Here is a 54,726-nt window from a genome sequence, read left to right on the forward strand (position 1 = left end):
AGCTCGGCCGGAAGAGCCTTATCACTGGCCGCTCGATCAACCGGCTGAAGAACAAGCTGCTTGAGCAGATCGCTGCGTGATCGACCATGCTCATCACAGCCAGGACCGCGCCCGTTAAAGCGCGAAAGGGTCGCACAACGCCAGCCGTGCGACCCTTTACGAAAATGCTCATCACCAGCGAAGCCGATGATAGCACCGCGACCATTCGCCTTCAACATTTGAATACCCGTTGCGGGGTTAACGGGAACCGCGCGCACCTCATCGCAGGCTTGGCCTGGGGCGAGGCGTTCGCATGAACATTCAGTCTTACCCCCATGGTGCGGCAGATGGCGCCACCGACACTTCGCGTCGGGCGGCAAGATCGCTCGACGTTGGAGTCAGTCGCCTCCAGCGCATCGCTCTTGTCGCTATTCGCGAGGCGGGCGGACGCGGGCTTACCACGCACGAGCTGGCGGCGCGGGTCAACATACACCGCGATACCATGCAACCCCGCACGTCGGAATTGCGGAAGCGCGGCTTGATCCGGGACAGCGGCGGCCGGCGGCATAATTTCAGCGGCAAGTTTGCAATCGTATGGATCGCGGGAGGCGGATCATGACCCATGAGTTCGCGAACCATCGCGAGGCGGCGATGGCAATCCTCACTAGCGGCGCGGTCCTCAGTCGGAAAGAGGGGCAGTTCCTCGGCGGTTGCGCTTTCGATTTCGGGCCGCTGACAGAAAAGCAGATCAATTGGCTGTCGATCCTGCTCGATCGTCATGCCGTTCGGGCCGCGGTCCCCGTCGCGGTTCCGCGCGGAGCCGTGCATTGAGCGCGCGCATCTATTGGGGCGCTGCCTGGAAGCGCGCCCGGGACCTTCGCGCAAGCCGCGGAAAGGCCCCTCGCCTCGCGGTTCGGCGTGCTATCCTGCTTCGGCAGGGTGCGAATGGATCGTGGATCGTCGGCATCCATGAATGGCGCTTTGGCATCTGGAAGCCGCCGACCTGGCTATGCGGATGGAGCACTCTGCCCGACGCGCGGAAAGCCGCGCTCGATGCCTGGGACCAGCACCGGCTCCCGCTGCTGTGGGCTTACCATGGTGAACGCTACATGCGCCCGTTCTTCCGCAACCTCAACGAGCCACCGATCCATGCTGCCGCTCGTTCATCCGACAATACAATCGAGAGGGCCGCATGATGGCGACCGCAGCAAACCTGCCCGAGCCGCTCGACTTCGCGCAACTGATGACCCAAGTCGCGACCCGCCTGCTCGGCACGCCCAACGAACGCATGTCGAAAGGCTCCCGCCTCCGCTTTGGCACGCACGGATCGATGGAAATCGACACTGACGAGGGTTGGTTCTGCAATCACGAGTCGGATGGTGACCGTAGCGCGCGCGGTGGCGTCCTAGACCTGATCCAGCATCGCCAGCGCTGCGACCGAGCAGGCGCGCTGCGTTGGCTCGAGGATCAGGGCTTGAAGGATCGCACCCCCGTGGTCGCTGGGACAATCGCCAGAAAGTTCTACGATTATCGCGGGCCTGATGGGACAGTTCTTTTCCGCGTCGAGCGGCGCGGCAAAGACATGTCACCGCCGTTCCTGCAGCACGGTCCGGACGGGTGCGGCGGCTTCCATTCCGCCCGCGGGTGCATGCAGGGCGTGGCTCGCGTGCCCTATCGCTTGCCCGAGCTTCTGGCGGCCGATCCTGCGGCGATCGTCTACGTCTGCGAGGGCGAGAAGGACGTCGACCGCCTTACGCGCGAAGGACTGGTCGCGACCACCAATCCGGGCGGCGCTGGCAAGTTTACCGCAGATCTAGCCGTCCATCTCGCCGGGCGTCGTGTCGTGGCGCTCGAGGATAATGACGCTCCCGGCGCAGCCCATGTTGCCGCAGTGCTGAAGGTGCTTGCCGGTGTCGCCGGCCAAGCGGCGGCGCTTAAGCTCCCCGATTTGCCGCCGAAGGGTGACGTCAGCGACTGGCTCGACACCAAGAGCAGCATAGGTTCGAACCGCGTCTTTGATTTGACGCAGTTGTCAGAGGGCGCCTTGACCGCGCCTGTGGCGAAGGCCGACATATTCGACATCGCCGACCTGGCGGTATGGGCACGCACCGCGCCGTCCCCGAAGGCGTTCATCATGGCGCCGTTCATTCCACGCGATGACGTCGTGATCATCACCGGCGACGGCGGGACCAACAAATCGACGCTCGCGCTGCAGATCAGTGCCTGCGCAGCTGCCGGGAAGCGGTTGCTCGGCATGGACGTCGTGCCCGGCCCCGCGCTCTACATCACCGCCGAAGACGACCAGCGCGAGAACCATTGGCGGCTCGACAAGATCGCCCAAACCATCGGCACAACCGTCGACCGCCTTATCGGCCGGTTGCACATTGTCAGCCTCCGTGGCCGGATGAACAATGAGCTGGCGACTTTCGACAGCGAGGGGAAATTGCGGGCGTCGCCCGCATACAAGACGCTGCGGGCCACGATCGAGCACACCGGCGCCAAGCTAGTCACCCTCGACAACGTTGCTCACCTGTTCGCCGGCAACGAGAACGACCGCAGCCACGTCACTGCGTTCGTGAACCTGCTGTACCAGATCTGCGGCGATCTAGGCGTCACCATCCTGCTGATCGCCCACCGCAACAAGGCTGGCGATTCCTACTCGGGCAGCACGGCGTGGCTCAACGCGGTGCGGTCGCAGCTCCTTATGGAACGCCACAACAAGGACGACCCGGACGCCCGCCGGCTGTCACTTGGTAAGGCGAACTATGCGCGTCAGGGCGAGTCCGTGGAATGTCGCTGGCACGACTTCGCACTGATCCTGAATTCCGACCTGCCCGAAGATCAGCGCCGCGTGCTTGCCGCCACGATCCAGGCCACCGCAGACAATGCCGCCTTCCTCGCGTGCCTGGCAGAACGCACGCGACAGGGCCGTGGAGTGTCCGATGGATCAGGCACGAACTATGCGCCGGCGGTGTTCGCGGAGATGCCCGAGGGGCGCAATATCGGCAATGATCGGATGAAGGCTGCGATGGAACGGCTGTTCCGGATCAACCGGATTGAGAAGGCAATCCTATGGCGGGACAAGGCGAAATCGCGTGACGTTTCGGGTCTGCGCGAGGTGGCCGAAACTTCCCCGACCGACCACCCCGACCGCCCCCCGACCACGCTCCCCGACCGCCCCCGACCAGTACCCCCGACCGACACCCCAAACACACCCTCCCCTAAAGGGGATACCGGCGCGGCCTCTCGGGCCACCGCGCCCGCTAATTCCCTGATGATCTTAGCGCCCGGTGAAGGGGGTGACGATGTCGAGCTGTGATCCCTTCCGCGGTCCGCAGGGCAATGACGCGACAGTAAAATACAGGGAAGTAGAGGGTGGGGTGCTGGACGTCCGCAATTTCGCCAGCCCCTAAACGAGCTAGGCGGCGAAGACCGATGAATGGCGATCTCGCGCTGCGGGGCAGCCGACTGCCCTGAAACAACAGGAAGGAAACAGCATGGCCTACCCCGAAAATACGGTGCAAATACGGAGCGCTTCCGCCTCGGTGAGCGATGGCATCTTCGCCAAGACCGCCTTTGCCCGCGACCTAATCCGGCTTCGCTTCCGGCGCCTAAGGCTGTCGCAAAGCGCCTTCGCCGATCGGTTCGGCCTCACGTTCGGCTTGATGAAGGACCAGGAGCAGGCGCGCGTTGCACCTTCCCGAGCGTTGCGGGTGCTGATTGCCGCGATCGAGCTTGATCCGGAGCTAATCGAGCGTGCCGCGCGCGTAGCCGCAGAGCGTTGGAGTGCGGATGTTCCGCAATAACCGGACGCCGTAAAGGGGCTGGGCTCTAGTATCGGGCAAGATGCCGCCCCGTTAAATAAAGGGCATTTAACGGCTCTAGTGCGGGCGGTCCGCAGTTACGAGAGCAATACGCGCGCGCGCGCGAGAAACCACTTGGCATAGCGCGCGAAATGTATCACAAGAATGCGTGCGGTTGATCGATCTTCACGCACCCTTGCGCGGTTGAAATCCTCCGCGCCTTTTCGCGGCTGACCCAAGGGCTCCGCGCTTCCCGCCGTTGAACCCCACCCCGGTGATGTTGATATTTTTTTCAAATGGAGTGTGTTCTATGGCACGCGGCACGACCCCACAGGATTCCGCCACAACGCTGCGACTTCCGCATGGTTTGCGGGCAGATGCGGCGATCAAGGCGAGCCAGCAAGGCGTTAGCCTCTCTGAGCTGGTGCGCGGCGCGCTTCGGCGCGAGCTCACCCAGGTTAGCAACTGAGATGGACGCCACGCACGGCGCCTTGACGATCGAAGGCCTCGAGCTTCCGCAATTCGATGCCAATGCCGGCGTAGGACTTGTGGCCTCGCTGGCCTTGCTCGGTTCCGCCAACGGCGATTTGAGCGCGCAACGCTATATCCGAGATGATTGGTCGGCCAACCTTTACGCGCCGGAACGGGAAGGCCCCGATTCCGATCTGAGGGACGCTGGCGGGCTGCTTTTGGCTCGGTTGTGTGCCGCGCATGGCGACGCGACGGACGCGAACATGCTTGCAATGCTCTTGTTCAACGCCGGGCTTCGGTTCCGCGATCGGGGCCGGTTCTCGATCGGTTGGGAGTGCGTCGCCGAAGCGCTGAGCCTGTACGAACGCCTAGGCGCTGCCGGCGATGCTGAGGCGGTCGAAACCGCAAAGGGGATTATGGCGTCCGTGCCTGTCGAAGTGATCGAAATGGCCAAGAATTACTCTCTTCAGGGGAACAGAGATGGAGCCGAACCGGCGCCCACTTGCATCCGCACAGTCCACTAAGACGGTGGCGGAATTGCTTGCACAACACGCCCCCGTGGAAGCGCTCGGCGTGCCAGCTCAGCCCCCCGGCGGGATGCTCGGTCTCGCTGGCCACCTTGAAACGCAGGACGCAGAATGATGGCAGGCATGGGCTCGTTCTTCGGTCGCGCCAATCCTGGCTTGCAAGGTGATTTCAACGGCTACGCTGGGCAGGACCAGCTGGGCGGGATGACGGGCATTGCTCCGCCACTGCCCGCGCCTGCCCCCGCCCCGTTCGTGTGGGGCAAGGGCGGGACGAAGCTGACCCCCGCGCAGTTGCTCTTCCAGCAGCAGCAGGCTGCGCAGCTCTCCCAATCCGATTATTCCCCGGTGTCGTCGGTTTGGCAGGGCCTTGGTCGCGTCGTGGACAATGTGCGCGGCGCGTTCGAGACGCGCGCTAACAAGAAGGAAGCCGTGGCGCAGCAGACGCAGCAGGCATCTGTTGCGCAGGCGCTGCTAGACGGGAGTGGCGGCAATGCAGCGATTAGCGCCGCATATGCCACCGGCAATAAAGACCTCGCAGAACTGGGCGGTAAGGTATTTGACGTGGGGCACCCGAAAGCCACCGCGCCGCACTATTGGGAAACCAACAACGGCTCGCTCGGCATGGTCGGGGCCGATGGAAAGCCGGCCATTGTCTATCAGGATCCGACGCCCAAGGTTACCACGATCGCAGTCGATAACCATGACGGCACGCAGACGCTCTATCGCGTGGGGCCGGATGGCGTGCCCCTTGGCGCAGGCCTCCAAGGGGCGGCTGCGAATACCGGCGCACCATCGGTGCCAGCGGTCGGGACTGTAGAGGACGGCCATCGATTTACGGGCGGCGACCCCTCGGTCCCAAGCAACTGGCAGCCTGTGGCGGCGGGAGGTGCGGCCCCCAGCGGGACCGCCACCTTTCGCTAGCTGGCCCGATCCTATGAAAGCGCCTGGCACTGTCACTAGCGGACGCAGGACCGTAGCGGGCAACGCGGCTGTCGGGGGCGCACCGCATAGCCACCATCTGGACGGTGACGCGGTCGATTACGCTGGTGCGAACCTCCCCGACCTCCAGCGATATTACGCGGGCACCCCTGCCCGTTTCCTGGACGAAGGCAACCATATCCACGTCACGCTGCCCGGCTATGGGCGCGTGCCTCTCTTCGGCGCGATTGGATCTCGATAATGCCCGGACCTTGGGACAAATACCGCACGCCGGCCCCTGCCCCACAAGGCGGCGGCGTCATCATCGGCCGGGCCAATCCGTATACAGCTCAGATCGAGAAGGAACGGCTCGACAAAGCCCGCGCCGACAATGCCGTCACGCCTTACGACAAGCGCAAGGCCGCGGCTGACGCGACAAAGGCGGAGGCTGACGCAAGGAACGCGCCGGCCATCCGGGCGGCAGACGCGCGCCTCAAACAAGCCCAGGCGGACGCGCTCGAGCGCGCTAACCGTGAGGCGGATGCTGGGCTCGATCCTGCCACCACGACCTATTATGCGCAGCAGGTGCTGGCTGGCGCCCCTATGCCCGCGATCGGCATGGGCAAGCAGGCCGCGGCGAACCGCCAGGCTATCATGCAGGAGGTGGCTCGTCTCGGTGGTGCCGCGGGGCTAAACGGGGCCGACGCCGCTGCCCAGATCGCGCACTACAAGGCGGGCACCAAGCAGATCTCGAATCTCGAGAACATGGCCGGAACGATCGGCGTGAACGAGCAGACTGCGCTCGCCAACGGGCAGCAGTATATCGACCGTAGCGCCGAGCTACCGTTCCAAAGCCCAATCACACCGGTCAACATGCTGAGCAACGCTATCCAGCGCCTCTTTGGCGGAGAAACCATTTCCAAGGCTGACGCGGCGCACAACACGTTCGTCAACGAATATGCCAAGGTGGTGGCGGGCTCGCCATCTGGTGCTGGCGTGCTGAGCGATAGCGCACGTCGAGAAGCGATGAGCACCATCAACAGCAATGGCAGCGTTGCACAGAAGCAAGCCGCTTTCGAGCAGATGAAGGCCGACATGGCCAACCGCATGATTGCGATTCATGGCGGCATCAACAACGCCTACAGGGCGCTGACGAAACAGCCGGGCTATGAGGTTCCTGCCTCCACGAACGGCCTTACTGTCGCCGCTGCACCCGGGAACCGTGACTCGATGCCGGGGGCTAACACGCAGTCGCCCCTAGTCGGCGATACCACCGGAAGCCTGACCGCCTCCACCGCGCAGTATCTCAATCAGGACGATCCCAAGGTCGAAAAGCAAGTCGCGCAGATGATCCGAGCTGGCAAAAGCGCCGCGGAAATCAACAGCGTGTTGCAGCCTCTTGGCTATCCCGGCGTAGATCCCGCATCGGTCAGCAAGGCGCAGGAAGTGTTGCGCGCCAATCCTGGGTATAAGGGCCCGCTCGTCTCTGTGAAGCACTACGTTGAGCAGGGTGCCAACACCCGCGCCGGCAATGAGATCGGGCTTAGTACCTTGGGTTCCGCGGGGATCGGCGCATACGACGGCTTGAACTCGCTGACGTTCGGCAAGATGGGAGACGCGGCCGATTACCTCTCTGGCAAGCCGGGACAGTCTGAGCTTGCCGCGCACGCTGCGGGCGAAGTCCACCCGATTGCCAAGGGCGTGGGGCAGCTTATCGGCACCCTTCCGGCTTTCGTTGGCGCAGAGGCGGGCCTTGCTGGCCTAGCAGCCCGCGGCGTTGGCGGCTCGAGGGTCGCGGCCTTGCTCGCAAAGCCTGTCACCTCCGATCTAGTCGGCGGCGCATACGCAGGCGCCGGGGGCAGCCCAGACAATCGGGTTGCGGGCGCTTTGTTCGGCTCGATTGCGGGCGCTGGCGGTGGCACGATCGGCCGCAACGTCGTCTCGCCTGTAGCGGCGGCGCTTGCCCGTACCAGCGCAGGAAAAGCCGTAACCGGTGTAGCAAACGAAGTCGGCAACGCGGGCCGGCGCGCGCTCAATATCCCGGAAGTCGCGCCAACGGTCGCACCGCCGAAGCCGTCCGTTGCCGAGGCGCTGATAATGAAGAAGGCCGGATCGGCGGGGGTTGACGGTATCGCAGCCCAGCTAGCCGAGGCGCAGCGCTTGGGGGTCCCTATGGCGCTTGCGGATACGCACCCGGCGCTTACCTCTTTGACGGGCGCCGCGGTGCGCCGCTCGCCTGACGCCGCGGCTACCGCAGAAAGCGCGCTCTTGCCGCGAGCGCGCGGGCAAATCGACCGGTTCGGCAATGCCGTGGAGCGGGATTTAGGTCCTATCGGCAATATCCCCCAGATCAGCGCAGACATGACCGCACAGGCTCGCACGGCTGCTGGCCCGCTCTACGACTCGGCTTACGCCAATGCCGTTCCCGGGACCCCCGAACTGGCGGGCACTCTCAACACGCCGTTCGGTCGTCAGGCGCTTGGCCGAGCGCAGACGATCGCCGCCAACGAACGGCGCGCGCCTAGCGAGTTGGGGTTCGCACAGGATTCCGAGGGTAACACGATCCTCAATCCACAGCCGAACCAGCAGATCGCCGACCACCTCGCCGCGCGTGCCGAGCTAGACGATGCACAGAACGCCTACCGCATGGCCCGCAACGGTTCCGGTGACATGGGACAGGCACAGCAGCGTGTCGTCATGGCACGCGATGCGTTGCGCCGCGCAGAGGGTGGCCTATCGGGCGCACCCGACCCGACAGCAGCCGCGAGCATCCCAAACTACACCACACAGACGCTCGACTATGTGAAGCGCGGGATGGATGACGTGCTCGAGCAGCATCGTAATCCGATCACAGGACGTCTTGTGCTGGACGAAGCTGGGCGGGCGCAGAACCAAGTGCGGCAGCAATTTCTAAGCGAGGTGGACAGCCACAACCCAGCCTATGCCGAGGCGCGCAACGCCTATGCGGGGCCGGTCCAGGCACGCGACGCTATGGCGCGGGGGCAGGATGCCTATTCGCTGCATCCTAACGAGCTGGCAATGCAGGTTGGCAATCAAACGGATGAGCATCTCGCACAGATGCAGTTGGGCTATCGTGACACGCTGATGGCCAGGGCAAACTCGGCTCGCTTCAATGCAAACCCGTTTGATGCGACGCTAGGGACGCCGGCCGCGGAACAGCGATTGGCGGCGCTCCACCCGGATATGCCGAGCATCGCCGACCTTCTGCGCCAGCGCGATCTAGAGGGGCAGCTTGCGCGCGCTCACAACAAGATCCTGGGCAATTCTGACACCGCAGCCAGGACGATCGCAGATCAAGAATTTGCAAATCCCGTGGCCGAGGGCGCACTCCACGCTGGCGCTGCTGTGATGACGCACGGGGCATCAATCCCCGGCACCGCCGCCCGCATTGCTGGTGTTGGCTTGCGAGACCGCATCGCTATGGGCGTGGGTGAAGGCGCCACGCAGAAGGCAAACCGCATCGCTGAGTTGTTGCTCAACCCTGACCCAGCAGCGTCAGCGGCTACGCTTTCCGACCTCGCGAACGCGTCTCAGCTCTACAAGGATTACATCCGGGCTAACAACACTCGCCTGGGTGCTTCGCTCGGCGCTGTCGGCGGGGGCTGGGTTGCCTCGGGCGGCGCGCCGAATTGACGGCGCGGGCTTCCGTCTCGGCCACAACCCAACAATCACAGCCTTTAAGGCGCAAGCGCCCGCGATCTCGAGTGCTGTCATGAAGCGATTGTAGCCGGTTTGTTCTTCGACGCCAGCCTATCCTGGGATGCAAAACCCATAGACTGTCCACCGTGTGCCAACGATGACGCCACCGTTCGGCGTCGGCCGACTCGAACTATCGTTTTGCCGGCGCTGCGCCTCCTGTTCGATGGCAGCCTGACCGCGCCGACAGCGCTGCTCATTCGGGTAATCGATCACCGTCGTCCCGCCTTGCGACCATGAGACGACCAGTTTCCACGAATTGGCATCGCCAGGCGATTGGGCTGCGATAAGCATTGCGAGGAAATACATAACGCGGCCTTCGATAGAATCAGGGGCTTTCCGCGTCATGCACCGGAGTGCATCTATCCATCAACCGCCTTGCGACTTCGACCCGACTGAACTCTACCGCGCGTGAACAACGGTGCCCCGCTTCCGGTACGCAGTTGGGCGCCTTACCACGGCACATTCAAATTCGCGCGGACGTCCTTCCACTCGTCCCTCGTCGCGAACTCGTATGCGAAACGGCGTATTGTCGCCTCACGGTAGGCGGCATGCCCAGCATCGACCCCGCCGCTTCGCGCCGCATCGAGGAAATATCGGAATGGCGTTTCACCGGCCGGCGCGACTGCCGCTTCGACTGATGCGATTATTTCGGCATCCGTCTTAGTCGTGAAGCCGATCGCTACCTTCAGTTCGAACGGCCAATCGGTATCAATGTTGACCCAACGCCGTCCACCCTCGACTATCTGCGCGGCATCTGCCTCTGAGATATGCGGCGGCAGCGCATATTCATCGGTATGGGTGATCTGCACAGCACCGGGCGGCGCTACCTCCGATTCCTGTACGGGCAGGACCGGCGCAGCAGACGCGGTGGCATCCTGGATCGGCTCCGCGCTATCAGTTCGCGGCGAAGCCTCTCGGCTTGTCGTGGCGGCGCGGGCCACTTCGTCGCTTGCGTTGGCCGCCACGTTTGGCCGTTCTGTTGGTTGAGGCGAACCGTGGTGCGGCTCGACCATCCCATTGAACAGGTAGTGTTCGGGATCTGTGTATTTGACCTGCGGCACCGGAACGCCGGGCTTCGATCTGGACCGATCCCCGAACTGGCCTGGCGTGAGAATCAGGCGCGACGCGTAAACCTGAAGGATCGCTGGCAGGGGTGACGACGGGTCGAGCATTTCAGGATCGGCGCCGGCCCATTGGAGTATATCGCTGACGATGGCGATGGTCCCATCTGCCGCAGTTGCAGCGTGACCGGTCTGAACGCCGTGAGCTATCATCGCGTCGTTGAGCCGCCGGAAGTCGGGATGCACCTTCGTGCTCTTGCGGATCGCCTCCGACTCCTCGTGGTTGCTAAGTACGGCCGCGGTTTCGTCGCGACGTTCGCGCGCGATGGCGAGGGTTGCCGCCAGCGCCAGCAGGGGAATGCCTTGCTTCTCCCAGTCCTTCCGCGCTTTCGCATAGGCCTTCTGCGCGGACTCGGCGGCTTCACGTGGTGACGACGCATAGCCTTCCGGATGCTTCAAGATGGCCGTGGTGATCGTCCGCGGAGCGCCACCGGCCCGCTCCCGCTCGATCTGCGCGCGCTGCGCCCGGACTTCCGCCAAGTGCACGTCGAGCTTGCCGATGATTGATTTCACGATGGTGTCGAGCATGTTGCCTCCGTATTCTGAACTCGACCCTTCTTTTATGCGCGAGGCAGCTTCCAACGAAGCACACTTTCTACGAAGGAGTGCTCGAGGCGGCGCGAGTGTCTCGCCATGGGACAGAGCAGAAGCGAGCCCGATCCAATCGAACTCGGGCAAAACATGGTTAATATTTTTAGGCGCAATACCGTTAACCTGGGCGGAGCCTCAGGTTAACTGCGCAAAGTGCGTTCCGCATTTTCACTTGGAGCTGAGCGAGTTCCGCTGCCGTTCGTCAGCGGGTCGCACCCCCAGGTGCTCGGATCGGATTGCACCATGCAATCCTCGGGTTCGCCACCGCCGGGGCTCAAAGTCGAATAGCCGTTTCCACTTGGGGCCCAAAGGCAGCGTAACCTTGCGTTGCGCCTGCCCTACAGTTGACCTCGTCGATCGGCGTAAGCGGCTGACGCCGGCCGAAAGTTCATGCGGACGGCTCCACGCCGCCAATTCCCATCAGAAGTGATCCTTTTGCCAATCCTGGCAGAGGAGAAAATGACATGTCGAATCCACGAGCCTGGCGCGGCAAGGGTCGCACTGAGAAGCCGAACAGCAGGCAGAAGCGCAACAAACTGTTCCTAGATGCGCACCCGCGCTGCCAGCGCTGCCGCCGCCGCCGTGCAGAAGAAGCCCATCACCAGATGCCGCACGGCCACCCTGACCGATACGATTGGGCGTTCATGCAGGCGTTGTGCGTCCGATGCCACATCGACGTGCATCGCCAAGGCCCAATCATCCTCACGGTGGTTTTCAACCACGGGAAGTAGATGCGTTAGCCCCTCGCCTCCACCGCCATGCCCTGCAAGCGGTGGGGGCATTGACCCTAATCCTTCGCTCTCAACCCAAGAGCGATGAGCTGACGGATCGCCTCGGCGCGCGTGGGGATACGCTTGTCGAAACGCCAATCGTCGATGGCCTTGGCCTCGGTGGCCGTCACCATGATCGGCAGGCGAACGTCCTTTGGCTCCTGATCCATATCGACGCGGTATGCCAATCGCACAACTCGCACAAGTTTCTTGACCGTGCGCATCCGTAGACATACATAGACACAACTTGTGCAAACAGCACCGATTGTGCAAGCGACCGAAGCAGAGGATTAGGCCCCTCTACTCCGGTCTGACCACCACCGTCTGTTGAAGGAGACGAACAATGGCTAATCACGCTCTTAGCGCCCCGGCCCCCTATGCCAAGGCTGCCGATTGGAACGCTGCCGTTTCCGCATACCGCGAAGTGGCAAGCCAACGCGACGTTGCTTCCCCCAACGACTGGGAAAATCCTGCACAAGAGTCCGCCTGGGAAAAACTGGTCGACCAGGCAAGCGCGGCGCTTGCCGTCGTAACCAAGCACCCCGTCACCACGCTCGCGCAGCTTGCCGAGAAGTGCGCGCTCGTCAAAGCCGAGTATCCGGACGCGATGTGCTTGGACGGCGACGACTGCGAGGCGATCATTGCCGACGTGCTGCGCATCGCTTCGCCCGACGCGATCAGCACGACCGGCGAAAACCCCGCGCTAGTTGCGGCTTTCGAGCAGTACCGCACCGCCGCCCGCGTGTTACGAAACGATCCCGAAGTGAAATTGCCCGAAGAGGAAAGCGACAGGCTTTTTGCGGTGATGGACGTTGCCGACGACGCGCTCAACGCCGAACCTGCACGCACCGTTTCGGGGGCTGTCATCAAGCTCCGGCGTGTTTTCACTGGGGTAACGCAAGAGGCATGGTCGGACGCTGCCGTATTCGATGACCGACCCCCGGCCTTTGCTGATGGCCTGCGGTTGGCAGACCTCTACACCCGCATGTTTTGGGGCGCGATCGAGGATCTACAGCGCATGGCAACCGACAAGCACGCCGCGCCCCTCGCAGCAATGGAGGGTTGAGCGATGGGCAATCATCCCACCACCGCCGCGGCTTCACTCCTGCAAGCGCTTCATGCCCGCTTCGAAGCAAACAACGCTGAGTATAATGTGATAGAAGCGGCTCGACCGGCCGACCACGATCTCGCCGAGCGCGGCAAGATAGACCGCGCGACCAGCGCCAACGAATACGAGGCGGACGCTTTGCGGTTCGCTATCCTGACGCAGGTGCCGGATAGTCATCCGGACGCGCTTGTTCTGATGTTCCACATTCGGCTTGAGCAGGACGCACAAGCACATAGCGCTGTGCCACCGAGCAACCGTGAAAAATCGATCTTGGCGACTGCGATTGATACCCTGTTCGACTTTCACGCGTGTGAAAGCGAATCCGACGACTTCGATTACGGCAAGCTCGGCAAGCAGCTGCGAACTGCCTGCAGGGACGTTTACGACGCGCGCCGGTATCGCACCGGCGTGGTGGAGGGCTAAGCCATGAACGGCCAAGCCATCAAAGCCGCTGTCGTCTCCTATCAGCCGTGGGAAGGCGAAACTTTCGCCGGGGTGCAAGCGACCATCACCGGCGCTCCAGCGAAAGCCGGAAGGCCCGACTATTTCCCGATCGAGATTGCGAGCGGGTGGATTGCGGACGCAGCGCGCGAGCCGAGCGGCGACATTGCAATGTTGCTTGTTTGCCGCAGCGGGATCGATCCCGTAGCCGAAGAGCGGGAGATTACGGGTCAGCTTATCGCCGTCGTGACGCGCATCGGGTTCTTGGGAACTCCGTTAACCCTCGGCGGTGCCGCGGCAACCCTAGCACTCGCGCCGGCCCTCTGGGCTCTGTTCGCCCTCACGTTCGCTGCGATGCCGTCATGAGCGCTGTCCAGGGCTTCGATCCTGCCGCGTGGCTATCCGCGCTCGTCGCGATCGGCGGCGGCTATGCCCTCGCGTCGGGCCGCAAACTCTGGTTCGTCGTGCAAGACTGCAAGGCTGACGAGCTGACCGCCGTCATGTCGCATATCGTCGGGCACCCTGATCGGGTCGAGGCGCTGCGCTGGACGATCGAGCGCCGGCAAGCTGGTGAGGTTCTGTGATGGCGCAGATCATCGAATTTCCGCAAGGCCGAGTGTTTCGCCACCCTGACCTGATCGATGCGCTCGAGAAGCTCGAAATGATTGACGAGTATGAGACCTCGGGCGACCAGTTGAAGATCGCGGTTGCCGGTCCGATGCGGGAGTTCTGGGAACGGGAGTTCATCCGGATGGGCGGCGTTCCCCGTGACCAACTCAAGCGCGATGGCGTTGATCACGCGGCGGTCGAGGGCAAGTTGTGATGGCACATCCATCTTCAACCCCACGTCCCCGCATCCACGATGCCCGTGTCTGGCGCCGCCGCGTGCGTCGTCCTTGGAACAGGCCGAGCGACGCGGGGCATGTCGGCGGCCTGCTTGAGCAGATTCCTTCGCTGCCTCGCGCAGCACTTGCCCGGGTCACCATGCTGATGATCGACCGCATGGACGAGATCGACGGCGATCCCGACCTCGAGCATCTGCGCGACGACGACGAAGACACCCACGACCGAGAGCAGGAGGAAGTCTACGAATAGCCCCGCGCCACGGGAACCGGTGCAAGCCCGGTTGCCGCTTCATCAGCCCGTTGCTCGTCATACCCGGGTGACGGGCTTTGATCGTGTTCATCGGTTCGAGGACAGCCATGCGCTCGCGGCCAGCTACGGCCCGGACTGGTGGATCCCGATATACCGGCGCGCCTTCCCCACGCTCATGTCGGCCGTCGCGATCGAGCAAGACGGCTGGGCTCAGCGTGCAGGAATAGACCGGCTGCTGACCCTGGCCTGTGGGCGCACCTTCACGGTCGATGAGAAGATACGCACGCACGATTGGCCCGACGTGCTGTTGGAGCGCTGGTCGGACGAGAAGCGCAAGACGCCGGGCTGGGTGCAGAAGCCGCTCGCGTGCGACCTGGTCGCTTATGCCTATGCACCCGCGGCCACCTGCATATTGCTACCGGTGCCGGCGCTGCAGCGTGCGTGGCGACAGCACGGGCGGCAATGGATCGGGCTCTATGGCCAGCGCCGGGCGCAGAACCGCGGCTATACGACGATCAGCGTGCCGGTGCCGCGTGGGGTGCTGATGCAGGCAATTGTCGAAGCTATGTTTGTATCGTGATCGAACCGCCTATTATGGAGAAACGCACGTAGGCCCTTCACGTCCGGTAAACTTCACATATATATGAACTCGAATCAGCGACGCGAGTTTATGACCATACCACCCGGCTACACCATCCGATTTCCGAAAGAGGGTGGTCCGCCGGGACTGCATGGCTCAATCGCGTTCAAGGAGAAACAGTGAAAGGAATTCCAAAAGGACGTGATTCCCGAAACCCGAGCAAAGCTCCAGGTAACTATGACAGCTTGGACCAAGACTGGGCCGAAGGACCTTCCACCGCAGAAGTTCACTTTTGAAATTCAATACGAGAAGAACGGTAAAAATGCTCGAATCGACGCCTTCAAGGGCTGGCAGGTCCGACTTTACGGCACCACGATGCAAGTCGACCAAAAGCCGATGTTTATCGTCACTGGGATCGATGTAGCTAAGAAACAAAATAAAGCAGATCCGAAGAAACTAGATGCAGCAGGCAAAGCCGCGCACGATATAATTCACGCCTCAAGCGACAGGCAAAAAGCATGACTATTACCCTCAATTCCACCGTTGACAGCGATGCTGCCTATGACCTCCTTCTTGTCGAAGAGGAGTTGATTCTCCAGGCACAAATGTTGATCCAAGCTGCAATCAACGAGCGCGGCATCAGCCAAAAAGACTTGGCTGGGCTTCTCGGCGTCGCCCCTTCCTACGTGAGTCAGATGCTCGGCGATTCGGCGCGAAACCTGACGCTCCGGACCATTGCCCGCGTGCTTCACGCCCTTGGACGGCGAGCTGATATTAGACTGGAGAGCGCGGCCGCTGATGCGTCTGAAGAAGCTCCCTGCGTCGAAAGCGCGCCTGCCGCGAACGATGAAGTTCGACCGCCGTTCGATCCGTTCGACCCGGACGTTTGGGATGAGGTTGTCAGTCTTCCTGCGAAAAAAGGAAGGCGCCGACGTGAGGATGCGCATGATTACGCTTCCTATGATGCCCCCTATCTCATGGCTGCTTAAACGATATGCCTGAAAAAAATATCGCCACCGAGAAAGTTGCGCCGGAGCACTTTAATCAGGTGGTGGCGCACGCGACCATTCGCGATATTCGGCTTATCGGCACGAAGTTTGACATGAAGCCAGAGGCGATCGAGGCTGCCCGAGAAATCTGGGCATTCCAGGTTAGCGACGATCTCGACGATTGGTCATGCGATAACGAGAAGGGCACGCTCTCTGGGACCTTTTCCTATACCGCCGCTTGCGTTGTGGGGCGCAAGAAGATTTTGAGCGTCACCTGCCGCTATCTCGCGATCTACCGCCTTTCTGACATCTGCAATGAAGACGCTGGGAAGCAATTCTTGGCTCGTGTTGGTCGGTTCTCCGCATACCCGTATTTTCGAGCGATCTTTGCAACCCTGACGCAGCAAAGCGGTATGGTGCTGCCGCCCCTTCCAGTAATTCATGATGGCCCCCGTTGGGTTACCCCCCCCGCCGCCCCGAAAATTGCACAGGTCGCCGACACCCAGTCAGACTAGCGCAGCGTTGCGACCGGGGTGGCCTTACCCGCTGCCCGCGGTCGAGCGTGTCGCTCGGACCGCGCCCGTAGCCTTTTTACTCGTGCTCGGTAGAGACGTTGGGTGCCCGCTGCGATGCGGCACTGTCGTCACCTAGACGGGATAGCGATCGTTGATCCTGTATCTCATGGGCGCCGCACCACGTTCAAAATGAGGGTGAAGCCCGAAACCATCAACGCGACGAACGAGATCGCTATCGCCCATCTGGCGGTACTCCGCTCTCGACGGCGGATCTCGGCATCGACGATTGACCTAGCCACGCCGTCGTTACTCCGTACGTGCGGGAATAGGTGCAGATCGTAATCGCTCAGGCGCTGGGCGAGGCGCGGCGTCAATTGATGCAGACCTGGGACATCGCTGACCGTAACAGTTCCACGTCTAGCGAACGGCATCCACCATGGGCGCCAACGGCTCACGATCACCGGCGAGCCGCTACGTGTCACTATCCGGACGTCTCTCCAACGCTTCGTGCGCGACGTATTGTTTTGCATTAGCCGCTTTCTGCCTGATCAGTAAACACCGCGGGTGTCGGCCTCGCCTGGCGGATCTCCATTGTCGCGCTCACGCCGAGCCATGTCGATGACCTCGCGGCGGCTCACATCGAAAATATCCAACGCCGTGAACGTTCGTTCCCACAATGGCTGTGCGGCTACCCCGTCGGCTTGATGTCGCGCATATTCAAAAAGGGATTCCGCCCGAGCGTACATCGAGGCGGCCTGCAGGATATATACGGCTAGCATCGAAGTTCGCACTTCGTCGCCGGTGGTCAACTTGCGGGTGCGCGCTCCCAAGACCTGAGCCTCCCGTAATATGCTCTCGATGCGCTCGGCCACCCCATCGCTATCCGTTAGCGCAACGATGCGCTCGAGGGACTCCAACGTTGCAGATGGAAATGGCGCGATCGCTAGCGTGACCCGATATGCGGCAAGCGGGTTGGCGTCGTCCGGGTAGAGCGCCGCCGCTGCGGGCCACGCCCCGTTAAGCGTTCGCGCCGTCGTCTCGGCATAGTCGCAGATCGCGCTCAACACTGCGGGCAGCGACGCTCGCGCGGCGCGCAGCCGACCAGCGCGGTCCCGATCGGCCTGCCTGCGCATTTCGACCAATTGTTCGCGGCTCGAGCGAAGTTGACGCCGCGAAATTTCTGCAGCGATCAGCGCGGCGCAAAGCGCAACGCCGCTGGCGATAATCGTCTGATAATCGTAGAACCAACCGTGAGCGACCGCCGGTGGCGGGGTGCCGACATAAGCAGTTATATTAAGCGTCACGAAGCTACCGCCGAACCAGGGCGACTGGTGCCCGATGCCGCCAAGTGGGAAATAGCTGCCCCGATCAGCGAGCCGGCTATTACGAGTAGAAGGGCGTAGATCGCGGGATGCCGTTCGTTCCAGCGCTTGGGCTTGGGCGCGGTCCAGCCATCGCTAAAAGCGCGGATCTCAGCGCCGAGATCCTTCCCAACTCCGTCGATCAGGGCTTGAGCTGCCGTTTGCACCGAAGGGCCAGGGGAATTAGCGAGACGGAGCGACGAACCGAGAACATCGGGGGCCTGCCGCATATGATCATAAAACGCAGCCGAGACAGCGGCGGTGGCCTTCTTCCAAGCCTGTCCCCGGTGATCGATGCGCTTCCCAATTTCCTCGAAGATCTGACGCAGGGCCTCGGCTGTCCTATCGCGGAAGACACGTACTGCCGCCTTCACGGTTGCGCCGCTTTGAAGCATGCCCTTCGCCGAGTGCTCGGCATGCATCGCATTGCAGCCCTGTCGAATTGCCACACGTGCAAATGCGAGCACCTCCTCGGCGCGAGCTCTATAGTCTAGATTTCGGCTCACTCACCCTCCCAAAGTCAGGAAAGGGTTGTCGACTGTTTAGCAAGACAAGTCCATTCGTTTGCCGCGACTTTTCGGAATCGCCCCACCGACAAATGGCGAATGGGTTGATTACCTGGCTTCAATTCTGAATTTGCCCCGCAAACGCCCTAATGCTCGCCACCTCGATGCTCACCGATCGCAAGCCCGTTTCCTTACGGGTCAGCTTGCCCTGTTCGATCAGGTTGTAAATAGTCCCGCGGCTCTTGTTTAGCGCCTGCATTGTCTGCTCCATCGACGCGAGCAGCGCCCCAGGGGGGATGGCGGCGGGATCCGCCTTCCGGCGCAAAGGGCGCACGTCCGCCACGTCCACAACGACCTCATCGACAGGCCGGGCCGCTGCCGGCTTCGGTGCACCCTTCGCCTTCCGCTTGCGGCGCCGAGCGATCGGTGTGCCCTCGTGATGAGCGATTAGCCATTCGATGTGCTTGGCATTGAAGGTGATGCCGGTCACCACAGCGGCCGGCGCGCCGCCGATGAGCTCGGACCCGGCGAGCCGAAACGTGCCGCTCACCCACACGTCCGCCACGATACTATCGAGAATTAGTCGCTGCCAGAAATCTACCGGCACCGTGGCGCCGCGAAATGATGCGCTATTACCTGTCGCGTCGATTGTCTCGATCGCGAGCGCGTAGGCTTTGACTAACCCGGCCGCCGCGAAGTCGGCGATGATCGTCTGCGCATCTTCGATGCCGGCCGCCTCGACGACCTGCGCTGCCTTCATCGGCGTCATGGTAGTATGCGCGTTCAAGGTTCCGCCGCCCCGTGTTGCAATATCCAACACGCATCGTGCAGCCATAGGGGTGAAGAAACCCTAGCAAGGCCCGGCTAATTTCCATCGTTGTTCACCGTTGTTAACGGACAAACAATTCCAAATGAGGGAACAATGTGGGGAAAGATTTCGGCAAACGAGGCAATTTAAGCCATGTTTACAGTTACCTAGCGCTAGGTGAATGGTGCCCGGAAGAGGACTCGAACCTCCACGCCCTTGCGAGCGCCAGCACCTGAAGCTGGTGCGTCTACCAATTCCGCCATCCGGGCACTGGGTAGGTCGCGGGCCTTAGGGGAGGCGAGTCGGCCTTGTCAACACACTGTGTGCTGGGGCAAGGGCTGACCACCCCAAGCGAATGGCAGGCACAAGGCGCACGCGATGAAGAATACACTGGTTACGCTGATCGGCGGCGGAGGGTTTCTCGGCCGCTATGTCGCACAGGCGCTGCTCGCAAGCGGTGCGCGCGTGCGAATCGCGCAGCGCGATCCGCGTCAGGCATTTTTCCTCAAGCCGCTCGGTGGCTTGGGTCAGACACAATTCGCCGTTGCCGACATTTCCAAGCCCGATTCGATCCGCCGCGCGGTCGCGGGCTCCGACGCGGTGGTCAATCTCGTCGGCATCCTGAGCGGTGACTTCCAGAAGATCCAGGTCGAGGGTGCGCGGATCGTCGCCGAGGCCGCTGCCGCTGCGGGGGTCGCATCGCTCGTCCATGTCTCGGCGATCGGGGCCGATCCGCACTCCGCCTCGGCCTATGGCCGCTCGAAGGGCGAAGGCGAGGCTGCGGTCCACGCCGCCTTCCCGACCGCCACGATCCTGCGCCCGTCGATCGTGTTCGGGCGCGAGGACCAGTTCATCAACCGCTTCGCCGCGATGGTCGCGACGGCGGCGTCGATGCCGCTCGTCCATGTCGTGCCCGTGCTGCGCGCCGGCACCAAGTTCCAGCCGGTTTATGTCGGTGACGTGGCGGACGCCGTGATCGCGGCGCTGAGCCATCCCGAGCTCGCCGCCGGCAAGACGCTCGAGCTCGGCGGGCCCGACGTGCTGTCGATGGGAGCTCTGGTGCGCTGGATCGCCAAGGCGACCAACCGCACGCCGAAAATCGTCGAACTGCCCGATGCGATCGGCGCGGCGATCGCTGCGGTCGGCTTCCTCCCGGGTGCGCCGATCACACAGGATCAGTGGAAGATGTTGGCAAACGACAATGTGGTTTCGGCGACCAACGGACTAGAGCTGCTCGGCATCACGCCGACGCCGCTCGACGCGGTCGCGCCGGGCTGGCTGGTGCGCTACCGCAAGGGCGGACGCTTCGCGGTGCCGGCGGCGGCATAAGCGCCGTCTATTAGGGGGAATTTCGTGGGCGACATTATCAGCATCATCCTGCTCGGCATCGTCGAGGGGGTGACCGAATTCCTGCCGGTGTCGTCGACCGGCCACCTGATCCTCGCGACCAAGCTGCTCGGCTATGATGCGGCGCGCTGGCAAGTGTTCAACATCGTCATCCAGCTGGGCGCGATCCTCGCGATCGTCGTGCTGTACTGGCGGACCTTCCTCGCGGTCGCGATGGGTCTGGCGCGGCGCGATCCGGTGTCGCTGCGCTTTGTGCGCAACATCCTCGTCGCGTTCATTCCCGCCGCGATCCTCGGGCTTGCGATCCACAAGCAGATCGAGGCGCTGCTCGGCAATGCGGTGGTCGTGTCGATCGCGCTCGTCGTCGGCGGGATCGCGATCATCGCGGTCGAGCGGCTCGCCCCCAAAAGCGACATCGTCGGCGTCGCGGACATTCCGCTCGGCAAGGTCGTCGGGATCGGCTGCCTGCAATGCCTGGCGATGGTGCCGGGCGTCAGCCGTTCGGGCGCGACGATCCTCGGTGCGCTCGCGCTCGGGGTCGAGCGGCGCACCGCTGCCGAGTTCAGCTTCTTCCTCGCAATCCCGACGATGCTCGGCGCGACCACGCTCGAACTCGTCAAGAACCGGCACGAATTGCTGAGCGGGCAAGGCGTCGGGCTTGGCGCTATCGGCCTCGGCTTCGTCGTCGCGTTCATCGTCGCGCTGCTGGTCGTGAAGTGGTTTGTCGGTGTCGTGACACGCTATGGCTTCGTGCCGTTTGCTTGGTACCGCATTATTGCCGGAACCGCGGCTTTCGTGTGGCTTATGACTATTTAGTCCGTTTCGGCCATATTTGGACTGTGAACGACGCTGAAATTCGTTGCATTCCCGACGTCGCGATTTAAATAGGTCAGCTTTGCTGCCATAAATCACGTTTTCGTAATGACAGCGTGACGATCGCTCGGTATTTGCGCATCCGAAAGGTGCGCACATGGCTGACACGTCCCTGTTGAAATTCGTCGATCGCGAGCAGGTTTATCCCGCAAAGCGCGAGCCCGAGCTCCGCGCCGAAGACTTTCGCGAGATTGCCGAGCGCTATCCGGTTCCCGATGCGGAAGCCCAGGCCGGGCGCTGTTCGCAATGCGGCGTGCCCTATTGTTCGGTCCACTGCCCGCTCCACAACCACATCCCAGACTGGCTGAGGCTGACCGCCGAGGGCCGGCTCCGCGAGGCGTACGAGCTCAGCAACGCGACCTCGACCATGCCCGAGATCTGCGGGCGGATCTGCCCACAGGACCGCCTGTGCGAAGGCAATTGCGTGATCGAATTCTCGGGCCATGGCGCGGTGACGATCGGCGCGGTCGAGAAGTTCATCACCGACACCGCATGGGAAGAAGGCTGGGTCGAGCCGCTCGTCCCCGGCCGCTCGCGCGGGCAATCGGTCGGCGTGATCGGCGCGGGCCCGGCAGGCCTCAGCGCCGCCGAATATCTGCGCGGCAACGGCTATGACGTCCATGTCTATGATCGCTACGACCGCGCGGGCGGGCTGCTGACCTACGGCATCCCCGGCTTCAAGCTCGAAAAGCCCATCGTGACGCGCCGCGTCGAGCGGCTCAAGGCCGGCGGCATCGTCTTCCACGAGAATTTCGAAGTCGGTCGCGACGCCAGCATGGACGAGCTGCGCCAACGCCACGACGCGATCCTGATCGCCACCGGCGTGTACCGCGCCCGCGCGATCAAGGCGCCGGGCGTCGACGCGAACGGCGTGGTCGATGCGCTCGCCTTCCTTACCGCATCGAACCGCAAGGGCTTTGGCGATGCCGTGCCGAGCTTCGACGATGGCAGCCTCAACGCCGCGGGCAAGCATGTCGTCGTGATCGGCGGCGGCGACACCGCGATGGACTGCGTCCGCACCGCGATCCGCCAGGACGCGGCGTCGGTGAAGTGCCTCTACCGCCGCGACCGCGCCAATATGCCGGGCTCGCAGCGCGAAGTCGCCAATGCCGAGGAAGAAGGCGTCGAGTTCGTCTGGCTGTCCGCGCCCGAGAGCTTTGCCGGCGAAGGCGCGGTCTCCACCGTCAAGGCGAACGCGATGCGGCTCGGCGCACCCGACGCCTCGGGCCGCCGCGCGCCCGAGATCGATCCCGAAGGCGGGTTCGAGCTCAATGCCGACCTGGTGATCAAGGCGCTCGGCTTCGATGCCGAGGATCTGCCGACGCTGTTCGGCGCGCCCGAATTGAACGTGACGCGCTGGGGCACGGTGCTGGTCGACAACAAGACGCTGATGACCTCGCTCGACGGCGTGTTCGCGGCGGGCGACATCGTGCGCGGCGCGAGCCTCGTCGTCTGGGCGATCCGCGATGGGCGCGACGTCGCGGCGAACATGCACCGCTATCTCAAGACCAAGGCCGCGGCCGATATGGCGGCGAGCAAGCAAGCGGCATGATGCGGCGTCGGACCCGCCTGTGGCTCGGCCGGAGTGCCACGCTCGGCGTCGCGCTGCTTGCTGGCGCGACGGCGCATGCCGAGACGCGGCGCCCTGCTTTGCCCGCGCCCGCCGCCAATGCCGATGCCGCCGCCGACTATGACGAACGCCGCGCGGCCGCCGGTCGGCTGCTCGTCGTCAGCCGCTTCCGTGCGCGGCAAGCGGTGCTGATCAAGGACGCGATCCGCGCTGCCGAGTCCGAACTGACCGAGAATTGCCTCGATCGCGCGGCGACAGGGCGCGACATGAAGCCGTGCCAGGCGTTTGTCAGCCCGAGCGCGGGGACTAGGGCGCGGCTCGCCGCGAGCGAATCCGCGATCCTCGACGATCTGATGGCGGCAAGCCAGACGATCTACGCGCGGCGCTTCACCGCTGCCGAGCTCGACGAGATCGCGCGCTTCTTCCGCACGACGGTCGGGCAGCGTTATGCGCTCACCTCGCCGCAGCTCCTCAACGAAGTTCAATCCCGCAAGCGCGAGATCGTGCGTCGCTATCTGAGCGCCGCCACAGCCGCCGACACCAAGGGGTCCCAACGATGACCGACCAGCACGCCTATCTCGCCGAGCACGGCATGTACCGCCCCGAATTCGAAGGCGATGCCTGCGGCGTCGGCCTCGTCGCCGCGACCGACGGCACGCCATCGCGCCGCGTCGTCCAGTCGGCGATCGATGCGTTGAAGGCGGTGTGGCACCGCGGCGCGGTCGATGCCGATGGCAAGACCGGCGACGGCGCCGGGCTGCACATCGACTTGCCGCTCAAATTCTTCGACGATGCGATCGCTGCGTCGGGCCACCGTCCGCTCCCCAACCGCCTCGCGGTCGGGATGATCTTCCTGCCGCGCACCGATCTCGGCGCGCAGGAAGCGTGCCGCACGATCGTCGAGAGCATCATCATCGACGAGGGCTACACCATCTACGGCTGGCGCCAGGTGCCGGTCGACGTGTCGGTGATCGGCCAGAAGGGCTTGGCCACGCGCCCCGAGATCGAGCAGATCATGATCGCCGGGCCCTTGCCCGAGGAGGCGAGCTACGCCGAGTTCGAGAAGAACCTCTATCTGGTGCGTCGGCGGATCGAGAAGCGCGTGATCGAGGCGCAGATCCAGGGCTTCTACATCTGCAGCCTGTCGTGCCGCTCGATCATCTACAAGGGGCTGTTCCTCGCCGAATCGCTGTCGATCTTCTACCCCGATCTGCGCGACACGCGTTTCGAGAGCCGCGTCGCGATCTTCCATCAGCGCTATTCGACCAACACCTTCCCGCAATGGTGGCTGGCGCAACCCTTCCGCACGCTCGCCCACAACGGCGAGATCAACACGATCCGCGGCAACAAGAACTGGATGCTCAGCCACGAGATCCGCATGGCGAGCCTCGCTTTCGGTGAGCATTCGGAGGACATCAAGCCGGTGATCCCGGCGGGCGCGTCGGACACGGCGGCGCTCGACGCGGTATTCGAAGCGATCTGCCGCTCCGGCCGCGACGCGCCGACCGCCAAGCTGATGCTCGTCCCCGAGGCGATGGCCGATTCGATCGACATGCCCGCCGATCATCTCGCGATGTACCAGTATCTCGCCTCCGTCATGGAACCGTGGGACGGCCCCGCCGCGCTCGCGATGACCGATGGCCGCTGGGCGGTCGCGGGCATGGACCGCAACGCGCTGCGCCCGCTCCGCTATGTCCGAACGATCGACGGCTTGCTGATCGTCGGGTCGGAGAGCGGGATGGTCGTCGTCCCCGAATCGACCGTGATCGAGAAGGGCCGGCTGGGGCCGGGCCAGATGATCGCGATCGACCTCGACGAAGGCGTCCTGCTGCACGACCGCGCGGTGAAGGACCGGATCTCGGGCGAGCATGATTATGCCGCGATGATCGGCGAGTTCACCAGCATCGAAGACCTGCCATTGCCCGGCGGCGATCCAGTCACGCGCTTCGAGCGCGCCGATCTGACGCGCCGCCAGGTCGCTGCCGGCCAGACGCTGGAGGATATGGAGCTGATCCTCGCGCCGATGGTCGAGGGCGCGAAGGAAGCGATCGGCTCGATGGGCGACGATACGCCGCTCGCCGTCATCTCGGACAAGCCGCGGCTGATCAGCCAGTTCTTCCGGCAGAATTTCAGCCAGGTCACCAACCCGCCGATCGACCCTTTGCGCGAACGCCACGTCATGTCGCTCAAGACGCGCTTCGGCAACCTCGCCAACATCCTCGATACCGAGGACCGGCGCGACGGCGTGCTCGTGCTCGAATCGCCGGTGCTCGACGGGGCCGACTGGGCGAAGCTCAAGGCGCATTTCGGCAGCCAGGCGGCCGAGATCGACTGCACCTTCGAAGCGGGCGGCGGCCCAGAGACGCTGCGCGCCGCGATCGCGCGGATCCGCGCCGAAGCGGTGACGGCGGTGCGCCAGGGGCATAGCGAGCTGTTCCTCACCGATCGCAACATCGGCCCCGACCGGATCGGCATCGCCGGCGTCCTCGCCGCGGCGGCGGTCCACACGCATCTCGTGCGGATGGGCCTGCGGTCGTACGCCAGCATCAACGTCCAGACCGCCGAATGCCTCGACACGCATTACTACGCCGTGCTGATCGGCGTCGGCGCGACGACGGTCCACGCCTATCTGGCCGAGGCGTCGATCGCCGATCGCCACGCGCGCGGGCTGTTCGGTGCGCTGAGCCTCGCGGAATGCCTCGCGCGGCATCGCCATGCGGTCGAGGAGGGGCTGCTCAAGATCATCTCGAAGATGGGGATCGCGGTAATCTCGTCCTACCGCGGCGGCTATAATTTCGAGGCGGTGGGCTTGAGCCGTGCGCTGGTCAACGATCTGTTCCCGGGCATGCCCGCGAAGATCTCGGGCGAGGGCTATGCCTCGCTCCATCTCAACGCGCAGCTGCGCCACGACAAGGCGTTCGACGAGGGTGTCGCGACGCTGCCGATCGGCGGCTTCTATCGCCAGCGCCATACCGGCGAGACGCATGCCTATTCGGCGCAGCTGATGCACCTGCTGCAGAACGCGGTCGCGACCGACAGCTACTCGACCTACCTGCAATTCTCGCGCGGGGTGGAGGCGTTGCCGCCGGTCTATCTGCGCGACCTGCTGCAGTTCAACTTCCCCGCCGAGGGCGTTCCCGTCGACCAGGTCGAGGCGATCACCGAGATCCGCAAGCGCTTCGTGACGCCGGGCATGTCGCTCGGCGCGCTCAGCCCCGAGGCGCATGAGACGCTCGCGATCGCGATGAACCGGATCGGCGCCAAGGCGGTGTCGGGCGAGGGCGGCGAGGACAAGGCGCGCTATCAACCCTATGCCAACGGCGACAACGCCAACTCGGGCGTCAAGCAGATCGCGAGCGGCCGCTTCGGCGTGACGGCGGAATATCTCAACGCCTGCGACGAGATCGAGATCAAGGTCGCGCAAGGCGCCAAGCCCGGCGAGGGCGGGCAGCTGCCTGGCTTCAAGGTGACCGAGTTCATCGCCAAGCTGCGCCATGCGACGCCCGGCGTGACGCTGATCTCGCCGCCGCCGCATCACGACATCTATTCGATCGAAGATCTCGCGCAGCTCATCTACGACCTAAAGCAGATCAACCCGGTCGCGCGCGTCTGCGTCAAGCTGGTGAGCTCGGCCGGGATCGGCACCGTCGCGGCGGGCGTCGCCAAGGCGCATGCCGACGTCATCCTGATCGCCGGCCATGTCGGCGGGACCGGCGCCTCCCCGCAGACCAGCATCAAATATGCCGGTACGCCGTGGGAAATGGGGCTCTCGGAGGTCAACCAGACGCTGACGCTCAATGGCCTGCGCGGTCGCATCAAGCTGCGCACCGATGGCGGGCTCAAGACCGGGCGCGACATCGTCATCGCCGCGATCCTCGGCGCCGAGGAATTCGGCATCGGCACGCTGTCGCTCGTCGCGATGGGCTGCATCATGGTGCGGCAGTGCCATTCGAACACCTGTCCCGTCGGCGTCTGCACGCAGGACGAGAAGCTCCGCGCCAAGTTCAGCGGCAGCCCTGAGAAGGTCATCAACCTGATGACCTTCATCGCCGAGGAAGTCCGCGACATTCTGGCACGCCTCGGCTTCCGCAGCCTCGACGAAGTGATCGGCCGCACCGAACTGCTCCGCCAGGTCAGCCGTGGCGCCGAGCATCTCGACGACCTCGATCTCAATCCGATCCTCGCCAAGGTCGACGCGCCGGACGATCAGCGGCGCTTCAGCCTGACCGGTCGCCGCAACGAGGTGCCCGACAGCCTCGACGCGCAGATCATCAAGGATGCCGCCGCGGTGTTCAGCCGGCGCGAGAAGATGCAGCTGACCTATTCGGTGCGCAACACGCACCGCGCGGTCGGTACGCGGCTGTCGAGCGAGATCACGCGCACCTTCGGCATGTCGGCACTCGCCGACGGGCATGTCCATGTGCGGCTGCGCGGCTCGGCCGGGCAGAGCCTCGGCGCATTCCTGTGCAAGGGCATCACGCTCGAAGTGTTCGGCGACGCCAACGACTATGTCGGCAAGGGGCTGTCGGGCGGGATCATCGCGGTACGCCCGGTGGTAAGCTCGCCGCTCGCCTCGCAGGACAACACGATCATCGGCAACACCGTGCTCTATGGCGCGACCTCGGGCAGCCTCTACGCGGCGGGCCAGGCGGGCGAGCGCTTCGCGGTGCGCAATTCTGGCGCTACCGTCGTGGTCGAGGGCTGTGGCGCGAACGGGTGCGAATATATGACCGGCGGCACCGCGGTCGTGCTCGGGACGGTCGGCGCGAATTTCGGCGCGGGGATGACCGGCGGGATGGCGTTCGTCTATGACGCCGACGGCAGCTTCGCACGCCGCGCCAACCCCGAGAACATCACCTGGAACAGGCTGTCTTCGCTGCACTGGGAAGCGGTGCTGCTCGGCCTCGTTCGCGCGCACCATGCCGCGACCGATTCGAAATGGTCGGGCGCGTTGCTCGACGATTGGGGGCGTGTGGTTGATCGCTTCTGGCAGGTGGTGCCGAAGGAAATGCTCACTCGCCTCAGCCACCCGCTCGATGATCGCGAGGAGCAAGTCGCGGCGGAGTAGGCCCCTTCCGTCGGGGGACGGCCCCTCCGTCACCCCCGCGGAAGCGGGCGTCCCGCTTCTTCTGCCGACGCTGGAAAGAAGCGGGATCCCCGCTTTCGCGGGGATGACGGGGCAGGTGCATCTGTCCCGATGCAACTCGCGGATCGACAAAACGCCCCGAATCGTGCTATGCGCTCCGCTCGATCGGGGGCGTTCGAGGGTTGATTATGCGTAGAATTTTGCTCGGTCTGGTCGCTTGCGGCATCGCCACTCCGGCGTTCGCGAATGAGAGCGCACCCCCGCCCCGCCCGCTCCCCGATGCGGCGCAGGTCGGCGCGCTGCTGTCGAGCCCGCTCGTCCAGGAAATCATCGCGACCACGGTCGACCAATATGCCGATGCGCTGCTCCAGACGCATGTCGGCCCGCTCGCCAAGCTGACCGACACGCGCGACCATGTCCGCCCCGAGGACACGCTCGGCGATCTCGCCGCGCGCACCCACCCCGATTACCGGCGCGACCTGCACAACCAGACCCGCAGCGCGGTCGCCGCGACTAGCCAGGCCGCGCGCGACATCGCCAGCCTCAGCGCCGAGCTCAAGCACACCACCGAACGCCTCCGCGCGGCGATTGCGCTCACCCAGGCCGAGGTCAGCGCGGCCCGCTGATCCGGGGTGGCCCGACACAAAGTCGCGTGACGCCTTCCCCTCCCGGCTCGTGCGTTCTACCAAGCGAGCATGTGGCAACTCTACCAATTCCCGCTCTGCCCGTTCTCGCGCAAGGTCCGGCTTCTGCTCGGCGAAAAGGGCGTCGGCTGCGAGCTCGTTCGCGAAAACCCGTGGGAACAGCGCGATGAGTTCCTCGACATGAACCCCGCCGGCCAAGTGCCGGTGATGACCGATCCACAGCGCGGCATCCGCCTGATGGATTCGATGGCGATCTGCGAATATCTCGAAGAGACGGTCGAAAAGAACGCGATGATCAACGGCACCGCGGTCAACCGCGCCGAGATCCGTCGGCTCGTCGCCTGGTTCGATTCGCAATTCTTCGCCGATGTCGTTGCGCCCTTGCTCCACGAGCGGATGGAGAAGCGCCTCGTCACCAAGGAACCGCCCGATTCGAAGCGGCTGCGCGATGCGATGAAGGCGGCGGTGCGCCACCTCGATTATATCGATTATTTGCTCGACCATCATAACTGGATGGCCGGCGCGACGATGAGCCTCGCCGATCTGGCGGCGGCAGCGCAGATCTCCGTCGCCGATTATCTCGGCGGGATCGACTGGCGCAACCACGAGCAGACCGCGAAATGGTATCGCGGCTTCAAGAGCCGCCCGAGCTTCCGTCCCTTGCTGTCCGAACGGATGGAAGGGATCATGGCGCCGAAACATTATGACGATGTCGATTTCTGAGCAGGTCACCTTCGCCGATTTCGCGAAGCTCGACATCCGTGTCGGGACGATCGTCGAGGCCTTGCCCTTCCCGCAGGCGCGCAAGCCCGCATTCCGCCTGACGATCGATTTCGGCCCCGAGATCGGGATCAAGCGCTCCTCGGCGCAGATCACCGCGCGCTACACGCTCGAGGAATTGCCCGGGCGGCAAGTCGCCGCGGTGGTCAATTTCCCGCCGCGCCAGATCGGCCCGATGATGTCCGAAGTGCTGACGCTCGGCTTTCCCGATGAAAATGGCGAGGTCGTGCTCGTCCAGCCCAATCTGCCGATCCCCAACGGCGGTCGGCTATACTGAACCGCGACGCTCGGCCCGGCGGGTCCACCACAGCATCAGCCCGAGCATCGGCAGCGCCAGATCGAGATACAGGATCAGCCCGATCCAGGGCGAAAATCCCCAATACATATTGGGCACGGTGTTGAGATAGCCGTGCGCGAGCAACCCCATGATGTTGCGCGACCACACCGGCGTCATCATCGTCTCGGGCGCGAAGATGTCGGTCGCCGCGACGATCAGGTTGAGCAGGATAGACACGGCGAGCAGCGCGATCGCCTTGATCTTGTCGCTGCGCCGCTCGATCGACGCCCAGATTGGCGCGAGGCCAATCGCGAAAAACGGGATCGCCGGGACCGAATGCCGCGGGCCGACCGACGCGCCGCCATCCCAATAGGCATAGGATGCGTTGATCGACAGTACGATAACGATCATCGCGACGCACAGCACGCCAAGGTCGCGCGTCGCGGGGTCGCGCACCAGCTTCACCACGCCGAACCAGCCGAGCAGCAGGATCGGCGCAACCCAGAACAGCCCGCGCCGCACGCCGAAGGTGATTCCGAGCAGCGCGGTGATCTTGGGATAGGTCAGCCCGAACAGCCCCTGGTTCATCCCGCTGAACCCGACCACGCCGGTATAGCCCGTCATGAACGGCGTCCCGAAGGCGAACTGGTTATAGGCGAGCATCGGCAGCACCGCGACGAGCGCGGTCGCCACCGCGACGAGATACAGCCGCCGCCGCACCGGCCAGGCCGCGTCACGGCTGCGCCACAACGCCCAGCCACCGATCACCAGCCCGCCGAGCGCCGCCTGGAACTCGATCGTCACCGCAAAGCCGAGCGCCGCGCCTGCCATCAACGGATAGCGCCAGCGGCCGAACTCGCGCTCGCCCGACGTGCCGCGCCAGATCGCCCAGGTCGCGATCAGGAACAGCGCGGCAACGGGCGCATGGCCGAACAGCGTCGTCGACCAGCCCCACACGATCGACCCAAGCGAATAGCCGAGCGCGGCAAACATCCCCGCGGTCGGGCTGCCGGTGATCCCCGTCGCCAGATCGAGCAGCAGCACCGCGGCAAACGCGGTGAGGATCGCCGCGCCGCACGCGACCGCGAGCTGCATACGAAGCCGCAGGAACGCGGCAAGCCGGGGATTGGTGATGTCGATGATATGATCGTACGAGCTGACGCCCGTGACGCGGTTGGTCGCCCACACCACCGGCGCCGCCATCAGCGTCATGCCCGGCGCCTTGTCCATATAGTAATGCGTCACGCCGCCTTGCTTGAACTCGGCCTTGTCGATCGTCAGCGTCTGGTAGCGATCGATCGTCGCTTCGCCGCGCTCGACCAGCGCCAGCGTCCCGAACAGCCGCGTCGCGCTGTTGGGATTGAATACGAACGAGCCGAACCACACGCACGACAGCCACACGAGCGCGAACAGCAGGAGCGCGACCGCATGCGGCGCGCGAACGATCGGAGCGGAGGGTGTCATAAAGTCAGGCGGTCAACCATTGGCCGAGCAGCCGGAACGGCGGCAGCGTGAAGAACCCCGCGATGAGCAGCGCGCCCGTCACCATCCCGCGGACCTGTCGGCGATGCGCCGCGATCCGGTGCGTCCGCGCGGTCCACCAGATGAGCGGCGCGGCGAGGACGACATAGGCCGACAGGATATGGATGAAACTGAAGCGCGGCGGCGTGCCGTGGCGGACGAAGAAGGATTCGGCGGCGGTCAGGAACATCGCGACGACCCACACCTTGCCGAGCATCCGGTGCGCGGCATCGCCGCGCGGACGCAGCAGCATCACGGGGGTCAACGCCAGCGCGATCACAACCGTCGCGAGATGGCCCCATACGACGAGCGGCACGCTTCCCCAATGCGCCGCGCCTTTGGCGAGCGCGACGAGGATGGCGACCAACAGCACCACCGCCGCGCCGGCAAGCACGGTCTCATAGCGGTCGGCGCGTAGCGATTTGCTCGCATTCGTCCGCCCTGCCCCCGCAGGCGTCGCCATCCCCCCGGCCTGCGTCAGGGAACCAGCGCAGCGTCGACGGCGCGCTGGTCGGCCTTGGCGTCCTGCTTCTCGCGCTTGTACTTGCGCCCCGCCTGCGCGAAGCAGCCCATCCCGCCCCCGGCGCCGACGTTGCTGCAGCTGCCGATTCCCGTCGCACCGACCCGATCGTTGGCTGCGCCCTTGGCGGCCCAGCTTTCGTTTTCGGGCGTCACCTTCAATTCGCGCAATTCCTTCGGAATGCGGAACTGCTCGCCCGGCGCACGCCGCACGCAGACGACGATCTCATTCCCATCGGAATCGGTCGGGCATTTCTGCTTGCCGTAGATCACCAGCGGCGGGTTGCTCACGCCCTGCGCCGCAGCAGGCGCAGAGGCGAGCCCACCCGCGCCGAAGCCAGCGAGCACGAGCGCGGCAAGCGCGCCCTTCGTCATCAGGTTCTGCATGATCCTGTCTCCCCGTCAGATACGTTTCGCGGTCGCGATCGCGACCTTGCAACCGAGCCGGATCAGCCCGCTCAACACTGGATAGCCCGGCGTGTTTTCGGCACCCGCAGCGAGCGCTGTCTCGCGATGCTCGACTTCCTCAGCCTGGAAATCGCGGATCGCCTCGGACAGTTCGGGATCGCTGTCGCCAAGCGCGACGAGCTGGTCTTCATAATGCTTGTCGATCTCGGTCTCGACCGCGGCGGTGCACGCCATTGCGGCGTTGGGACCGAGCGCCGCCGTCACCGCGCCGAGCGCGAAGCCGGCGACATCCCAGAGCGGCGCGAGCAATGTCGGCCGTACCGAGCGCCGCGCCATCATCGCATCGAAAAAGGCGCGATGGCGCTCTTCCTGATTGGCCATCCCCGCGATCGCACGCGCCGCCGGGCTGCGGTCGCCGAGTACCGCCAGCTGCCCTGCATAGATCCGCGTCGCGCCGAATTCGCCCGCTTGGTCGACGCGCACCATCGAGACGGTGTCGCGCTTGGGGTCGCCGGGTTTCCAGCCGCTCATGCTTTTGCTCCTCGCATCAGGCCAAAGATGGTGATCGCCCCGCCGACCGAAAAGAGCGCGTTGAAGCCGGCGAGCGAAACATGGAACAGCGTCCATTGCGCGACATCGCAGCGGATGATCGGCGCGGCCATGATGCTGTCGAGCGTGATCGCGCCCGACACGGTCGAAGTGCAGGCCGTAACACCCGCCCACCAATGATATTCGACGCCTGCGTGATAGGCGCCGATCACGCCGCTGATGAGGATCGCGACCGCCGCCAGGCTGACGAACACCTCGCGCTGCGCACGGCTCGGCACGACGAAGGCGAGCAACGCGAGCGGCAGCGCGGCGATATGCGGGTAGCGCTGCCACCAGCACATCTCGCACGGGTAGAGCTTGCCGATATATTGGAAGGCGAGCGCACCGCCGAGCAGAGCGAGCGGAATCAGCAGCGCGAGCAACCGGGCGAGGATGAAACGGTCGCGCGCCATTACCGCGCCGCCACCGCTTGCGTCGTGCTCGACAGCCGCGCGAGCGTCTTCAGCGCGTAGGTCAACTGGAAATCCTCGATCCCCTTCGCCTTGAGCTGATCGGGCGTCATCACGAAGCGCGGATCGGGCTTGCCGTCTTCCTCGACCGCGGCGTTGGTGGTCTTGGCCTCGTTGATCAGATGGCGGCGCAGATCGTCCTCGCGGAACACGGGGCGCGACTTGTAGTCGGGGTCGGAAAGCTGCGGCACGGCGATATCGGGTTCGATCCCGCCCTCCTGCACCGACCGGCCCGACGGCGTGTAATAGCGCGAGGTGGTGAGCCGCAGCGCGGCGTTGGCGCCCATGTCGATCACCGTCTGGACCGATCCCTTGCCGAACGAGCGCTCGCCCATCACCAGCGCGCGGTGATGATCCTGCAGCGCACCCGCGACGATCTCGGAGGCGGACGCAGTGCCGGCATTGGTCAACACGATCACCGGCAGCCCGTGCGCAAGATCGCCCTTCACATACGATTCGGCGTAGAACGGCTCGATATCGGCCTTGTCGCGCCCGCGCTGCGAGACGATCTCACCCGACGACAGGAAATTGTCGGCGACCGCGATCGATTCGTCGCGCAAACCGCCGCCATTGTCGCGCAGATCGATGACATAGCCGAGCGGATCGTGTCCGAGCTGCTTGACGATCCCGCGGATCGCGCCGGTCACGGCATCGCCGGTATGTTCGGAGAAGGCGGTGATGGTGATCAGCCCGACGCCGTCCTTGACGCTCCATTTGACGGGCTTCTGGACGATCTTCTCGCGGATCAGCGAGACGACGATCGGCTTGTCGTGCCCCGGGCGCAGCAGCGTCAGCGCAACCTTGCTGCCGGGCACGCCGCGCATCTTCTGGATCGATTCGTCGAGCGTGTCGCCGAAGATCAATTTGCCGTCGATATGCGTGATGTAGTCCCCCGACTTGATCCCGGCGCGCGCACCCGGCGCATCGGGCTGCGGCGACATCACCTTGACCGCGCCGTCCTCCATCGTGACGGTCAGGCCGAGCCCGCCATAGCTCCCCATCGTCTGGATCTTGAGATTGTCGTAATCGAGCCCGGTCTCGTACGCGCTGTGCGGATCGAGCGCGGCGAGCATCCCCTCGATCGCGCCCTTGACGAGCACCTTGTCGTCGACCTTGTCGACATATTCGGCCTTCACGCGGTTATAGACGTCGAGGAACACCGCCATCTCGCGATAGGTGCCGTTGTCGACCGCCGCCATTGCGCTCGTACCGATCGGCACGATCGCCAGCACCGCCGCGATCGCGGAAGCTTGGAGCAGCGAAGTGGTGAAACGCGACATCGGTCAATACTCGGCAAGCAAGAGGTCTTGGAGGCACCGTAGCGAGGTTTGCGCGGGGATCAAAGCGGGGCAATCGATGGCGTGCCCGGGCTGAACCGAAGCTGAGCGGGATTGCCGCCGCGGATTTCGCCTCACCCGAGCAGCGGCGTCATGTCGACCGCGCGATCGCGGCGGCGCAGCTCGACCGTCACGGTCGGCGCCTCGCCGCGCGCCGCCTGCCCGATCGGCGCGCCTTGGCCGATCGTTTCGCCGATCCGCGCGCTGGTGCTGCCGAGCCCTGAGACGAGCGTCGTCCAACCGCCGCCATGATCGAGGATGACGATCGTGCCATAGCCGCGGAACGGCCCGGCAAAGGCGACGCGCCCCGCCGCTGGGGCGACGACTTGCGCGCCTGCCAGCGGCGCGATCGTCAGCCCGCGCGAATGGACGCCGGTGTCCGAGAGTTCGCCGAGCCCGGTGACGATCTTGCCCTCCACCGGCAGGCGATACGGCGGTGCGCTGTGCGACCAGGTGCCGCGGTCGATCGGCGCGGCGACCTCGCCCGGGCGTGGCGGGCGCGCAAGCGGTCCGGGCAGCGTCGCAAGGCTCTCGCGCGTCGCCGCCTGATTGCCGATCGTGTCCATCAAGTCGACGATGTCGCGCGCCTTTTCGCCGAGCGCGATCGCGCGATCGGATTCGATCAGCGCATCGCGCCCGAACGCGCGCGAGCGCAGCCGGTGCGCCACCTCGAGTCGCGTCAGCGCAAGCCGCTGGACTTCGAGCCGCGACCGGCTCTCGGCGAGCGCGCGGGTCGCGACCGCGCCTGCCGCCTGCAGCTGGCGGGTGCGCGCAAGATCGGCGCGGACGTCGGCGGTGCGCGCGCGGATCACCGGCATCGTGTTCGCCAGCACCGCACGTACATGGACGAGATCGTCGACCGATCCGGGCTGGACTAAACTGATGATCGCGGGCCGCCTCGCGAGCGATTGCAGGGCGCCCATCAGCCGCGCGACGGGCACTTGCTTGGCGGCAAGCTTGGTGCGCTGGGCATCGAGCAAGCGATCGACGATCGCGAGCCGCGCCTGCCCTGCGGCGATGTCGGCCTCGGCCTGCTGGATGCGGGCGGCGACCGCGGCTTCCTGCGCTTGCGCCTGGCGCGCCTGGTCGCGCTCTGCGGCGGCCTGGCGTTCGAGCGCGGCGGAGCGGCGCGCGGCGGCATCGGATTGCGCCTTGGCCTCGGCGAGCCGGGTGCGCTGGTCGACGGGTTCCTGCGCGACGGCCACGCTCGCGCCGATCGCCGCTGCGACACCCGCGATCATAAGAGCCCGCCCCCGCATCGCGCTACCCTTCGCGGTGGTAGGGGTGATTGGCAAGGATGCTCGTCGCGCGGTACAATTGCTCGGCGAGCATCGCGCGGGCTAGCAAGTGCGGCCACGTCGCCCGCCCGAAGCTCAGCAGCAGATCGGCCGAGGCGCGCTGCGCATCGTCGAAGCCATCGGCCGCCCCGATCAGAAAACGCGCCTCGCGCACCGCGGAGTCCCGCCATTTCTCGAGCGTGGCCGCGAAATCGCGCGATGGCAGGACCTGCCCCGTCTCGTCGAGCATGACGATCCGGCAGCCGTGCTCGACCGCCGGCATCTTGCCGCCGGTGTCGGGCAGCTCGGTCAGCTTGTACGGCCAGGACAGCCGCTTGACGTAGCGCTCGACCAGTTCGGCCTCGGGACTGCGCCCGATCCGCCCGCGCGCGACGATGTGGAGCAGCATGCTTGCCTCCGTTGCGAGCGATGCTCAGCGCTGTACCGCTACACGTTCCGCGGCGAAGGCCGGGGCCCAGTCGCGAAGGTCGCCATAGCCGGGCGCTGCGCACTCCGCCGCACCGCTCGCTCCTGGCCCCCGGCCTTCGCCGGGGAGCAGGAGATCCAGCGATCAGTCCTCGATAACCGGCGCGGCGGGCGGGGTCGGCGCATCGCCGAACGCCCACATCCGCTCGAGATTGTAGAAGGTGCGGACCTCGGGGCGGAACAGATGGACGATCACGTCGCCGGCATCGAGCAGCACCCAATCGGCGGTCGGCAGGCCCTCGATACGCGACGGCCGGCCGTATTCGGCCTTGATCTTCTCGGACAGCTTCTGCGCCATCGACGCGACCTGGCGCGTCGAGCGGCCGCTCGCGATCACCATGTAATCGGCGATGCTCGATTTGCCCGCAAGCGGGATCGAGATGACATCGACGGCCTGATCGTCGTCGAGCGACGCGAGCACGAGCCGAAGCAGCGCGTCGACCTCTTCGGGTTCGGACGCGCGATAGACGGGAGAAGATGAGGCCAAGATGATTCCTATGCAGAAGGTGGGGTCGGGACGGCTGGCAGGAAATGCCGCTGCCAGGCGGGGTCGGCAGCACGAAGCTGTGTCGCGGAGCGCGGGTCGGGGCGGAAGCGCAACAGCACGAGTGCCGGCAATCTCCACTGCGTCCAGTTCTTCGCCTGGTGTGCGGGCCGACGTGCGCGCCGCAACCAACCCATCGCGGGAGCCGCGAGAGCAGCACGTTCATACCCCGGACGCGCGATTACCGCAATCGGAACCTCGCGGGCGATCCGGCGCCACCCTTTCCACTGGTCGAACTGCGCGAGATTGTCCGATCCCATCAGCCAGATGAAGCGCTTTTTGGGGAAAGCGCGGCGGAGTTTGGTGACGGTATCGACGGTGTAGCGCGTGCCGAGCTTGTGCTCGATCGCGCTGACGCGGATCGGCGCGTGGCGCGCCATCCGCACGGCGGAAGCAAAGCGTGCGGCGAAGGGGGCCATGTCACCGCTCTTTTCCTTGAGCGGATTGCCGGGCGAGACGAGCCACCACACTTCGTCAAGCCCCAGCGCATCGAGTGCTGCAAGGCTGATCGCGCGGTGGCCGGCATGCGCTGGATTGAACGAGCCGCCGAGGATGCCGATGCGGGTCAGGTCCGTATCCAATTTTCGCGCGCATGACGGATACGCAGCACCTCGATGTGCGTGTCGCTTACCCGATACAGAAGGAGATAGTCGGTGGGCGCGACGCGCCATTTTCGAGCGTCGACCTCGGGAATCGCCGGCCCTGCTGCCGGGGTGGCCGCGACAAATTCGGCTGCCTCCTGAATCAGGGCTGCAATCCGCTCGGCGGCGTCGGGAGAATATGCCGACCAATAATCGTCAATCTCCTCGAGATCGGCGATCGCGGGGTCGCTCCATTCGACGGTCCTCATGCGACGGCGCGCTGCTGCCTCCGGCGGCGCAGGTTTTCGAAGACGGTAGCTTGCGGGGTCAGGGCACCACGATCGGCCGCATCAATCCCGACTTGGACGAAGGCGAGAAGATCGTCTTCGCTCTCAACGACTCGCCGGATGGCTTCGGCCGCAAATGCGGCTCCGGTTATCCCTTGCGCAGCCGCTGCTTTGGCGACCCGCGCAGCCGTCTCATCGTCCAGGTCGATCGTGACCGATCGCGAAAAAGGCGCAGGATGGTTCATCGCGGCAAATTACACCGGAGCCCGACCGCCATCAACCCCGCACCTGCCCGCTGCCGTAACCCACCCATTTGTACGTCGTCAGCCCTTCGAGCGCGACGGGGCCGCGGGCGTGGAGGCGCCCCGTCGCGATGCCGATCTCGGCACCGAGGCCGAACTCGCCACCATCGGCGAACTGAGTCGAGGCGTTCCACAGCACGATCGCACTGTCGACCTCGGCGAGGAAGCGGGTCGCCACGGCCTCGTCGGCGGTGACGATCGCGTCGGTGTGGTGCGAGCTGTGCGCCGCGATGAAGCGCAGCGCGCCATCGATGCCGTCGACCAGCCCGGCGGACGCGATCGCGTCGAGATATTCGGTATCCCAATCGGCGTCGGTCGTGGGGGTGAGGCCCGGCACCAGCGCGCGCAGGCCAGGCCCGCCGCGCACTTCGCAGCCGGCCGCCGAAAGCGCCGCGACGAGGCCCGCCGGATCGGGATAGGCGCGGTCGATCAGCAGCGTCTCCATCGCGCCGCACACGCCGGTACGCCGCATCTTGGCGTCGACGACGATCGCCTTCGCCATCGCCGGATCGGCCGAGCCGTCGACATAGATATGGTTGATCCCGTCGAGATGCGCGAGCACGGGGACGCGCGCCTCGGCCTGGACGCGCGCGACGAGCCCCTTGCCGCCGCGCGGGACGATCAGATCGATCGCGGCGGCGCCCGACGACCCGTCCGCCGTCAGCATCGCCCCGACCGCAGCGCGATCGGTGGTCGGCACGAGTTGCGCAGCATCGGCAGGAATACCCTCGGCCACCAGTCCCGCGACGAGCGCGGTCTGGATCGCACGGTTGCTCTCGATCGCCTCCGAACCGCCGCGCAGGATGACGGCATTGCCCGCCATGACGGCGAGTGCGGCGGCATCCGCGGTAACGTTGGGGCGGCTTTCATAGATGATCCCGATCACGCCGATCGGCACACGGACGCGGCGCAAGCGCAGCCCGTTGGGACGCACGCTCTCGTCGATCACCGCGCCGACCGGATCGGCGAGTGCTGCGACCGCGGCGACACCGTCGGCCATGCTCGCGACGCGCGCGGTGTCGAGCTTGAGCCGGTCGAGCATCGCGCCCGACAAGCCGGCGGCGGTCGCCTTCGCCATGTCGCTGGCATTCGCCTCCAGGATTGCCGGCGCGGCATCGCGCAACGCCTGCGCCGCCGCCAGCAGTCCGCGCGCCTTCACCGCAGTCGGCAGCGTCGCGAGCGTGCGGGCAGCGCCGCGGGCGCGATCGGTCATGGTGGCGAGCAGGGTCGTGGCGTCGGTCATGACGCTCGCGGTATCACGACCGCGCCCCTTGCGGCAAAAGCTATCGCATTCGCCAAAGCCACTGCTATGCTGCCGCAATGTCGGGGGGAATCGATACAGCGGGCGATATCGCCACGGGACTCTTTGTCGCGCGTGCGGTCGAGCCGCCTGCAGGCGAAACCGCGCACAGACCGCTCGCGCACGGACTGTGCCTCAATTGCGGAACCGCGTTGCACGGCGAGTTCTGCCACGCCTGCGGGCAAAGCGGGCATGTCCACCGCTCGCTCCACTCGATCGGGCATGATCTGCTTCACGGCGTCTTCCATTTCGAAGGCAAGATCTGGCGCACCATGCCGATGCTGGTGTTCCAGCCCGGCGCGCTGACGCGGCGCTACATCGCGGGCGAACGCGCGCGCTTCGTGTCGCCGCTGGCGCTGTTCCTGTTCGCGGTGTTCCTGATGTTCGCGACGATCCACGCCTTTGGCGGCGAGCTCGGCACCGACTTGCCCCCCGCCGCGCGTGAAACCTCATTGCAGAACATCGACGCCGACATCGCCAAGGGACAGGCCAAGCTCGCCCGGCTGCAGGCCGCCCCGCGCCGCGCCAATGCCGACGCCAAGATCGCGAAGGTGCAGGAAGATCTGCGCAGCCTGCAGGTCGCGCGTAGCGTGATGGATGGCGGGTCGGGCGCCACGATCGGCGACGTCCCGCTTTCCGGGCTGCGCACCGACTGGCACGCGCTCGACAAGGGCATCGCCAAAGTGAAGGCCAATCCCGGACTGGCGCTCTACAAGCTGCAGTCGAGCGCCTACAAATACAGCTGGGCGCTGATCCCGATCTCGACTCCGTTCGTCGCGCTGCTCTTCCTGTGGCGGCGGCGCTACAAACTCTACGACCACGCCATTTTCGTGACCTATTCACTCGCCTTCATGATGATGCTGGTCGCCTCGCTAAGCACCGCCGGCGCGGTCGGCGTTGGCAGTGGACTGATCGGGTTGCTCGTGATGTTCGTGCCGCCGGTGCACATGTTCGCACAGTTGCGGGGTGCCTACACGCTGCGCAAACGCTCGGCGCTGTGGCGAACGGTCGCGCTGATCGTCTTCGCCTGGATCGCGCTTACTGCCTTCGCCTGCCTGTTGCTGGCGATGGGGTTCATGGAATAGCGGCGCCGGGCGGGCTTGCGGTGCCTCGCTAAGGGACCCGTAAAATCGCACTACCTACGCGGTCGGTCCGCTTCTCAGGGTGAACGGCGTCTTAGCGTTGTAACCGAGCGCGCGAGAGACCGCTTTGCGGTTGCACCCGCCTATTCCCTGTCGGGCTGTACGCGTCGAAGCTCGTCCATTCTCTCGGTCGCAGCGAGAACGATAGTCCTTTGACACGCTCAAAGACGACCGGATGCGGAAAACAGCGCAGAAGCGTCCGCACACCGCGCAGAGACGAAAAAGCCGCGCCCGACACTTGTCGGACGCGGCTTTTTTACCGTTCCAGTCCCGCGGGCGTTACGCCCCGGCAGGCGCCGGATTACCGAACGGCCCGCCGCCCTTGGGCCGGCGCGTCTTGGGAATCGAGGTCCCCGCGCCGGGCACGATCGACACCTTGGCATCGGCATCGTCGCGGCCGATGTCGCCGTCGAAGGCGAGGCGCTTGATCTCGTCGCCGGTCAGCGTCTCATATTCGAGCAGCGCACCGGCGATCCGGTGAAGCTGATCGATATGCTCGGTCAGGATTTCGCGCGCCTGGGCCAGGCCGCCATCGACCAGCTTGCGGATCTCGCTGTCGATCATCAGCGCAGTCTCGTTCGACATGTTCTGGCGCTGCGTTTGCGAGTAGCCGAGGAAGGTCTCGCCCTGCTGCTCTTCATATTGCAGCGGGCCGAGCGCGTCCGACATGCCCCATTGCGACACCATCGCGCGGGCGAGCTTGGTCGCCTGCTTGATGTCGCCCGAGGCCCCACTCGACACCTTGTCGTAGCCGAAGATCAGCTCTTCCGCCACGCGGCCGCCCATCACGGTCGCGAGATCGGCATACATCTTGTCGCGGTGATACGAGTAATTGTCACGCTCGGGCATCGACACGACCATGCCCAGCGCACCACCGCGCGGGATGATCGTTGCCTTGTGGATCGGGTCCGACGCGGGCGTGTGGATACGAACCAGAGCATGGCCCGCCTCGTGATAGGCGGTCATCCGCTTCTCGTCGGTGGTCATCACCAGCGAGCGCCACTCGGTGCCCATGATGACGCGGTCCTTGGCGGTCTCGAACTGCGCCATCGCGACGAGCCGCTTGCCGAGCCGCGCCGCCATCAGCGCCGCCTCGTTGACGAGGTTGGCGAGATCGGCGCCCGACATGCCCGGCGTGCCGCGTGCGAGCGTGCGCGCATCGACGTCGGGCGCGAGCGGCACCTTCTTCATGTGCACTTCGAGAATCTTCACGCGGCCCTCGATATCGGGCAGCGGCACCGTGACGCGGCGATCGAAGCGACCCGGACGGAGCAGTGCGGGATCGAGCACGTCGGGGCGGTTCGTCGCCGCGACGATGATGATGCCCTCGGACGCCTCGAAGCCGTCCATCTCGACCAGCAGCTGGTTGAGCGTCTGCTCGCGCTCGTCATTGCCGTTGCCGAGGCCCGCACCACGGTGACGGCCGACCGCGTCGATTTCGTCGATGAAGACGATGCACGGCGCCGACTTCTTGGCTTCGGCAAACATGTCGCGCACACGGCTCGCGCCGACGCCGACGAACATTTCGACGAAGTCCGACCCCGAAATCGTGAAGAACGGAACGCCAGCCTCACCCGCGATCGCGCGCGCAAGCAGCGTCTTGCCGGTGCCGGGCGAGCCGACGAGCAACGCGCCCTTGGGAATCTTGCCGCCGAGGCGGGCGAACTTGGTCGGGTCCTTGAGGAACTCGACGATTTCCTGCAGCTCTTCGCGTGCCTCGTCGATGCCCGCGACGTCGTTGAAGGTCACGCGGCCTTCCTTCTGCGTCAGCATCTTCGCGCGGCTCTTGCCGAAGCCCATCGCGCCCGAGCCCGAGTTCTTCTGCATCTGGCGCATCACGAAATAGCCGAGGCCGAGGAACAGGAAGAAGGGTAGCGAATTAACGAGCAGGACCTGCCAGATCGGCGCGCCTTCTTCAGGCTTGGCGGTGATCGTCACGTTCTTCTCGCGCAAACGATCGGTCAGGCGCGGGTCCTGCGGCGCATAGGTGCGGAACTTTGTGTTGTCGCTCATCGTGCCGGTGACGACTTCGCCGGCGATGTTGACATCCTTGACCTGCCCGTTCTGGACACGGTCGAGGAACTGCGAATAGGCGATCCCGTTGACGTTGGGGCCGACCGAACGATTGTCGATCAGCGTCACGAACAACGCCAGCGCGACGAGGATGCCGACCCAGATCAGCAGCGATTTCATCCAGGGGTTGGGCCCGCCAGAGTCGCCGCCGGGCTGCTTGTCATTGTCGTTCATGGGCACGGGATACCTTTCGTGACCCATAAGATAAGCACAGCGCGATTAATGGCAATGCAACGGCCCCCGCAATCGTCGATCAAATCGTCGATCAGTGTGAGTGACGCGGCGGTTGTGGCGCAAAATTCCAGATGGTGTCGCGCACCGCGACCAGGATTCCCGCATGGGTCGCGGTTTTGCCGGCTTCGAGCGCGTCGAGCAGCGGTTCGATATTGGCCGAGTCGGTGAAGGCTGGCGTGGTGAGCGCGTGCGCCGCGCGGACGGCGTGGATCGCGCGGCGGGCGAGGCGGCGTTTCAACTCGCGGGGTAGGTCCGCGACGTCGAGGTCGATGACGACGCCCCCCTCCCCCGTCACACCGGGCGCGTCGCGGCATCCACCGTGCCGCACGTCCTGCGGATGTTGCTCGTGGACGGCGGTGGTCCCCGGCACGAGGCCGGGGTGACGGTTGGGGGTGGGGCTGCGGCGGGTCTGCCATAGCCAGTCTTCCATCCCCCGTATCGTGGCATCGGCTTCGGCCGCGTGCGCCGCGGCGCGCGCGATCTGCAACGGGTCGAGCCACGGCGTGTCGCGGAGCAATGCGCGAAAGCGGGTGCGCTCGTAATGCGGATCGGCGTTGCTCGGGTCATCGACGAAGGGCAGTGCGTGCGTCACAGCAAGCGAGCGCAGCTCGGCAACCCGCCAGCCGAGCAACGGCCGGATCAGCGCGATCGCGCCGAGCTGCTGGTGCGCGCGAATACCGCCGAGCCCGGCGACCCCCGCCCCGCGCGCCGCGCGCATCAGGAAGGTTTCGGCCTGATCGTCGGCATGATGTGCGGTGGCGAGGCACGTCGCCCCCGTCGCGACCGCCCAGTCGCGCAGCAGCGCATAGCGCCGGTCGCGTGCGCGACCCTGGACCGCGCGCGAGCCGATCGCGTCGTCGACCACCAGTGTCGCATGCGCGATGCCCTGCGCGGCGCACCACTCGGCGACCATCCGCGCCTCGTCGGCGGCGGCAACGCGCAGCCGGTGATCGACCGTCGCGGCGATGATCTGTCCGGGAAAAGCGGCGGCGGCGAGCGCGAGCAGCGCCATGCTGTCGGGCCCGCCCGATACCGCGAGCGCGAGGCGTTCAGTCGAGCCCAGCGGGCGCGCCCGTTCGAAATCCTGCCGGAACCGCGCGACCAGTGCCGGCTCCACCGGCACGCGGTCGGGCGTACTCATCTCACGAGCAGTTGGAAGCGGCACGACCCTTGGCGACGCCCGCCTTCATCCGCGCATCGGCATCGACCTTCGCGCCATAGCTGCGCTGGAGCTCGGTATAGACCTTGCACACTTGCGCGGCGGGCTTGTCGAGCTTCACCAGCGCCTGGGCGAGGAAATAGAGGCTTTCGGGCGCGCGGTCACCATCGGGCCATTTCTTGTAATTGTCGTAGAAAGCGAGGCTCGCGCGCGACGGCTGGCCATCCTCGAGATACGAACGGCCGAGCAGGTTCTGCGCATAGCTCGCGCGCTTGTGCGTCGGGAACTTGGTCGTGACCGTGGTGAACTGCGCCTCGGCCTCGGGATAGAGGTGCGCCGCCCACAGGCGATAGCCGTAGAGATAGGTGTCCTCGGCGACGTCGCCCGAATCGGGTCGCTCGACCGCGGCGACTTGCTGCGCGCGCGCCGGATCCTTGGTGCTGACCACTGGCGGCGGGGTCACCGTCGACTTTGCCGGCGCGGGGCGTGCCGGGGTGACGGATCGGTCGAACCCGCGATCGGGGGTGCGATCCGCCGTCGGGCGCGCGGGCACGGGCCGGTCGAAGCTGCCGCCGTCATCCCCTGGCACAGCCGCAGGTGTCGCCGCAGCAGCGGCCGCGGCGGCATTGGCCTCGAGCGTCTTCAGGCGGCTGTCGAGCCCTTGCAGGCGGTGCTGGTTGGTCTCGGTCTGCGCGGTCAAGGTGCGCAGCTGGTTTTCGAGCGAATCGACGCGTGCGGTCAAATCGGCGACCGGGCTGGTCGGCGATCCGCCGAGGATCGCGTCGGGATCGGCCGGACGATTGTCGGGCTGGATATACTGGCCACCGCTCCCGCCACTCCCGCCGGGGAACACCTTGCGCTGCACCGCGCGCATCTCGCCTTCGAGCCGGTCGACCCGGCCCTCGATCGCGCGCCCGTTGCCGCCGCTGCTCTGCGCATTCGCGGGCAGCGCGCTCAGCATGCTCCCGGCGAGCAGGAAAGCGGTCAATAGATGGTTACGCATTCGTACACCCCCCGGTGCTGATGAAGCGAGTAGCATAGCCGACATTAGCCTTGTGCCGCCAGCGTTAAGGGGCGGGCGTCGGAGCGGCGGCGGGTGCGGCCGGTTCGGGCGCCACCGCGGCAGGCGCCGCGATGTTGAGCGGCTGGAGCGACGACGACGGCGCCGAAGTCGATGCCGCGGTGCGTGTCCGCGTCGAGCGCGTCTCCTCGCGCCGCGCCGTCGGTCCGGCAGCGGCCGAAGGCGTCACCGCAGCCGCGGGCGCGGTGCCGCGCGCGGTGAGCGCAGCGGCGTCGAGCGGTACGTCCTTAATCGCACGCTTGCCGTCGCCGAGCGGCGCGACCGCGGTGCCACCGACGGTCACCTGCAGCTTGTCGGGGCGCCCGACATTGATCATCGGGCCGACCGCGTCGGCGGGGATGGTATAGCTCTCGCCCGCTTTCATCGTGCCGAGATGGATCGTCTTGCCGGCCGTGTCGTAGATCCGGAGCCACACCTCGTCGGACGCGGTCAGCACGACTGCACCGGTCGGCACGCTTGGCGACGGGGCTACGGTGGGGGCGGCCGCGATGGTATTGGCGCTTTGTGTGCTCGGGGCGCTGGCGGGCTCGCCATCGCCGCGAAACAGCGATGTGCCGTAGAACAGCCCGGCGCCGATCAGCACCACGACCGCGATCAGCAAGGTGGTGATCGCCAGGCCGCGCGGCGGAACGCGCGACGGCTCGTCGATTTCGTACGCTTCGTAATTGGTGCGCTTGGCGCTCGGCTGGTCGCTCGCGCCGCGGACTTCGCGCGCGATCGCGACCTCGTCGACGCCGACCGCGCGGGCATAGGCCTTGGCGAAGCCGACCGAATAGGTGATCGACGGAAGCGCCGCATAATTGCCCTCCTCGATCGCTTCGAGCTGGCGCACCGGGATCCGCGTCCGCGCGGCGACTTCGGCAAGCGACAGGCCTTGCGCCTCGCGCGCCTCGCGCAGCGTGTCCCCCGCGGTCTTGGGAAACAGCTTCGGCTCGTCGGCCGGGATCGGTTCGGTCATCACTTCCTCCGGCAAGGCGCGTGCGGCCCGATATGTCCCTTGCCCAGCGGCTGTCTCACAAAGGGGGCGGGACAAGTCAACGCCTTGTCACGCCGCCCGCCGTACGATCACGCCAGTTCGACACCGTTTTCGCCCGCCCATGCAAGCAGCGCCCCGCGCATGTCGCGCGGCGGAGTCTTGAGCAGATCGGCCATGAACACGGTGAGCGCGGCGCGATCGAGCGAGCGCACCATCGCCTTGATCGGCCCGACCGCCGCCGGGGTGATCGACAGGCGTTCGATCCCGAGCCCGATCAGCGCCATTGCCTCCAGCGGCCGCCCGCCCATCTCGCCGCAGACGGTGAGCTGCACACCCGCCGCGCGCGTCGGCGCGACGAGCTTTGCGAGGAAGCGCAGGATCGCGCCGCTCAGCCAGTCATAGCGTTCGGCCAGCTTGGGATTGGCGCGGTCGGCCGCGAACAGGAACTGCGTCAGGTCGTTGGTGCCGACCGACAGGAACGCAATGTTGGGCAGCAGCAAATCGAGCTGTTCGGCAAGCGCCGGGACTTCGAGCATCGCGCCGTAGCGGATCTCGCTCGGCATCTTCTTGCCGCGTGCGCTCAACCATTCGCGCTGCGCCTCGAACAGCGCGCGCGCTTCGTCGAACTCCCACGGCTCGCTGACCATCGGGAACATCACGCTGAGCGTCCGCCCCGCCGCCGCCTCGAGCAGCGCGCGCGCCTGGACCTTCATCAACCCGCCGCGCTCGAGCGCGAGCCGGATCGCGCGCCACCCCATCGCCGGGTTCTCCTCGTCGGCATCGTCCTTGTTGAGATACGGCAGCGCCTTGTCGCCGCCGATATCGACCGTGCGGAAGATCACCGGGCGGTCGCCCGCGGCGTCGAGCACGTCCTTGTAGAGCCGCTGCTGGCGCTCGCGCGATGGCAGCGTGGCCGAGACGAGAAACTGGAATTCGGTTCGAAACAGCCCGATCCCATCGGCGCCGGTCACGTCGAGCGCCGCCACGTCATCGCGCAAGCCCGCATTGACCATCACCGTCAGGCGATGCCCGTCCTTGGTCACCGGCGCCTCGGTCTTGAGCGCGGCGAAGACCGCGCGGCGCTTCTGGCGCAGGTTGAGCGCGGTATCGAAAACCTCCTCCATCGCGGAGGACGGCCGCGCGAAGACATTGCCGGCAGTAACGTCGAGCAGCAGCAGATCGCCCTCGCCGATCAACCGCCGCACGTCGCGAACGCGGCCGAGCACGGGCACCCCCATCGCGCGCGCGACGATCGTGACATGCGCGGTGAGCGACCCTTCCTCGAGCAGCACGCCCTTCAGCCGCCGCCGGTCATATTCGAGCAGCTCGGCGGGCCCCAAGTTGCGCGCGATCAGGATCGTGTCCTGCCGCAGCCCCATCTGCGCCGCAGTCCCCATCTGGCCCGAGACGATGCGCAGCAGCCGGTTCGACAGATCCTCGAGATCGTGCATCCGGTCGGCGAGCAGCGGATCGTCGATCTGGCGCATCCGCATCCGCGTGCGCTGCTGGACGCGCTCGATCGCGGCCTCGGCGGTCAGCCCCGAATCGATCGCCTCGTTGATCCGCCGCGCCCAGCCCTCGTCATAGGCGAACATCTTGTAGGTCTCGAGCACCTCCTCATGCTCGCCGCCGCCGCCGAACTCGGCCTGGCTGGCGAGCCGCTCGATCTGCGCGCGCATCTTGTCGAACGCGGCATAGACGCGGTGGCGCTCGGCCTCGGTATCCTCGGCGACGGTATGTTCGACATGGACGCGCGGCTGATGGAACACGGCGTAACCGCTCGCCATGCCCTCGACGAGCTTCAATCCCATGATCCGCATCGGCGCGGTCGATTGCGGGCGCATCGTCGCGGCGCCACTTGCATCGACTAGTTCGGCATTGGCGATCAGCTCGGACAGCACCATCGCAACGGTCTGCAACGCCTCGATCTCGACCTCGTCATAGCGGCGCGGATCGACATGCTGGACCGACAGCACGCCGATCGCGCGCTCGCGCCGGATGATCGGGACGCCGGCGAAGCTGCGAAACTTCTCCTCGCCCGTCTCGGGATTCTGGACGAAGTCGGGGTGGCTCGACGCTTCGTCGAGGTTGAGGATCTCGGCCTGCTGCGCGATCGTGCCGACTAGCCCCTCGCCAAGCGCCAATTTGGTGACGTGGACCGCTTCCTGCGCAAGACCACGCGTGGCGTAGAGTTCGAGCACGCCCTCGCGCAGCAAATAGATCGAGCACACTTCGCTCGCCATGCCTTCGCCGACGATGGCGACGACGGCGTTGAGCTTGGCCTGCGGCGCGGTGCGCGAGGCCATCACGTCGTGGAGACGAACGAGGATTTCGCGGGCGGAGGCGGCTGCAGTCATACGAATGGGCTAACAGATTGGTGCGGGGCTTGGCTATCGTGCGCCGCACAAGATTTGCTTCTCTGGTCCTCCCCTCCCCTTCAGGGGAGGGGCCGGGGGTGGGCAAGTGCCTCGCAGAGGGCAGCGCCCGGTACGGCCCCACCCCAACCCCTCCCCTGAAAGGGAGGGGCTTTAGGTCAGCTATCGAACAGGCTCTCCTGCGCGCCCTCGGGCGGCGTCAGCCCGAGATGCTTCCACCCGCCCGCATTCAGGCAGCGCCCGCGCGCCGTCCGCGCGATCAGGCCCAGCTGGATGAGATACGGCTCGATCACTTCCTCGACCGTGTCGCGCGGTTCGCTCAACCCCGCCGCCAGCGTCTCGACCCCGACAGGCCCGCCGCGATAGATGTCGGCGATCATCATCAGATAGCGCCGGTCCATCGCATCGAGCCCGAGCCGGTCGACCTCGAGCCGATTGAGCGCGGCATCGGCAGCCTTCGCATCGACCAGGTCATGCCCCGCGGCATGCGCGAAATCGCGCACGCGGCGGAGCAACCGCCCGGCGATCCGCGGCGTCCCACGCGAGCGCCGCGCGACCTCGGTCGCGCCATCGGGCGACAGCGGTAGTTCAAGCAGCCGCGCGGCACGCGACACGACCTTTTCGAGTTCCTCGATGCTGTAGAAGCTCAGCCGCACCGGGATGCCGAAGCGATCGCGCAAGGGGGTAGTGAGCAGCCCCTGCCGCGTCGTCGCGCCGATCAGCGTGAAGCGCGGCAGGTCGATCCGCACCGAGCGCGCCGACGGCCCCTCGCCGATCATCAGATCGAGCGCACGGTCCTCCATCGCGGGGTAGAGCACTTCCTCGACCGCGGGCTGGAGCCGGTGGATCTCGTCGATGAACAGGACATCGCCATCCTCGAGATTGGTGAGCAAGGCGGCAAGATCGCCCGACTTGGCGATCACCGGCCCCGAGGTGGCGCGGAAGCCCACGCCCATTTCGCGCGCGACGATCTGCGCGAGCGTGGTCTTCCCGAGCCCGGGCGGGCCAAAGAAGAGCACGTGATCGAGCGCATCGCCGCGTGCCTTGGCGGCGGCGATGAACACGCGCAGATTCTCGCGCGCAGCCTTCTGCCCGACGAAATCGTCGAGCGATTTGGGGCGCAGCGCGGCGTCGATGTCTTCGGACTTGCGCGTGGGCGCGAGGATGCGGTCGTCGGTCAGCGAATGGCTCCGAAAAAGTCAGCGGCGGGCACGTCGGCCCGACGAAGGATGGTGGCGAGTGTGCCGGCCCGAATCTTCCCGTGCAGCGGCACGATGCAGCCTTTCTCCGCGCGACGCGGCACCACGTGACTGCCGCGCTGGCGCACCGCGACGTATCCCAGTCGTTCCAGCGCGCGAATGGCTTGCGCCCCGGAGACGACGGGGCGCTTAGGCATGAACGGGAATTTCGAACGACGTCACGACCGGCGGCGCCCCGACCTTCATCGGAAACTCTTCGAGATAGAGTTCGACCGCCTCGCGCAAATTGGCGATCGCGTCTTCGAGCGTGTCGCCTTGACTGCCCGTGCCGGTTTCAGGATTGAAGGCGTTGAAACCGCCCTCTTCGGCGGCGGTCACGACGGCGGTCATGTGCATCGTCATCTCCTCGCTCTGCATTACTTCGCCGCCTTGCGCAGCGCCAGCCGTACCAGGGCGTCGAGCGTCGCACCCGCCCCCAATTCCTCCTCCGCCGCCGCCACCGCACCGCTGGCTTCGGCAGGACGGAAGCCGAGGTTGAGCATCGCCGACACGGCATCCGCGCCCGCCCCGACCGGCGCGACCGACGACGCGGCGTGGCCGAGTTCGACCCCGCCGATCTTGTCCTTCAATTCACGCACGATGCGTTCGGCGAGCTTGGGCCCGACGCCGTTCGAACGCGCGACCATTGCCTTGTCTTGGGCGGCGATCGCGCGCGCGAGGTCGGTCGGCTCGAGCGCCGACAGAATCGCCAGAGCAACGCGCGCGCCGACCCCCTGCACGCCGGTGAGCAAGCGGAACCAGTCACGCTCGGCCGCGCTCGAAAAGCCGACGAGGCGGATGAAGTCTTCGGCGACCAGCATTTCCGTGTGGAGCATCACCGCCTCGCCGACCGGGCCGATGCTCGCGAGCGTCCGGCTCGACGCGCCGACAAGATAGCCGACGCCGCCGACGTCGATCACGGCATGGTCGAGTCCCGTCGCGTCGAGGCGGCCTTTGAGATGGGCGATCATGCGCGGTACGTAACAGGAACGGGGCGCTTCGGGAACGCCAAATCACGGGATGCGGCGTGCGCTCGCGATATGATGCGCGTGGCAGATCGCCACCGCGAGCGCATCGGCGGCGTCGGCGCCGTCGATCTTGACGCCGGGGAGCAGCACCGAGACCATTGCATGGACCTGCGCCTTCTCCGCGCCGCCGGTGCCGACCACGGCTTTCTTGACGAGCCGCGCAGCATATTCGCCGACGTCGAGCCCCGCGCGCGCGCCCGCGCACAGCACGACGCCACGCGCCTGGCCGAGCTTGAGCGTCGATTGCGGGTTGGAATTGACGAACACTTCCTCGACCGCGCACCCATCGGGCGCATGATCGATGATCAGCGCCGAGAGCATCGCGTCGAGATGCGCGAGCCGGCGCGGGAGCGGGGCGGCGGTGTCGGTCTTGAGCTTGCCGTTGGCGACATGGCTGAGCCGGTTACCCTCGGCGCGGATCAGCCCCCAGCCGGTGGTGCCTAGGCCCGGGTCGAGGCCGAGGATCAGCATTGCGCTGCGCGAACGGGATTCACGCCAAGGCGCGAAGGCGCGAAGAAGGGGTTTGTTCGCGCGGAGGCGCGGAGGCGCGGAGAAGAAGGTTGCGGGGTGGCTACGCCGCTTTCGTCACCCCGGGCTCGTCCCGGGGTCCACCGGGGTCCGAGAGCAACAAGTACCGCTAATGCGGCACGGTGGATGCCGGGACGGGCCCGGCATGACGCGCGGGGGATAGTGCCCGATCCAGAGCGCACCACCTCCGCGCCTCCGCGCCTCCGCGCGAACGAACCTTCTTCTCTTCGTGCCTTCGCGCCTTCGCGTGAAACCAAGATCACCCAAGCTTCTCGAGGATCGCGTCGGACACTTCGTAATTGCCCCACACGGTCTGCACGTCGTCGTCATCGTCGAGCGTGTCGATCAGCTTGAACAGCGTCGCCGCATCGTCCTCGCCGACTTCGACCATCGTCTGCGGCCGCCAGGCGAGCTTGGCGCCTTCTGGCTCGCCGAGCACCGGTGTCAGCGCCGTCACGACTTCGTGGAGCGAATCGTTCGAGGTCCAGATCTCATGGCCGTCCTCGCTCGACTGGACGTCCTCGGCGCCGGCTTCGAGCGCGGCCTCGAACACCTTTTCGGCATCGCCCGCCGACGCCGGATAGGAAATCAGCCCCATCCGGTCGAACGCATGGCTTACCGAGCCCGAAGCGCCCATGTTGCCGCCATTCTTCGCCATGCCGGTGCGAACGTTGGTCGCGGTGCGGTTGCGGTTGTCGGTCAGCGCTTCGATGATCAGCGAGACACCGCCGGGGCCGAAGCCCTCATAGCGGATTTCCTCGTAATTCTCGGTGTCGCCCTTCGACGCCTTGTCGACCGCGCGCTGGATATTGTCCTTGGGCATCGACTGCGCCTTGGCGGCGTTGATCGCCATGCGCAGCCGCGGGTTCATGTCGGGATCGGGCAGGCCCATCTTCGCCGCGACGGTGATTTCGCGGCTGAGCTTCGAGAACATGCCCGAGCGCTTCTTATCCTGCGCGCCCTTGCGGTACATGATGTTCTTATATTTGGAATGGCCTGCCATTGGATCTCTCTCAAACTACAGTGTCGTCACCCCGGACGTGGGAGCCGGGGTCCATGTGCGACGCTCGGCCGATCGCATGGATGCTGAAACGAGTTCAGCATGACGGGTCGGCTTAGTCGAGCCCGAGCGCTTGCTTGTAGGTCTCGAGCAGCGCCTCGGCTTCCTCGCGGTGATGCTTCTCCATCTTGCGCAGCCGCACGATCGAGCGGATCGTCTTGACGTCGAAGCCGGTCGACTTGGCCTCGCCGTACACGTCCTTGATGTCGTCGGCGATGCCCTTCTTTTCTTCCTCGAGGCGCTCGATGCGCTCGATGAGAAGGCGTAGCTGGTCGGCGGCGATAATGTCGCTCACGGTAAATCCCCCGGGGTTTGAATCAGTGAAAGGCGCGCGCTTTAGGCCAGCGCAGCGCCGCCGTCACGCATTCTTCGAAACACTCTGGCGCATCCGCTCGAGCTGCTCGGGCGTCGCATCGCCCTGATGCTCGGCTTTCCACTGCGCGTACGGCATGCCGTAGACGATCGCGCGTGCCTCGTCCTTGGTCATGCTGCCGTCTGCCTCTTCGACCCAGTCCGACAGGCAGTTGCGGCAGAAACCGGCCAGCCCCATCAAGTCGATATTCTCGGCGTCGCTGCGGTGGCGCAGATGGCGCACCAGCCGCCGAAACGCCGCCGCCGCTACGGCATCATCCAGTCCATCCAAATCGCGCATCGTTTCGCTCCACGGTTGATCGTGGCGAGATAGGAGGTAGAGCAGCAGCCGTACAGCCTCCCCACGGCAAGGACCTCCCCATGATCAAGACCATCGCCCCGCGCGCGCGTAAGGTACGTATCCTCGCCACGCTCGGCCCCGCCAGCAGCAGCCCCGAGATGATCGCCGCTTTGTTCGAAGCGGGCGCCGACGCCTTCCGCGTCAATATGAGCCACGGCGACCAGCAATCGAAGATCGCCGTCATCCAGGCGATCCGCGCGCTCGAGAAGATTTATCAGCGCCCGACCACGATCCTCGCCGATCTGCAGGGGCCGAAGCTCCGCGTCGGCAAGTTCGAGGGCGGCAAGATCGAGCTCGTCAAGGGCCAGACCTTCACGCTCGACCGCGACACCACGCCCGGCGACACCACCCGCGTCGAGCTGCCGCACCGCGAGATCTTCGAGGCGATCGAGCCCGGCGCGCGCCTGCTGCTCGACGACGGCAAGCTCGTGCTGCGCGTCACCGACCACACCGACACGACGATCGTCACCGAGGTCGTGGTCGGCGGGGCACTGTCGAACAGCAAGGGGCTGAACGTCCCCGACGTCGTGCTGCCGATGGCGGCGCTGACCGAAAAGGACCGCAGCGATCTCGCCTTCGCGGTCGACCAGGGCGTCGACTGGATCGCTTTGTCGTTCGTCCAGCGCCCCGAGGATCTCGCCGAGGCGCGGAAGCTGATCGGCGGCAAGGCGTCGCTGCTCGCCAAGATCGAGAAGCCGCAAGCGATCCAGCGGCTCGAGGAAATCGTCGAGATGTGCGACGGCGTGATGGTCGCGCGCGGCGATCTCGGCGTCGAGATGCCGCCCGAGAGCGTCCCGCCGCTGCAGAAGCGCATCATCGAAGTGTCGCGCCGCCTGGGCCGCCCGGTGGTGGTCGCGACGCAGATGCTCGAATCGATGATCACCTCGCCCTCGCCGACGCGCGCCGAGGTGTCCGACGTCGCGACCGCGATCTATGACGGCGCCGATGCGATCATGCTCTCGGCCGAAAGCGCGGCGGGCGCGTGGCCGACCGAATCGGTCGCGATGATGAATGCGATCGGCGAGGCGGTCGAAAAGGATCCGACGCATGGCGACCGGATCCACTTCACCGTGATCCGCTCGGACCCGACCACCGCCGATGCCCTGGCCGAAGCCGCCAAGAACATCGCGCAGACGGTCGAGGCCGCCGCGATCATCTGCTTCACCGCCTCGGGCTCGACCGCCCGCCGCGTCGCGCGCGAGCGGCCCGGCGTCCCGCTGATGATCCTTACCCCGAACCCCGAGACCGCGCGGCGGGCGGGCTTGCTGTGGGGCGCCTATGCGATCCTGACCAAGGACGTCGATTCGTTCGAGGAGATGGTCGCCAAGGCCAAGCGCATGGCGCTGCGCCACAACCTCGCCAAGGCGGGCGACCGCATCATCCTGATCGCGGGCGTGCCGTTCAAGACGCCGGGGTCGACCAACGTGCTCCACGTCGTGCGGGTCAGCGGCGATGAGTTGAAGGGGTATGCGAGCTAGGTCCAACCCCTCACGGTCACCCCGGGCTTGTCCCGGGGTCCACTGGGATGCCCACCCTGCCGCCCGAGCGGGCGCGGCACGGTGGGCCCCGGCACAAGGCCGGGGTGACGAAGTGGGTGCTACGCGATGGAACCGAAGGTGT

Annotated in this window: 63 protein-coding genes and 1 tRNA gene (1 of these 64 cut by a window edge); 32 read left to right on the plus strand and 32 right to left on the minus strand. The window is 65.6% G+C overall.

What is annotated here, in order from left to right; translation table 11 throughout:
* From IE187_RS09855 to IE187_RS09900, 11 genes are all read left to right on the plus strand, one after another.
* Positions 1-80, plus strand: the final stretch of a protein-coding gene (locus tag IE187_RS09855; RefSeq protein ID WP_189676076.1) for a helix-turn-helix domain-containing protein. Its footprint begins 106 nt before the window's first position; only the last 80 of its 186 coding nucleotides appear in the window; its start codon lies beyond the left edge, outside the window; its stop codon occupies positions 78-80.
* Between the two features lie 212 nt (positions 81-292).
* The gene (locus tag IE187_RS21860; RefSeq protein WP_229839339.1) at positions 293-598 is read left to right on the plus strand and encodes a MarR family transcriptional regulator; all 306 of its coding nucleotides are present in this window, start codon (positions 293-295) and stop codon (positions 596-598) included.
* Positions 595-810, plus strand: coding sequence for a hypothetical protein (locus IE187_RS09860; RefSeq protein ID WP_189676077.1), 216 nt, complete (start codon positions 595-597; stop codon positions 808-810). The genes IE187_RS21860 and IE187_RS09860 overlap by 4 nt, the downstream gene beginning before the upstream one ends.
* Positions 807-1,175, plus strand: coding sequence for a hypothetical protein (locus tag IE187_RS09865; protein WP_189676078.1), 369 nt, complete (start codon positions 807-809; stop codon positions 1,173-1,175). Before IE187_RS09860 ends, IE187_RS09865 begins: the two co-directional genes overlap by 4 nt.
* Complete coding sequence (locus tag IE187_RS09870) at positions 1,172-3,298, plus strand: AAA family ATPase (RefSeq protein ID WP_189676079.1); 2,127 nt, start codon at positions 1,172-1,174, stop codon at positions 3,296-3,298. The genes IE187_RS09865 and IE187_RS09870 overlap by 4 nt, the downstream gene beginning before the upstream one ends.
* Positions 3,299-3,476: 178 nt before the next feature.
* Positions 3,477-3,785, plus strand: a complete 309-nt coding sequence (locus IE187_RS09875; RefSeq protein WP_189676080.1) for a helix-turn-helix domain-containing protein — start codon at positions 3,477-3,479, stop codon at positions 3,783-3,785.
* A gap of 307 nt (positions 3,786-4,092) precedes the next feature.
* Positions 4,093-4,251, plus strand: coding sequence for a YlcI/YnfO family protein (locus tag IE187_RS09880; RefSeq protein ID WP_189676081.1), 159 nt, complete (start codon positions 4,093-4,095; stop codon positions 4,249-4,251).
* Between the two features lies 1 nt (position 4,252).
* Positions 4,253-4,777, plus strand: coding sequence for a hypothetical protein (locus IE187_RS09885; protein WP_189676082.1), 525 nt, complete (start codon positions 4,253-4,255; stop codon positions 4,775-4,777).
* A gap of 114 nt (positions 4,778-4,891) precedes the next feature.
* Positions 4,892-5,701 (plus strand): hypothetical protein, encoded by an 810-nt coding sequence (locus IE187_RS09890; protein WP_229839340.1) that lies wholly within the window; start codon positions 4,892-4,894, stop codon positions 5,699-5,701.
* 13 nt (positions 5,702-5,714) lie between these two features.
* Complete coding sequence (locus IE187_RS21705; RefSeq protein WP_189676084.1) at positions 5,715-5,960, plus strand: D-Ala-D-Ala carboxypeptidase family metallohydrolase; 246 nt, start codon at positions 5,715-5,717, stop codon at positions 5,958-5,960.
* Complete coding sequence (locus IE187_RS09900) at positions 5,960-9,352, plus strand: hypothetical protein (protein ID WP_189676085.1); 3,393 nt, start codon at positions 5,960-5,962, stop codon at positions 9,350-9,352. Before IE187_RS21705 ends, IE187_RS09900 begins: the two co-directional genes overlap by 1 nt.
* 515 nt (positions 9,353-9,867) lie before the next feature.
* On the opposite strand, the gene IE187_RS09905 is transcribed toward IE187_RS09900, so the two are convergent.
* Positions 9,868-11,067, minus strand: coding sequence for a hypothetical protein (locus IE187_RS09905; RefSeq protein ID WP_189676086.1), 1,200 nt, complete (start codon positions 11,065-11,067; stop codon positions 9,868-9,870).
* Positions 11,068-11,735: 668 nt separating this feature from the next.
* Between IE187_RS09905 and IE187_RS21710 the strand changes: the two genes are divergently transcribed.
* Positions 11,736-11,861 carry a hypothetical protein gene (locus IE187_RS21710; protein WP_368855602.1) on the plus strand — a complete coding sequence of 42 codons (126 nt, stop codon included), beginning with the start codon at positions 11,736-11,738 and terminating at the stop codon, positions 11,859-11,861.
* A 56-nt stretch (positions 11,862-11,917) separates the two neighbouring features.
* Here IE187_RS21710 and IE187_RS09915 read toward each other — a convergent pair whose 3' ends face one another.
* On the minus strand, positions 11,918-12,124 hold the full coding sequence (locus tag IE187_RS09915; protein WP_189676263.1) for a hypothetical protein: 207 nt from the start codon (positions 12,122-12,124) through the stop codon (positions 11,918-11,920).
* A gap of 119 nt (positions 12,125-12,243) precedes the next feature.
* Between IE187_RS09915 and IE187_RS09920 the strand changes: the two genes are divergently transcribed.
* From IE187_RS09920 to IE187_RS09965, 10 genes are all read left to right on the plus strand, one after another.
* The gene (locus IE187_RS09920; protein WP_229839341.1) at positions 12,244-12,966 is read left to right on the plus strand and encodes a hypothetical protein; all 723 of its coding nucleotides are present in this window, start codon (positions 12,244-12,246) and stop codon (positions 12,964-12,966) included.
* Between the two features lie 3 nt (positions 12,967-12,969).
* Positions 12,970-13,431 carry a hypothetical protein gene (locus IE187_RS09925; RefSeq protein ID WP_189676089.1) on the plus strand — a complete coding sequence of 154 codons (462 nt, stop codon included), beginning with the start codon at positions 12,970-12,972 and terminating at the stop codon, positions 13,429-13,431.
* A 3-nt stretch (positions 13,432-13,434) separates the two neighbouring features.
* Positions 13,435-13,815, plus strand: coding sequence for a hypothetical protein (locus tag IE187_RS09930; RefSeq protein WP_189676090.1), 381 nt, complete (start codon positions 13,435-13,437; stop codon positions 13,813-13,815).
* A complete protein-coding gene (locus tag IE187_RS09935; protein WP_189676091.1) occupies positions 13,812-14,033 on the plus strand; it encodes a hypothetical protein in 222 nt (73 codons plus the stop codon). Before IE187_RS09930 ends, IE187_RS09935 begins: the two co-directional genes overlap by 4 nt.
* Entirely contained in the window at positions 14,033-14,272 is a 240-nt protein-coding gene (locus tag IE187_RS09940) for a hypothetical protein (RefSeq protein ID WP_189676092.1), read from the plus strand. The genes IE187_RS09935 and IE187_RS09940 overlap by 1 nt, the downstream gene beginning before the upstream one ends.
* Entirely contained in the window at positions 14,272-14,544 is a 273-nt protein-coding gene (locus IE187_RS09945; protein ID WP_189676093.1) for a hypothetical protein, read from the plus strand. The genes IE187_RS09940 and IE187_RS09945 overlap by 1 nt, the downstream gene beginning before the upstream one ends.
* Before the next feature lie 19 nt (positions 14,545-14,563).
* Complete coding sequence (locus tag IE187_RS21335) at positions 14,564-15,124, plus strand: hypothetical protein (RefSeq protein ID WP_229839342.1); 561 nt, start codon at positions 14,564-14,566, stop codon at positions 15,122-15,124.
* Between the two features lie 201 nt (positions 15,125-15,325).
* On the plus strand, positions 15,326-15,646 hold the full coding sequence (locus IE187_RS09955; protein ID WP_189676094.1) for a hypothetical protein: 321 nt from the start codon (positions 15,326-15,328) through the stop codon (positions 15,644-15,646).
* Positions 15,643-16,113, plus strand: a complete 471-nt coding sequence (locus IE187_RS09960; protein ID WP_189676095.1) for a helix-turn-helix domain-containing protein — start codon at positions 15,643-15,645, stop codon at positions 16,111-16,113. The genes IE187_RS09955 and IE187_RS09960 overlap by 4 nt, the downstream gene beginning before the upstream one ends.
* Before the next feature lie 5 nt (positions 16,114-16,118).
* Positions 16,119-16,628 (plus strand): hypothetical protein, encoded by a 510-nt coding sequence (locus IE187_RS09965; protein WP_189676096.1) that lies wholly within the window; start codon positions 16,119-16,121, stop codon positions 16,626-16,628.
* A gap of 548 nt (positions 16,629-17,176) precedes the next feature.
* Here IE187_RS09965 and IE187_RS09970 read toward each other — a convergent pair.
* The 4 genes from IE187_RS09970 to IE187_RS09985 all read right to left on the minus strand — a co-directional run bounded on the left by IE187_RS09970 (position 17,177) and on the right by IE187_RS09985 (position 19,572).
* Entirely contained in the window at positions 17,177-17,932 is a 756-nt protein-coding gene (locus IE187_RS09970; protein WP_189676097.1) for a hypothetical protein, read from the minus strand.
* Positions 17,929-18,411: a hypothetical protein gene (locus IE187_RS09975; protein ID WP_189676098.1), complete on the minus strand. Its 483-nt coding sequence runs from the start codon at positions 18,409-18,411 to the stop codon at positions 17,929-17,931. Before IE187_RS09975 ends, IE187_RS09970 begins: the two co-directional genes overlap by 4 nt.
* A gap of 202 nt (positions 18,412-18,613) precedes the next feature.
* Positions 18,614-19,264 (minus strand): hypothetical protein, encoded by a 651-nt coding sequence (locus IE187_RS09980; RefSeq protein WP_189676099.1) that lies wholly within the window; start codon positions 19,262-19,264, stop codon positions 18,614-18,616.
* 221 nt (positions 19,265-19,485) lie between these two features.
* A tRNA-Leu gene (locus IE187_RS09985) sits at positions 19,486-19,572 on the minus strand.
* A gap of 109 nt (positions 19,573-19,681) precedes the next feature.
* On the opposite strand from IE187_RS09985, the gene IE187_RS09990 reads away from it, so the two are divergent.
* The 8 genes from IE187_RS09990 to IE187_RS10025 all read left to right on the plus strand — a co-directional run bounded on the left by IE187_RS09990 (position 19,682) and on the right by IE187_RS10025 (position 29,880).
* Positions 19,682-20,632, plus strand: coding sequence for a complex I NDUFA9 subunit family protein (locus IE187_RS09990; protein ID WP_189676100.1), 951 nt, complete (start codon positions 19,682-19,684; stop codon positions 20,630-20,632).
* Between the two features lie 24 nt (positions 20,633-20,656).
* Entirely contained in the window at positions 20,657-21,466 is an 810-nt protein-coding gene (locus IE187_RS09995) for an undecaprenyl-diphosphate phosphatase (RefSeq protein WP_189676101.1), read from the plus strand.
* Between the two features lie 154 nt (positions 21,467-21,620).
* Entirely contained in the window at positions 21,621-23,075 is a 1,455-nt protein-coding gene (locus IE187_RS10000) for an NAD(P)-dependent oxidoreductase (protein ID WP_189676102.1), read from the plus strand.
* A complete protein-coding gene (locus IE187_RS10005; RefSeq protein ID WP_189676103.1) occupies positions 23,075-23,653 on the plus strand; it encodes a DUF2059 domain-containing protein in 579 nt (192 codons plus the stop codon). The genes IE187_RS10000 and IE187_RS10005 overlap by 1 nt, the downstream gene beginning before the upstream one ends.
* Complete coding sequence (gene gltB / locus IE187_RS10010; protein ID WP_189676104.1) at positions 23,650-28,161, plus strand: glutamate synthase large subunit; 4,512 nt, start codon at positions 23,650-23,652, stop codon at positions 28,159-28,161. The genes IE187_RS10005 and gltB overlap by 4 nt, the downstream gene beginning before the upstream one ends.
* Positions 28,162-28,367: 206 nt before the next feature.
* Positions 28,368-28,805, plus strand: coding sequence for a hypothetical protein (locus IE187_RS10015; RefSeq protein ID WP_189676105.1), 438 nt, complete (start codon positions 28,368-28,370; stop codon positions 28,803-28,805).
* A gap of 69 nt (positions 28,806-28,874) precedes the next feature.
* Positions 28,875-29,546 carry a glutathione S-transferase family protein gene (locus IE187_RS10020; protein ID WP_133190728.1) on the plus strand — a complete coding sequence of 224 codons (672 nt, stop codon included), beginning with the start codon at positions 28,875-28,877 and terminating at the stop codon, positions 29,544-29,546.
* Positions 29,533-29,880 carry a tRNA-binding protein gene (locus tag IE187_RS10025; protein WP_189676106.1) on the plus strand — a complete coding sequence of 116 codons (348 nt, stop codon included), beginning with the start codon at positions 29,533-29,535 and terminating at the stop codon, positions 29,878-29,880. The genes IE187_RS10020 and IE187_RS10025 overlap by 14 nt, the downstream gene beginning before the upstream one ends.
* Here IE187_RS10025 and IE187_RS10030 read toward each other — a convergent pair.
* The 13 genes from IE187_RS10030 to IE187_RS10090 all read right to left on the minus strand — a co-directional run bounded on the left by IE187_RS10030 (position 29,872) and on the right by IE187_RS10090 (position 39,443).
* Positions 29,872-31,344 (minus strand): hypothetical protein, encoded by a 1,473-nt coding sequence (locus IE187_RS10030; protein WP_189676107.1) that lies wholly within the window; start codon positions 31,342-31,344, stop codon positions 29,872-29,874. The genes IE187_RS10025 and IE187_RS10030 overlap by 9 nt on opposite strands.
* A gap of 4 nt (positions 31,345-31,348) precedes the next feature.
* Positions 31,349-31,864: a DUF2306 domain-containing protein gene (locus IE187_RS10035; RefSeq protein ID WP_133190734.1), complete on the minus strand. Its 516-nt coding sequence runs from the start codon at positions 31,862-31,864 to the stop codon at positions 31,349-31,351.
* Between the two features lie 14 nt (positions 31,865-31,878).
* Positions 31,879-32,307, minus strand: coding sequence for a hypothetical protein (locus IE187_RS10040; protein WP_133190736.1), 429 nt, complete (start codon positions 32,305-32,307; stop codon positions 31,879-31,881).
* A 15-nt stretch (positions 32,308-32,322) separates the two neighbouring features.
* A complete protein-coding gene (locus IE187_RS10045; protein ID WP_189676108.1) occupies positions 32,323-32,859 on the minus strand; it encodes a demethoxyubiquinone hydroxylase family protein in 537 nt (178 codons plus the stop codon).
* Positions 32,856-33,329 carry a disulfide bond formation protein B gene (locus tag IE187_RS10050; RefSeq protein ID WP_133190740.1) on the minus strand — a complete coding sequence of 158 codons (474 nt, stop codon included), beginning with the start codon at positions 33,327-33,329 and terminating at the stop codon, positions 32,856-32,858. The genes IE187_RS10045 and IE187_RS10050 overlap by 4 nt, the downstream gene beginning before the upstream one ends.
* Positions 33,329-34,666, minus strand: coding sequence for a S41 family peptidase (locus IE187_RS10055; protein ID WP_189676109.1), 1,338 nt, complete (start codon positions 34,664-34,666; stop codon positions 33,329-33,331). The genes IE187_RS10050 and IE187_RS10055 overlap by 1 nt, the downstream gene beginning before the upstream one ends.
* Positions 34,667-34,797: 131 nt before the next feature.
* On the minus strand, positions 34,798-35,982 hold the full coding sequence (locus IE187_RS10060; protein WP_189676110.1) for a murein hydrolase activator EnvC family protein: 1,185 nt from the start codon (positions 35,980-35,982) through the stop codon (positions 34,798-34,800).
* Between the two features lie 4 nt (positions 35,983-35,986).
* Positions 35,987-36,409, minus strand: a complete 423-nt coding sequence (locus IE187_RS10065) for a 23S rRNA (pseudouridine(1915)-N(3))-methyltransferase RlmH (RefSeq protein WP_189676111.1) — start codon at positions 36,407-36,409, stop codon at positions 35,987-35,989.
* Between the two features lie 162 nt (positions 36,410-36,571).
* Positions 36,572-36,973, minus strand: coding sequence for a ribosome silencing factor (gene rsfS / locus IE187_RS10070; protein ID WP_133190748.1), 402 nt, complete (start codon positions 36,971-36,973; stop codon positions 36,572-36,574).
* A gap of 8 nt (positions 36,974-36,981) precedes the next feature.
* Positions 36,982-37,599: a nicotinate-nucleotide adenylyltransferase gene (locus tag IE187_RS10075; protein ID WP_189676257.1), complete on the minus strand. Its 618-nt coding sequence runs from the start codon at positions 37,597-37,599 to the stop codon at positions 36,982-36,984.
* Positions 37,596-37,880 carry a type II toxin-antitoxin system RelE/ParE family toxin gene (locus tag IE187_RS10080; RefSeq protein WP_189676112.1) on the minus strand — a complete coding sequence of 95 codons (285 nt, stop codon included), beginning with the start codon at positions 37,878-37,880 and terminating at the stop codon, positions 37,596-37,598. Before IE187_RS10080 ends, IE187_RS10075 begins: the two co-directional genes overlap by 4 nt.
* Positions 37,877-38,143 (minus strand): CopG family transcriptional regulator, encoded by a 267-nt coding sequence (locus tag IE187_RS10085; RefSeq protein ID WP_189676113.1) that lies wholly within the window; start codon positions 38,141-38,143, stop codon positions 37,877-37,879. The genes IE187_RS10080 and IE187_RS10085 overlap by 4 nt, the downstream gene beginning before the upstream one ends.
* 31 nt (positions 38,144-38,174) lie before the next feature.
* Positions 38,175-39,443: a glutamate-5-semialdehyde dehydrogenase gene (locus IE187_RS10090; RefSeq protein ID WP_189676114.1), complete on the minus strand. Its 1,269-nt coding sequence runs from the start codon at positions 39,441-39,443 to the stop codon at positions 38,175-38,177.
* Between the two features lie 77 nt (positions 39,444-39,520).
* Between IE187_RS10090 and IE187_RS10095 the strand changes: the two genes are divergently transcribed.
* Entirely contained in the window at positions 39,521-40,585 is a 1,065-nt protein-coding gene (locus tag IE187_RS10095) for a DUF3667 domain-containing protein (protein ID WP_189676115.1), read from the plus strand.
* A 336-nt stretch (positions 40,586-40,921) separates the two neighbouring features.
* Here IE187_RS10095 and ftsH read toward each other — a convergent pair whose 3' ends face one another.
* From ftsH to IE187_RS10160, 13 genes are all read right to left on the minus strand, one after another.
* Positions 40,922-42,889: an ATP-dependent zinc metalloprotease FtsH gene (gene ftsH / locus IE187_RS10100; protein ID WP_189676116.1), complete on the minus strand. Its 1,968-nt coding sequence runs from the start codon at positions 42,887-42,889 to the stop codon at positions 40,922-40,924.
* Positions 42,890-42,980: 91 nt separating this feature from the next.
* Positions 42,981-44,090 (minus strand): tRNA lysidine(34) synthetase TilS, encoded by a 1,110-nt coding sequence (gene tilS / locus IE187_RS10105; protein WP_189676117.1) that lies wholly within the window; start codon positions 44,088-44,090, stop codon positions 42,981-42,983.
* A gap of 1 nt (position 44,091) precedes the next feature.
* Complete coding sequence (locus tag IE187_RS10110) at positions 44,092-45,111, minus strand: tetratricopeptide repeat protein (protein WP_189676118.1); 1,020 nt, start codon at positions 45,109-45,111, stop codon at positions 44,092-44,094.
* Positions 45,112-45,175: 64 nt separating this feature from the next.
* Positions 45,176-46,147 (minus strand): helix-turn-helix domain-containing protein, encoded by a 972-nt coding sequence (locus tag IE187_RS10115; protein WP_189676119.1) that lies wholly within the window; start codon positions 46,145-46,147, stop codon positions 45,176-45,178.
* 107 nt (positions 46,148-46,254) lie between these two features.
* Positions 46,255-48,522, minus strand: coding sequence for a phosphoenolpyruvate--protein phosphotransferase (ptsP, locus tag IE187_RS10120; protein ID WP_189676120.1), 2,268 nt, complete (start codon positions 48,520-48,522; stop codon positions 46,255-46,257).
* Positions 48,523-48,698: 176 nt separating this feature from the next.
* On the minus strand, positions 48,699-49,721 hold the full coding sequence (gene ruvB / locus IE187_RS10125; RefSeq protein ID WP_189676258.1) for a Holliday junction branch migration DNA helicase RuvB: 1,023 nt from the start codon (positions 49,719-49,721) through the stop codon (positions 48,699-48,701).
* Positions 49,718-49,936 (minus strand): type II toxin-antitoxin system HicA family toxin, encoded by a 219-nt coding sequence (locus tag IE187_RS21715; RefSeq protein ID WP_189676121.1) that lies wholly within the window; start codon positions 49,934-49,936, stop codon positions 49,718-49,720. Before IE187_RS21715 ends, ruvB begins: the two co-directional genes overlap by 4 nt.
* Positions 49,929-50,156 carry a type II toxin-antitoxin system HicB family antitoxin gene (locus tag IE187_RS10135; RefSeq protein WP_229839345.1) on the minus strand — a complete coding sequence of 76 codons (228 nt, stop codon included), beginning with the start codon at positions 50,154-50,156 and terminating at the stop codon, positions 49,929-49,931. Before IE187_RS10135 ends, IE187_RS21715 begins: the two co-directional genes overlap by 8 nt.
* A complete protein-coding gene (ruvA, locus tag IE187_RS10140; protein ID WP_189676123.1) occupies positions 50,156-50,749 on the minus strand; it encodes a Holliday junction branch migration protein RuvA in 594 nt (197 codons plus the stop codon). The genes IE187_RS10135 and ruvA overlap by 1 nt, the downstream gene beginning before the upstream one ends.
* 42 nt (positions 50,750-50,791) lie before the next feature.
* The gene (gene ruvC, locus IE187_RS10145; RefSeq protein WP_189676124.1) at positions 50,792-51,277 is read right to left on the minus strand and encodes a crossover junction endodeoxyribonuclease RuvC; all 486 of its coding nucleotides are present in this window, start codon (positions 51,275-51,277) and stop codon (positions 50,792-50,794) included.
* A gap of 316 nt (positions 51,278-51,593) precedes the next feature.
* Positions 51,594-52,337: a YebC/PmpR family DNA-binding transcriptional regulator gene (locus IE187_RS10150; RefSeq protein ID WP_133190776.1), complete on the minus strand. Its 744-nt coding sequence runs from the start codon at positions 52,335-52,337 to the stop codon at positions 51,594-51,596.
* A gap of 112 nt (positions 52,338-52,449) precedes the next feature.
* Positions 52,450-52,689: a DUF2312 domain-containing protein gene (locus IE187_RS10155; protein ID WP_010185731.1), complete on the minus strand. Its 240-nt coding sequence runs from the start codon at positions 52,687-52,689 to the stop codon at positions 52,450-52,452.
* Positions 52,690-52,752: 63 nt separating this feature from the next.
* The gene (locus tag IE187_RS10160) at positions 52,753-53,046 is read right to left on the minus strand and encodes a DUF1244 domain-containing protein (RefSeq protein WP_189676125.1); all 294 of its coding nucleotides are present in this window, start codon (positions 53,044-53,046) and stop codon (positions 52,753-52,755) included.
* Positions 53,047-53,126: 80 nt separating this feature from the next.
* Between IE187_RS10160 and pyk the strand changes: the two genes are divergently transcribed.
* Entirely contained in the window at positions 53,127-54,584 is a 1,458-nt protein-coding gene (gene pyk / locus IE187_RS10165; RefSeq protein ID WP_133190780.1) for a pyruvate kinase, read from the plus strand.
* Positions 54,585-54,726 lie beyond the last annotated feature (142 nt).

Origin of the sequence: Sphingomonas glacialis, assembly GCF_014653575.1 — a bacterium.
Taxonomy (GTDB): Bacteria; Pseudomonadota; Alphaproteobacteria; order Sphingomonadales; family Sphingomonadaceae; genus Sphingomonas; species Sphingomonas glacialis.

Excerpts from the sequence above, each read along its gene's own strand:
- IE187_RS09880 (WP_189676081.1), top strand. The coding sequence starts at position 4,093 with ATGGCACGCGGCACGACCCCACAGGATTCCGCCACAACGCTGCGACTT.
- IE187_RS09860 (WP_189676077.1), top strand. The coding sequence starts at position 595 with ATGACCCATGAGTTCGCGAACCATCGCGAGGCGGCGATGGCAATCCTC.
- IE187_RS10150 (WP_133190776.1), bottom strand. The coding sequence starts at position 52,337 with ATGGCAGGCCATTCCAAATATAAGAACATCATGTACCGCAAGGGCGCG.
- IE187_RS09885 (WP_189676082.1), top strand. The coding sequence starts at position 4,253 with ATGGACGCCACGCACGGCGCCTTGACGATCGAAGGCCTCGAGCTTCCG.
- IE187_RS10045 (WP_189676108.1), bottom strand. The coding sequence starts at position 32,859 with ATGAGCGGCTGGAAACCCGGCGACCCCAAGCGCGACACCGTCTCGATG.
- IE187_RS21710 (WP_368855602.1), top strand. The coding sequence starts at position 11,736 with ATGCCGCACGGCCACCCTGACCGATACGATTGGGCGTTCATGCAGGCG.
- IE187_RS09925 (WP_189676089.1), top strand. The coding sequence starts at position 12,970 with ATGGGCAATCATCCCACCACCGCCGCGGCTTCACTCCTGCAAGCGCTT.
- ruvA (WP_189676123.1), bottom strand. The coding sequence starts at position 50,749 with ATGATCGCCCATCTCAAAGGCCGCCTCGACGCGACGGGACTCGACCAT.
- IE187_RS09960 (WP_189676095.1), top strand. The coding sequence starts at position 15,643 with ATGACTATTACCCTCAATTCCACCGTTGACAGCGATGCTGCCTATGAC.
- tilS (WP_189676117.1), bottom strand. The coding sequence starts at position 44,090 with ATGAGTACGCCCGACCGCGTGCCGGTGGAGCCGGCACTGGTCGCGCGG.
- IE187_RS10115 (WP_189676119.1), bottom strand. The coding sequence starts at position 46,147 with ATGACCGAACCGATCCCGGCCGACGAGCCGAAGCTGTTTCCCAAGACC.
- IE187_RS09900 (WP_189676085.1), top strand. The coding sequence starts at position 5,960 with ATGCCCGGACCTTGGGACAAATACCGCACGCCGGCCCCTGCCCCACAA.
- IE187_RS10085 (WP_189676113.1), bottom strand. The coding sequence starts at position 38,143 with ATGAACCATCCTGCGCCTTTTTCGCGATCGGTCACGATCGACCTGGAC.
- IE187_RS10005 (WP_189676103.1), top strand. The coding sequence starts at position 23,075 with ATGCGGCGTCGGACCCGCCTGTGGCTCGGCCGGAGTGCCACGCTCGGC.
- gltB (WP_189676104.1), top strand. The coding sequence starts at position 23,650 with ATGACCGACCAGCACGCCTATCTCGCCGAGCACGGCATGTACCGCCCC.
- IE187_RS09990 (WP_189676100.1), top strand. The coding sequence starts at position 19,682 with ATGAAGAATACACTGGTTACGCTGATCGGCGGCGGAGGGTTTCTCGGC.
- ruvC (WP_189676124.1), bottom strand. The coding sequence starts at position 51,277 with ATGCTGATCCTCGGCCTCGACCCGGGCCTAGGCACCACCGGCTGGGGG.
- IE187_RS10090 (WP_189676114.1), bottom strand. The coding sequence starts at position 39,443 with ATGACCGACGCCACGACCCTGCTCGCCACCATGACCGATCGCGCCCGC.
- IE187_RS09870 (WP_189676079.1), top strand. The coding sequence starts at position 1,172 with ATGATGGCGACCGCAGCAAACCTGCCCGAGCCGCTCGACTTCGCGCAA.
- IE187_RS09915 (WP_189676263.1), bottom strand. The coding sequence starts at position 12,124 with ATGCGCACGGTCAAGAAACTTGTGCGAGTTGTGCGATTGGCATACCGC.
- IE187_RS10000 (WP_189676102.1), top strand. The coding sequence starts at position 21,621 with ATGGCTGACACGTCCCTGTTGAAATTCGTCGATCGCGAGCAGGTTTAT.
- IE187_RS10065 (WP_189676111.1), bottom strand. The coding sequence starts at position 36,409 with ATGCTGCTCCACATCGTCGCGCGCGGGCGGATCGGGCGCAGTCCCGAG.
- IE187_RS09905 (WP_189676086.1), bottom strand. The coding sequence starts at position 11,067 with ATGCTCGACACCATCGTGAAATCAATCATCGGCAAGCTCGACGTGCAC.
- IE187_RS10080 (WP_189676112.1), bottom strand. The coding sequence starts at position 37,880 with ATGAGGACCGTCGAATGGAGCGACCCCGCGATCGCCGATCTCGAGGAG.
- ptsP (WP_189676120.1), bottom strand. The coding sequence starts at position 48,522 with ATGACTGCAGCCGCCTCCGCCCGCGAAATCCTCGTTCGTCTCCACGAC.
- IE187_RS10020 (WP_133190728.1), top strand. The coding sequence starts at position 28,875 with ATGTGGCAACTCTACCAATTCCCGCTCTGCCCGTTCTCGCGCAAGGTC.
- IE187_RS21860 (WP_229839339.1), top strand. The coding sequence starts at position 293 with ATGAACATTCAGTCTTACCCCCATGGTGCGGCAGATGGCGCCACCGAC.
- IE187_RS09875 (WP_189676080.1), top strand. The coding sequence starts at position 3,477 with ATGGCCTACCCCGAAAATACGGTGCAAATACGGAGCGCTTCCGCCTCG.
- IE187_RS10035 (WP_133190734.1), bottom strand. The coding sequence starts at position 31,864 with ATGGCGACGCCTGCGGGGGCAGGGCGGACGAATGCGAGCAAATCGCTA.
- IE187_RS09965 (WP_189676096.1), top strand. The coding sequence starts at position 16,119 with ATGCCTGAAAAAAATATCGCCACCGAGAAAGTTGCGCCGGAGCACTTT.
- IE187_RS21705 (WP_189676084.1), top strand. The coding sequence starts at position 5,715 with ATGAAAGCGCCTGGCACTGTCACTAGCGGACGCAGGACCGTAGCGGGC.
- ftsH (WP_189676116.1), bottom strand. The coding sequence starts at position 42,889 with ATGAACGACAATGACAAGCAGCCCGGCGGCGACTCTGGCGGGCCCAAC.
- IE187_RS09945 (WP_189676093.1), top strand. The coding sequence starts at position 14,272 with ATGGCACATCCATCTTCAACCCCACGTCCCCGCATCCACGATGCCCGT.
- IE187_RS10030 (WP_189676107.1), bottom strand. The coding sequence starts at position 31,344 with ATGACACCCTCCGCTCCGATCGTTCGCGCGCCGCATGCGGTCGCGCTC.
- IE187_RS10135 (WP_229839345.1), bottom strand. The coding sequence starts at position 50,156 with ATGCAGAGCGAGGAGATGACGATGCACATGACCGCCGTCGTGACCGCC.
- IE187_RS09940 (WP_189676092.1), top strand. The coding sequence starts at position 14,033 with ATGGCGCAGATCATCGAATTTCCGCAAGGCCGAGTGTTTCGCCACCCT.
- IE187_RS09920 (WP_229839341.1), top strand. The coding sequence starts at position 12,244 with ATGGCTAATCACGCTCTTAGCGCCCCGGCCCCCTATGCCAAGGCTGCC.
- IE187_RS10055 (WP_189676109.1), bottom strand. The coding sequence starts at position 34,666 with ATGTCGCGTTTCACCACTTCGCTGCTCCAAGCTTCCGCGATCGCGGCG.
- IE187_RS09980 (WP_189676099.1), bottom strand. The coding sequence starts at position 19,264 with ATGACGCCGATGAAGGCAGCGCAGGTCGTCGAGGCGGCCGGCATCGAA.
- IE187_RS10060 (WP_189676110.1), bottom strand. The coding sequence starts at position 35,982 with ATGCGGGGGCGGGCTCTTATGATCGCGGGTGTCGCAGCGGCGATCGGC.
- IE187_RS21715 (WP_189676121.1), bottom strand. The coding sequence starts at position 49,936 with ATGCCTAAGCGCCCCGTCGTCTCCGGGGCGCAAGCCATTCGCGCGCTG.
- IE187_RS10110 (WP_189676118.1), bottom strand. The coding sequence starts at position 45,111 with ATGCGTAACCATCTATTGACCGCTTTCCTGCTCGCCGGGAGCATGCTG.
- IE187_RS10050 (WP_133190740.1), bottom strand. The coding sequence starts at position 33,329 with ATGGCGCGCGACCGTTTCATCCTCGCCCGGTTGCTCGCGCTGCTGATT.
- IE187_RS09935 (WP_189676091.1), top strand. The coding sequence starts at position 13,812 with ATGAGCGCTGTCCAGGGCTTCGATCCTGCCGCGTGGCTATCCGCGCTC.
- pyk (WP_133190780.1), top strand. The coding sequence starts at position 53,127 with ATGATCAAGACCATCGCCCCGCGCGCGCGTAAGGTACGTATCCTCGCC.
- IE187_RS10040 (WP_133190736.1), bottom strand. The coding sequence starts at position 32,307 with ATGCAGAACCTGATGACGAAGGGCGCGCTTGCCGCGCTCGTGCTCGCT.
- IE187_RS10025 (WP_189676106.1), top strand. The coding sequence starts at position 29,533 with ATGTCGATTTCTGAGCAGGTCACCTTCGCCGATTTCGCGAAGCTCGAC.
- IE187_RS10160 (WP_189676125.1), bottom strand. The coding sequence starts at position 53,046 with ATGCGCGATTTGGATGGACTGGATGATGCCGTAGCGGCGGCGGCGTTT.
- IE187_RS09975 (WP_189676098.1), bottom strand. The coding sequence starts at position 18,411 with ATGCATGCCGAGCACTCGGCGAAGGGCATGCTTCAAAGCGGCGCAACC.
- IE187_RS10095 (WP_189676115.1), top strand. The coding sequence starts at position 39,521 with ATGTCGGGGGGAATCGATACAGCGGGCGATATCGCCACGGGACTCTTT.
- IE187_RS09930 (WP_189676090.1), top strand. The coding sequence starts at position 13,435 with ATGAACGGCCAAGCCATCAAAGCCGCTGTCGTCTCCTATCAGCCGTGG.
- IE187_RS10015 (WP_189676105.1), top strand. The coding sequence starts at position 28,368 with ATGCGTAGAATTTTGCTCGGTCTGGTCGCTTGCGGCATCGCCACTCCG.
- IE187_RS09890 (WP_229839340.1), top strand. The coding sequence starts at position 4,892 with ATGATGGCAGGCATGGGCTCGTTCTTCGGTCGCGCCAATCCTGGCTTG.